Origin of the sequence: Proteus sp. G3927 (assembly GCF_963894685.1) — a bacterium.
In the GTDB taxonomy this organism is placed as follows: Bacteria; Pseudomonadota; Gammaproteobacteria; order Enterobacterales; family Enterobacteriaceae; genus Proteus; species Proteus mirabilis.
Genome location: NZ_CAWQGX010000034.1, coordinates 115,344 through 173,014 on the forward strand (window position 1 = coordinate 115,344; position 57,671 = coordinate 173,014).

56 protein-coding genes (2 of these 56 cut by a window edge) are annotated in these 57,671 nt (G+C 38.5%); 20 read left to right on the top strand and 36 right to left on the bottom strand.

What is annotated here, in order from left to right:
- From AACV00_RS16555 to AACV00_RS16605, 11 genes are all read right to left on the bottom strand, one after another.
- Window positions 1–291: the 5' portion of a hypothetical protein gene (locus tag AACV00_RS16555; RefSeq protein ID WP_036895759.1), read on the bottom strand. Its footprint begins 378 nt before the window's first position; 291 of the gene's 669 nt are visible here — the first part of the coding sequence; its start codon is at window positions 289–291; its stop codon lies beyond the left edge, outside the window.
- Window positions 272–979, bottom strand: a complete 708-nt coding sequence (locus AACV00_RS16560) for an ATP-binding cassette domain-containing protein (RefSeq protein ID WP_036895762.1) — start codon at window positions 977–979, stop codon at window positions 272–274. The genes AACV00_RS16555 and AACV00_RS16560 overlap by 20 nt, the downstream gene beginning before the upstream one ends.
- Before the next feature lie 11 nt (window positions 980–990).
- Window positions 991–2,025, bottom strand: coding sequence for an ATP-binding protein (locus AACV00_RS16565; protein ID WP_107337000.1), 1,035 nt, complete (start codon window positions 2,023–2,025; stop codon window positions 991–993).
- On the bottom strand, window positions 2,022–3,239 hold the full coding sequence (locus tag AACV00_RS16570; protein ID WP_004246776.1) for a beta-ketoacyl synthase N-terminal-like domain-containing protein: 1,218 nt from the start codon (window positions 3,237–3,239) through the stop codon (window positions 2,022–2,024). The genes AACV00_RS16565 and AACV00_RS16570 overlap by 4 nt, the downstream gene beginning before the upstream one ends.
- Window positions 3,236–5,797, bottom strand: coding sequence for a beta-ketoacyl-[acyl-carrier-protein] synthase family protein (locus AACV00_RS16575; protein WP_036895769.1), 2,562 nt, complete (start codon window positions 5,795–5,797; stop codon window positions 3,236–3,238). The genes AACV00_RS16570 and AACV00_RS16575 overlap by 4 nt, the downstream gene beginning before the upstream one ends.
- Window positions 5,798–5,860: 63 nt before the next feature.
- Window positions 5,861–7,009, bottom strand: a complete 1,149-nt coding sequence (locus AACV00_RS16580) for an aminomethyltransferase family protein (RefSeq protein ID WP_107337001.1) — start codon at window positions 7,007–7,009, stop codon at window positions 5,861–5,863.
- Between the two features lie 30 nt (window positions 7,010–7,039).
- Entirely contained in the window at window positions 7,040–7,360 is a 321-nt protein-coding gene (locus AACV00_RS16585; protein WP_004246773.1) for an acyl carrier protein, read from the bottom strand.
- A gap of 12 nt (window positions 7,361–7,372) precedes the next feature.
- Window positions 7,373–7,951: a 3-hydroxyacyl-ACP dehydratase FabZ family protein gene (locus tag AACV00_RS16590; RefSeq protein ID WP_004246772.1), complete on the bottom strand. Its 579-nt coding sequence runs from the start codon at window positions 7,949–7,951 to the stop codon at window positions 7,373–7,375.
- A gap of 12 nt (window positions 7,952–7,963) precedes the next feature.
- Window positions 7,964–8,719 carry an SDR family oxidoreductase gene (locus AACV00_RS16595; RefSeq protein ID WP_004249064.1) on the bottom strand — a complete coding sequence of 252 codons (756 nt, stop codon included), beginning with the start codon at window positions 8,717–8,719 and terminating at the stop codon, window positions 7,964–7,966.
- A 21-nt stretch (window positions 8,720–8,740) separates the two neighbouring features.
- Complete coding sequence (gene acpS, locus AACV00_RS16600) at window positions 8,741–9,109, bottom strand: holo-ACP synthase (RefSeq protein ID WP_004246770.1); 369 nt, start codon at window positions 9,107–9,109, stop codon at window positions 8,741–8,743.
- A 74-nt stretch (window positions 9,110–9,183) separates the two neighbouring features.
- Window positions 9,184–11,700: a two-partner secretion domain-containing protein gene (locus tag AACV00_RS16605; protein ID WP_161680223.1), complete on the bottom strand. Its 2,517-nt coding sequence runs from the start codon at window positions 11,698–11,700 to the stop codon at window positions 9,184–9,186.
- A 450-nt stretch (window positions 11,701–12,150) separates the two neighbouring features.
- Between AACV00_RS16605 and AACV00_RS16610 the strand changes: the two genes are divergently transcribed.
- Window positions 12,151–13,509, top strand: a complete 1,359-nt coding sequence (locus AACV00_RS16610; protein ID WP_004249062.1) for an NCS2 family permease — start codon at window positions 12,151–12,153, stop codon at window positions 13,507–13,509.
- A gap of 76 nt (window positions 13,510–13,585) precedes the next feature.
- Here AACV00_RS16610 and AACV00_RS16615 read toward each other — a convergent pair whose 3' ends face one another.
- Window positions 13,586–14,134, bottom strand: a complete 549-nt coding sequence (locus tag AACV00_RS16615) for a GNAT family N-acetyltransferase (protein WP_004246767.1) — start codon at window positions 14,132–14,134, stop codon at window positions 13,586–13,588.
- Window position 14,135: 1 nt separating this feature from the next.
- Window positions 14,136–15,611 (bottom strand): glycosyltransferase family 39 protein, encoded by a 1,476-nt coding sequence (locus tag AACV00_RS16620; RefSeq protein ID WP_004246766.1) that lies wholly within the window; start codon window positions 15,609–15,611, stop codon window positions 14,136–14,138.
- A gap of 189 nt (window positions 15,612–15,800) precedes the next feature.
- Here AACV00_RS16620 and yihI point away from each other — a divergent pair, with 189 nt between their 5' ends.
- The 6 genes from yihI (at window position 15,801) to AACV00_RS16650 (ending at window position 21,890) form a co-directional block, all read left to right on the top strand.
- On the top strand, window positions 15,801–16,301 hold the full coding sequence (yihI, locus tag AACV00_RS16625) for a Der GTPase-activating protein YihI (RefSeq protein ID WP_004246765.1): 501 nt from the start codon (window positions 15,801–15,803) through the stop codon (window positions 16,299–16,301).
- A gap of 213 nt (window positions 16,302–16,514) precedes the next feature.
- Window positions 16,515–17,963, top strand: a complete 1,449-nt coding sequence (locus tag AACV00_RS16630) for a DUF4026 domain-containing protein (RefSeq protein WP_004249059.1) — start codon at window positions 16,515–16,517, stop codon at window positions 17,961–17,963.
- 392 nt (window positions 17,964–18,355) lie between these two features.
- Window positions 18,356–18,592 carry a ferrous iron transporter A gene (gene feoA / locus AACV00_RS16635; protein WP_004246763.1) on the top strand — a complete coding sequence of 79 codons (237 nt, stop codon included), beginning with the start codon at window positions 18,356–18,358 and terminating at the stop codon, window positions 18,590–18,592.
- A 49-nt stretch (window positions 18,593–18,641) separates the two neighbouring features.
- Window positions 18,642–20,972, top strand: a complete 2,331-nt coding sequence (gene feoB / locus AACV00_RS16640; protein ID WP_104459590.1) for a Fe(2+) transporter permease subunit FeoB — start codon at window positions 18,642–18,644, stop codon at window positions 20,970–20,972.
- A 20-nt stretch (window positions 20,973–20,992) separates the two neighbouring features.
- Window positions 20,993–21,226: a FeoC-like transcriptional regulator gene (locus tag AACV00_RS16645; RefSeq protein ID WP_004246761.1), complete on the top strand. Its 234-nt coding sequence runs from the start codon at window positions 20,993–20,995 to the stop codon at window positions 21,224–21,226.
- Between the two features lie 217 nt (window positions 21,227–21,443).
- Entirely contained in the window at window positions 21,444–21,890 is a 447-nt protein-coding gene (locus tag AACV00_RS16650; protein ID WP_004246759.1) for an OsmC family protein, read from the top strand.
- Between the two features lie 25 nt (window positions 21,891–21,915).
- On the opposite strand, the gene bioH is transcribed toward AACV00_RS16650, so the two are convergent.
- Window positions 21,916–22,701: a pimeloyl-ACP methyl ester esterase BioH gene (bioH, locus tag AACV00_RS16655; protein ID WP_004246758.1), complete on the bottom strand. Its 786-nt coding sequence runs from the start codon at window positions 22,699–22,701 to the stop codon at window positions 21,916–21,918.
- Between the two features lie 39 nt (window positions 22,702–22,740).
- Here bioH and AACV00_RS16660 point away from each other — a divergent pair, with 39 nt between their 5' ends.
- The 6 genes from AACV00_RS16660 (at window position 22,741) to glpD (ending at window position 28,025) form a co-directional block, all read left to right on the top strand.
- Window positions 22,741–23,433: a DNA utilization protein GntX gene (locus AACV00_RS16660; protein ID WP_017827133.1), complete on the top strand. Its 693-nt coding sequence runs from the start codon at window positions 22,741–22,743 to the stop codon at window positions 23,431–23,433.
- Window positions 23,434–23,493: 60 nt separating this feature from the next.
- Window positions 23,494–24,072, top strand: coding sequence for a Fe-S biogenesis protein NfuA (gene nfuA, locus AACV00_RS16665; RefSeq protein ID WP_004246756.1), 579 nt, complete (start codon window positions 23,494–23,496; stop codon window positions 24,070–24,072).
- 180 nt (window positions 24,073–24,252) lie between these two features.
- Window positions 24,253–24,579: a thiosulfate sulfurtransferase GlpE gene (gene glpE / locus AACV00_RS16670; protein WP_004249057.1), complete on the top strand. Its 327-nt coding sequence runs from the start codon at window positions 24,253–24,255 to the stop codon at window positions 24,577–24,579.
- A gap of 18 nt (window positions 24,580–24,597) precedes the next feature.
- Entirely contained in the window at window positions 24,598–25,437 is an 840-nt protein-coding gene (gene glpG, locus AACV00_RS16675; protein ID WP_004246754.1) for a rhomboid family intramembrane serine protease GlpG, read from the top strand.
- Between the two features lie 38 nt (window positions 25,438–25,475).
- The gene (locus AACV00_RS16680; RefSeq protein WP_004246753.1) at window positions 25,476–26,234 is read left to right on the top strand and encodes a DeoR/GlpR family transcriptional regulator; all 759 of its coding nucleotides are present in this window, start codon (window positions 25,476–25,478) and stop codon (window positions 26,232–26,234) included.
- A 297-nt stretch (window positions 26,235–26,531) separates the two neighbouring features.
- Entirely contained in the window at window positions 26,532–28,025 is a 1,494-nt protein-coding gene (gene glpD / locus AACV00_RS16685; protein WP_004246748.1) for a glycerol-3-phosphate dehydrogenase, read from the top strand.
- 133 nt (window positions 28,026–28,158) lie between these two features.
- On the opposite strand, the gene AACV00_RS16690 is transcribed toward glpD, so the two are convergent.
- Complete coding sequence (locus AACV00_RS16690; RefSeq protein WP_004249056.1) at window positions 28,159–28,515, bottom strand: DUF488 domain-containing protein; 357 nt, start codon at window positions 28,513–28,515, stop codon at window positions 28,159–28,161.
- Window positions 28,516–28,802: 287 nt separating this feature from the next.
- On the opposite strand from AACV00_RS16690, the gene metF reads away from it, so the two are divergent.
- The gene (metF, locus tag AACV00_RS16695; protein ID WP_004246744.1) at window positions 28,803–29,702 is read left to right on the top strand and encodes a methylenetetrahydrofolate reductase; all 900 of its coding nucleotides are present in this window, start codon (window positions 28,803–28,805) and stop codon (window positions 29,700–29,702) included.
- A 48-nt stretch (window positions 29,703–29,750) separates the two neighbouring features.
- Here the strand turns inward: metF and AACV00_RS16700 are convergent, their stop codons facing one another.
- The 9 genes from AACV00_RS16700 to AACV00_RS16740 all read right to left on the bottom strand — a co-directional run bounded on the left by AACV00_RS16700 (window position 29,751) and on the right by AACV00_RS16740 (window position 40,444).
- Window positions 29,751–30,341, bottom strand: a complete 591-nt coding sequence (locus AACV00_RS16700; protein WP_004246743.1) for a DUF4291 domain-containing protein — start codon at window positions 30,339–30,341, stop codon at window positions 29,751–29,753.
- A gap of 691 nt (window positions 30,342–31,032) precedes the next feature.
- Window positions 31,033–32,037, bottom strand: coding sequence for a LacI family DNA-binding transcriptional regulator (locus tag AACV00_RS16705; protein WP_004249055.1), 1,005 nt, complete (start codon window positions 32,035–32,037; stop codon window positions 31,033–31,035).
- 60 nt (window positions 32,038–32,097) lie between these two features.
- Window positions 32,098–33,612 (bottom strand): tripartite tricarboxylate transporter permease, encoded by a 1,515-nt coding sequence (locus AACV00_RS16710; protein WP_004246740.1) that lies wholly within the window; start codon window positions 33,610–33,612, stop codon window positions 32,098–32,100.
- Between the two features lie 19 nt (window positions 33,613–33,631).
- Window positions 33,632–34,093: a tripartite tricarboxylate transporter TctB family protein gene (locus tag AACV00_RS16715; RefSeq protein ID WP_004246739.1), complete on the bottom strand. Its 462-nt coding sequence runs from the start codon at window positions 34,091–34,093 to the stop codon at window positions 33,632–33,634.
- Window positions 34,094–34,150: 57 nt separating this feature from the next.
- The gene (locus AACV00_RS16720; protein WP_004249054.1) at window positions 34,151–35,125 is read right to left on the bottom strand and encodes a tripartite tricarboxylate transporter substrate binding protein; all 975 of its coding nucleotides are present in this window, start codon (window positions 35,123–35,125) and stop codon (window positions 34,151–34,153) included.
- A gap of 20 nt (window positions 35,126–35,145) precedes the next feature.
- The gene (locus tag AACV00_RS16725) at window positions 35,146–36,198 is read right to left on the bottom strand and encodes a sialidase family protein (RefSeq protein ID WP_004246737.1); all 1,053 of its coding nucleotides are present in this window, start codon (window positions 36,196–36,198) and stop codon (window positions 35,146–35,148) included.
- A 22-nt stretch (window positions 36,199–36,220) separates the two neighbouring features.
- Window positions 36,221–37,150, bottom strand: a complete 930-nt coding sequence (locus AACV00_RS16730) for a dihydrodipicolinate synthase family protein (protein ID WP_107337002.1) — start codon at window positions 37,148–37,150, stop codon at window positions 36,221–36,223.
- A 10-nt stretch (window positions 37,151–37,160) separates the two neighbouring features.
- Window positions 37,161–38,807 carry a signal transduction protein gene (locus AACV00_RS16735; RefSeq protein WP_004249051.1) on the bottom strand — a complete coding sequence of 549 codons (1,647 nt, stop codon included), beginning with the start codon at window positions 38,805–38,807 and terminating at the stop codon, window positions 37,161–37,163.
- 50 nt (window positions 38,808–38,857) lie between these two features.
- A complete protein-coding gene (locus tag AACV00_RS16740; RefSeq protein ID WP_004249050.1) occupies window positions 38,858–40,444 on the bottom strand; it encodes an FGGY-family carbohydrate kinase in 1,587 nt (528 codons plus the stop codon).
- A gap of 436 nt (window positions 40,445–40,880) precedes the next feature.
- Between AACV00_RS16740 and AACV00_RS16745 the strand changes: the two genes are divergently transcribed.
- Window positions 40,881–41,309, top strand: coding sequence for a hypothetical protein (locus AACV00_RS16745; RefSeq protein ID WP_004249048.1), 429 nt, complete (start codon window positions 40,881–40,883; stop codon window positions 41,307–41,309).
- Between the two features lie 51 nt (window positions 41,310–41,360).
- Here AACV00_RS16745 and AACV00_RS16750 read toward each other — a convergent pair whose 3' ends face one another.
- The 6 genes from AACV00_RS16750 to AACV00_RS16775 all read right to left on the bottom strand — a co-directional run bounded on the left by AACV00_RS16750 (window position 41,361) and on the right by AACV00_RS16775 (window position 47,176).
- Window positions 41,361–42,113: an ABC transporter ATP-binding protein gene (locus tag AACV00_RS16750; protein ID WP_004246732.1), complete on the bottom strand. Its 753-nt coding sequence runs from the start codon at window positions 42,111–42,113 to the stop codon at window positions 41,361–41,363.
- Window positions 42,114–42,149: 36 nt separating this feature from the next.
- Window positions 42,150–42,959 (bottom strand): ABC transporter ATP-binding protein, encoded by an 810-nt coding sequence (locus tag AACV00_RS16755; protein ID WP_049209947.1) that lies wholly within the window; start codon window positions 42,957–42,959, stop codon window positions 42,150–42,152.
- Window positions 42,937–43,806: a nickel/cobalt ABC transporter permease gene (gene opp1C / locus AACV00_RS16760; protein WP_049208278.1), complete on the bottom strand. Its 870-nt coding sequence runs from the start codon at window positions 43,804–43,806 to the stop codon at window positions 42,937–42,939. The genes AACV00_RS16755 and opp1C overlap by 23 nt, the downstream gene beginning before the upstream one ends.
- 2 nt (window positions 43,807–43,808) lie before the next feature.
- Window positions 43,809–44,735 carry a nickel/cobalt ABC transporter permease gene (gene opp1B / locus AACV00_RS16765; protein ID WP_004246729.1) on the bottom strand — a complete coding sequence of 309 codons (927 nt, stop codon included), beginning with the start codon at window positions 44,733–44,735 and terminating at the stop codon, window positions 43,809–43,811.
- Between the two features lie 62 nt (window positions 44,736–44,797).
- On the bottom strand, window positions 44,798–46,375 hold the full coding sequence (gene nikA / locus AACV00_RS16770) for a nickel ABC transporter substrate-binding protein (protein WP_004246728.1): 1,578 nt from the start codon (window positions 46,373–46,375) through the stop codon (window positions 44,798–44,800).
- Between the two features lie 21 nt (window positions 46,376–46,396).
- The gene (locus AACV00_RS16775) at window positions 46,397–47,176 is read right to left on the bottom strand and encodes a class I SAM-dependent methyltransferase (RefSeq protein WP_004250029.1); all 780 of its coding nucleotides are present in this window, start codon (window positions 47,174–47,176) and stop codon (window positions 46,397–46,399) included.
- A gap of 434 nt (window positions 47,177–47,610) precedes the next feature.
- On the opposite strand from AACV00_RS16775, the gene AACV00_RS16780 reads away from it, so the two are divergent.
- Complete coding sequence (locus AACV00_RS16780; RefSeq protein WP_049209946.1) at window positions 47,611–48,306, top strand: hypothetical protein; 696 nt, start codon at window positions 47,611–47,613, stop codon at window positions 48,304–48,306.
- Window positions 48,307–48,507: 201 nt separating this feature from the next.
- On the top strand, window positions 48,508–49,074 hold the full coding sequence (locus tag AACV00_RS16785) for an Ail/Lom family outer membrane beta-barrel protein (protein ID WP_004246725.1): 567 nt from the start codon (window positions 48,508–48,510) through the stop codon (window positions 49,072–49,074).
- Between the two features lie 108 nt (window positions 49,075–49,182).
- Here the strand turns inward: AACV00_RS16785 and chbG are convergent, their stop codons facing one another.
- The 6 genes from chbG to AACV00_RS16815 form a co-directional block, all read right to left on the bottom strand.
- Window positions 49,183–49,944 carry a chitin disaccharide deacetylase gene (gene chbG, locus AACV00_RS16790; protein WP_004246724.1) on the bottom strand — a complete coding sequence of 254 codons (762 nt, stop codon included), beginning with the start codon at window positions 49,942–49,944 and terminating at the stop codon, window positions 49,183–49,185.
- 37 nt (window positions 49,945–49,981) lie between these two features.
- A complete protein-coding gene (locus AACV00_RS16795; RefSeq protein ID WP_004246723.1) occupies window positions 49,982–51,334 on the bottom strand; it encodes a 6-phospho-beta-glucosidase in 1,353 nt (450 codons plus the stop codon).
- 160 nt (window positions 51,335–51,494) lie between these two features.
- Window positions 51,495–52,343 (bottom strand): transcriptional regulator ChbR, encoded by an 849-nt coding sequence (chbR, locus tag AACV00_RS16800; protein WP_004246722.1) that lies wholly within the window; start codon window positions 52,341–52,343, stop codon window positions 51,495–51,497.
- Between the two features lie 8 nt (window positions 52,344–52,351).
- Entirely contained in the window at window positions 52,352–52,699 is a 348-nt protein-coding gene (chbA, locus tag AACV00_RS16805; protein ID WP_012368565.1) for a PTS N,N'-diacetylchitobiose transporter subunit IIA, read from the bottom strand.
- Between the two features lie 61 nt (window positions 52,700–52,760).
- Window positions 52,761–54,119: a PTS N,N'-diacetylchitobiose transporter subunit IIC gene (gene chbC / locus AACV00_RS16810; protein ID WP_004250024.1), complete on the bottom strand. Its 1,359-nt coding sequence runs from the start codon at window positions 54,117–54,119 to the stop codon at window positions 52,761–52,763.
- Window positions 54,120–54,208: 89 nt separating this feature from the next.
- Window positions 54,209–54,535 (bottom strand): PTS sugar transporter subunit IIB, encoded by a 327-nt coding sequence (locus AACV00_RS16815; protein ID WP_004246718.1) that lies wholly within the window; start codon window positions 54,533–54,535, stop codon window positions 54,209–54,211.
- A 453-nt stretch (window positions 54,536–54,988) separates the two neighbouring features.
- Here AACV00_RS16815 and AACV00_RS16820 point away from each other — a divergent pair, with 453 nt between their 5' ends.
- The 3 genes in view from AACV00_RS16820 to AACV00_RS16830 are tightly spaced (each overlapping or abutting the next) and all read left to right on the top strand, a layout consistent with a single transcriptional unit that may run on beyond the window.
- Window positions 54,989–55,960 (top strand): siderophore ABC transporter substrate-binding protein, encoded by a 972-nt coding sequence (locus AACV00_RS16820; RefSeq protein ID WP_004250023.1) that lies wholly within the window; start codon window positions 54,989–54,991, stop codon window positions 55,958–55,960.
- Entirely contained in the window at window positions 55,957–56,919 is a 963-nt protein-coding gene (locus AACV00_RS16825; protein ID WP_004246712.1) for an ABC transporter permease, read from the top strand. The genes AACV00_RS16820 and AACV00_RS16825 overlap by 4 nt, the downstream gene beginning before the upstream one ends.
- Window positions 56,906–57,671 carry the 5' portion of an iron chelate uptake ABC transporter family permease subunit gene (locus tag AACV00_RS16830; RefSeq protein ID WP_004249038.1) on the top strand. It continues 242 nt past the right edge of the window, so only the first 766 of its 1,008 coding nucleotides appear in the window; it begins with the start codon at window positions 56,906–56,908; its stop codon lies beyond the right edge, outside the window. Before AACV00_RS16825 ends, AACV00_RS16830 begins: the two co-directional genes overlap by 14 nt.

Consider the following 57,671-nt stretch of genomic DNA (forward strand, 5'->3'; position numbering starts at 1 on the left):
TGTCTGTGCAGCCTGAGAATAAGCTTTATTTTTATGATAATAAGCGGATAAAAATACACTGACATAACCATAAATGACTTTATCAAATGGATGATCAACTTGTTTTATACTGTATTCTAACTCTGAAATTAATGAGGTCAATTTATCACTGGCAGTAAATGTATTCAGTGATATAAATAATAAAAAACGTTTATCGCTATTTTTAATGTCTATTTTACTCTCTACTTGCGAGAGCAATAGAGAGATTATTATTAAAATAATACCGATACAATTAAGTTTTCTCCCCATCATATAACTCTCCATGTTTAATCGTTATAATTTTATCTACAGCCGTATTTGGATGATTACAATTAGTGATTAATAATATTGGTATAGATAAATCTTTATGTACTTGTGATAATAATTGGATAAAATAATCAAAGTTATTCTGACTGAAACAATCATTATTATAATTAGCAATGATACACTTAGGTTTTTTCACTAAAGCTCTACTAAAGGCAACCTTTAGCAATTGATCTGTTGATAGCGATTTTGGGGTTTTATTATAGAGTTTTTCTATGCCCATAGATTTAAGTGTATTTATAATATTATTCTTTAGCTTTTTTTTATCTTTATAATTGATTACTGAATAATAAATATTATCAAATACATTACAATGATTAAAAAAGTAATTTTCTTTGAAAACAAAACCGATCATTCCATTCCTTAATAAAGCTCGCTGCTTTTCATCTAGAATATTTATATAGTTACCTAAAAAATAAGTATAACCAGTATATTGAATATCAACTCCTGAAATAATATCAATCAATGCATTCTTTTCATTCTCTTGTTGATATTTTATTAATGTAAAATGCTCATTATTAATGTCGAATGTGAGATTTTTAAAAATTATTTCAGCGTTGCTTTTATCATGATTAAATTTATTAATATTTGTTAGTGAAAATAATGCTAATTGGCGTGCTTTTGTTATTCCATACATAAAATACCTTATTATTGTTTCCAACAATCAACCAGCCAAACACCATTTTCTCCATCAAACGCACTCAAAAGGTAATGAGAGGCACTATCTGCTGCTTTTTGTAAATGATCGAACATAAGAGCCGGTGTGATAAACCCACTATCACCATAAAGACGATTTAAAAAATAGCAATTAAGATTAACAGGTAATGCTGTGAATGCGGTTTCAAGTATAGAAATATATTTATAAGTCAGTAACGCAGTTATATAAATTGAACCCGTCTGTTTATTAATACAACGGTGCCAATTTTTAACTAATTGCTTTATTGCTTTTTTTCTATTTTTACTCATAGAAAAATAATGATTGATAGAAATCGAAATATCTGAACACTGTTTTTTATTGATAATAATGCAGGCGACTCTTTCAATACTATTTATATTTTCCAACGTATTAGGCTTGAAAAAAAAGGTTATAGGTTGTCTTTCTATTTCACTAAAAGATAAAATTGGTACAGCCCGAAAACCACCACAAATAAATATATTATCAAGTAAATCACTATTAATGAGCTTTTGTGCTAATAATAGTGCCGACATCATACCATTACGTTCGCCTCTTATTTTGCAAGAGAAATTTTTTATACTGTATTTTTTTACGATATTTCTAGGAATAATATTAAGAGTGAACACATCCCTTAAACTATCTATCTGTTCGAAAGCAGTTAGCTCTCCCCATGCATCAATATAAATCAGTCCATTTCGCTCCTTTTTTAAGAGGAATTGTGATTTTGTATCTAATTGACCAACAGCATGATCGACCACATGCTCTATTGCAGATAGGTAAGGACGACAATTTGTTTTTCTTATTCCTTCACGTAGATACATATCATGATTGACCCCATAGCGTTGAAAACTCCAACTTTTTCCTGCGCTTTTTTTACCCGCTAAACGTAACATATGAGATTCCCATACGTTATACCATGAAGGAATAAAAGGGATCAGTGGCTCTTGTGGCTCAAAAAAAGCATAAGCGGCTAAATTAATAGCACCAGTGGGTAATAATCGCCTCATCCTTGCTCTCCATTTGCGATTAATAACATGGCAATAATAGAGCCATCCATACCTAAGCCGATTTTTAAAATAGGTTTAGCGCTATAGTTCACACACTCTTGATTAGTGAGGAAATTAACCTCCATTCCATCATCTATTGGGTAATGTGTAGTCGAGGGGATCAATCGATTATTTTTTAATGAATCAGCTATAATCATTAAATCAATAATACCAGAGCAATTAGAAATATAACCTATCTGCCCTTTATAGCTAATAATAGGGATGGGTTGTTTAAAGATGTTAGTAATAGCTACCGTCTCAGCTTTATCACTAATAATCGAACCATTACCATGAATAAAAATAGCACCAATATCACTTGGTAAATAATGACTAAGATCGAGAAGCTGAGAAATCACTTTTGATATCGTATAAAAGTTAAATAATGTGCCTCCCATTGTCCGTTCAGCATTACTTTGCATAAAAACGGAATGATAGATATAAGCAGGTGCAAGATATTGTCTCGAGTTTATCTGTTGTTGGCTTTCTAAAATCATCACGGCATAACCGTCTGATAAGGTGACCCCATCGCTGTATTTACTCAAAGGTTGAGCGTGCGCTTCAACTAACATGCCTTGGCTATCCATAAAGGCTATATCTTGTAAAAGTAAGCTATTCCACGACAATACTATTACAATATCCGCCATATCTTGGCTTATTTCATTATGTCCTATATGCACAGCCATTAACGCAGAATTACTGGCACAATAGATAGGAATAGGTGGGAAATCTAACTGATATTCAGCCCACAATTTATTCGCTAATTCATCCTGTGCAAAAGAGGCTGCATGGAGTGATTTTATCTGCGGAGAATATTGAACATCTTCGGCATCGTTTTTATCATAAAACCCTTGGTAATCCATAAAATCAGCTCTAGGCCCGTGACCTGCAAGATACATTATGGTACGTGAAGCGCGAAGCTTTTCTAGGGTGATATTAGCCCGTTTTAAACTGTTATGAATTAATCGCGTTAATATTTCAAAATGATCATTGGGAATATTTTGATAGGGGATCACTGCCGGATTATGATTAAATTTAAAATATTCTACAAAATAATCATCAGAGAAGTATTTCTCTGTTTTAATTGTTCTTTTTAATAAGAGTTGTTCAGAAAGTTGTTCAAAATTTACTATTGAAGGTAAATTAAGTTCCCATCCACTTATCGCAACATTTTTCATAACGGTTTCCTGATGATAATTGCATAGTGGTTACATCCTTCTGATGAACCAAGAACTAAAGCAGTTTCTATCTGCTTATTAATCGGTTGGGTAACAAAATGAATATCATCAGCTATAAAACTTTTTGTATAAGGAATAGGTATTATCGTGTTGCTTTGCATCATATGAATCACTAAAGAGATCGCCAATATCCCAGCGCATGATTCAACTAAACCAAAAAAGGCATTGTAATTAACTACTGGTACATGATTTGCCGCTTGATAAAATAGTTGCCGAATCGCACGGATTTCAACTTCATCATTCTCTTTATTACCATCACTGGTACCACAGATAATATCAATATCTTGGCAACTGAGTTGCGCCTCAGATAATGCTTGTTGGATAGCCTTACATAAGGCGGCCACTCTATCAGTAATATTTTCGTCTACTAAAAAAGTATTATCATTCGCTTTACCGTAGCCAATAATTTCAGCATAAATTTTAGCGCCTCGTTGCTTGGCATACTCTTTATCTTCAAGAAATAACATCCCTGCCCCTTCTCCGGGGATATAGCCGGCACTTGCATTAGAATAAACCTGATAATCTGTCGCATTCTTGGTCAGATTAACTTTCTTACTCATCGCTTGAAAATAGAGTGAAATAGAACTGAAGTGCTCATCTGCCCCTCCGACAATTACCTGAGGTTGTAGATCTTGCCTGATAATTTCATAACCATAAGTTAACGCTCCTAATGCAGCATTAACCCCTGTTGCCAATGTCGTGGTATAACCTTTTATTCCCTCTGTGATGGCACAAAATGTCGGTACTGCATTCATTAAAGTACCAGGAAATTCTGATGTTCTTACTTTTTGCGGATCAGGAATTAAACTTTGTAAATAACGATTAACGGTACTTTGTGGCCCTTTTGACATTCCAACAATAAAACCTAAGTTATCACCATCACGTTTAATTTTGCGTCCAGCATTAGCAAGTGCTTCATTTAAAGCGAATAAGGCATAAGTCCCGCTAGGAATAGCTTTTCTTGGATCATAATAACGTAATGTTTTTTTCGGATTAACGTCAGTGATAGCATGATAACAGGCGTTATTTTTTAAGCGATGATCAATGTCGAGATCAAAATAAGGATGTCCTAACGATTGCTCAAAATCATTATCTTTTATGACAACAGACATCAAGTTGTCGATATCTTTCTGCACATCACTCGCAAATACGATAGGTTTTAATGTACCTGTTTTATCTCCTGCCGAAATCGCTGTTATTATCTCCATTACATTATTGCCAATAGATGTAATCGCCCCCACTCCGGTAATAACCACTTTTTTAGCTTTATATTCCGTCGGTGTTTTATCTGTAATATAAGGGCTTGCGATAATAGAGCAGTTATTTCCTCCAAAAGCATAATTATTCTTCATAAAAAATTTTACTTTTTTATCTTGAAAGAAATTCGGTACATAATTTAAATCACAGCTATGCCTTGGCTGAGTGAAATTTAATGTAGGGGGAAGTTTGTCTTCTGCTAAACAAATAAAACACGCGATGATTTCAACAATACCCGCAGCACCAATATTATGACCAACATAAGATTTTGTTGAACTTAATGGGATATGATAAATATTAGGAAACACTTTTTTCATCGACATAGTTTCAATGCGATCATTTGCTTCAGTACCTGTACCATGCACATTTATATAATCAATATCATTAGGAGTAATACCCGCATTATCCAGTGCTTTATACATAACTTGCACTGCACCATTTCCTCGAGGATCAGGGCTAGTTTCATGGTAAGCATCACAAGATGTCGCGTAAGAGACAATTTCACCATATATTGTCGCACCACGTTCAACCGCATGTTGATAATCTTCTAATACTAACGCTCCTGCACCTTCACCAATAGACATACCAGGAGTACCTGAAAATGGGGAAGTTGGTGTTGTTTTCATCACATTAAGGGCATAAAAACCCGCAAAGGTAGGAAGATAAATGGGTTCTGTTCCGACCGCTAGCACAACAGGATTTTTGCCATTTTGGATATAATCATACCCCATACCTATCGCGTTAGGGCTTGCGGTACAGGCCGTCGCCACTAATTCAAGACCACCACGTAAGCCAAGTAGACTTGATACACTCGAACAGCATGATGAAAATCCACCGGATAAAATGGCTTTTTTTATCGAAAAATCATCAATATGTTGTTCAAATAATGGCAGAAAGGCTTCCGTTCCTGCTGAAGAGACGCCCACGATCATCGCGGTATTATCTAAAATAGACTGATTATCTATTAAGTTTGCTTGTTGTAATGCCTCATTGCAGACTCGATATGCCCATAATGCCGCATTGTCTAGTGATCGAGCGATATGCTGCGGTATATCTGAATAATCTAATGCCATCTCAATCTCAGATGCATTGGCATTTTTAAACCATTTTAAATAACGTTGGCTGGGCTTAATATTACATTGTCTATTAAAAAGAACCTGTTTAAATTGAGGCACATCTTTAGCTAAAGATGATAAAATCCCCATTCCGGTTATTACAACCCGACGGCGTCTACTATTCATGTTAATTCCTATATAATATTTATTATGTTTAATAAATATCTTTGCTATAAATTTAATCTTTCATTATTGATGTCTTTCAAGATAACTATCTTCGGTTGGATTAATTATTAAACTTAAATTATTAACAAAGGGAATACTCGTTGTGATAAAATCAATATCACCATAAGCCGTTTTTATTTTATAGTCATCAATATCAACATAAGCAAATTCTCGTTTTAATAATATTCTAGCAATATGTTCTTTTAATATAAAAGAGTATCCCACTTGAATAACTACGCCTATTTGTTCATTTTGGTAATAGATTGTATCGCCTTGTAAAATTGCAGCATTCTGAGGCATATTAATTATTCTTGCGCCCACTATTTTCTGATCTACCCCATTATCAGCACGTTGTTTTATTGCATCTTGACCAATAAATACATCTTTATCGTAACTAATCGCCCATTGCATTTGTAACTCAATAGGACAGCGACTAAAAGGATTAATCACTTGAGGCTCCCAACAAGGGTTTTCTAGTCGTATATTTTTTAAATCATCAACCCCGCCAATCTTTAAATCAAATTTCTCAGATAAAGTGCATAAATGTCGCCAAATAGACATTAACTTCTCTTCATCTCCCATAATGTGATAACAATATTCACCGTGTTTACCAACACGCATAGTAATGACATCTTCATCAACATACATAAACTCATGAAAAGGTAATCCAATAATATCCATACCGACGATTTCAGATAAAATTTCCCAAGCATAGGGGCCTTCTAGACAGATCATACGCCAATCTGGAGTAAGAGAAGCGATAGCATCAATTTGGTAGCATTCACCCCGTTCATCTTGCTTATCTAATACTTTTTTTATCTGCTGGCATATGGCATCACTATTCATCCACTCTGAAATTAAAAAATAGTGTTCATTATCACATAGTACATAGGCATCACTTATTATTTTCCCTTCTTTATCTAGCAACAATGTATAAAGTAGTTGTTCATCACGAATAGATGAAATGTCTGCAGAAATAAGATAATTGAGTAACCGCCAAGCATCTTCACCAGAAATTTTCACCATGCCATAATGAGAAAAGTCTGTCATTAATATGCTATTTCTTACCGAGAAATAAGCCTCATGTTCATTAGTATAACGTTTGGGAAGTGTCACTCCATTATATTCACCGAATAATACATTCGCTTTATTTTCCATTTCAAAGTATTTCATAACATCTCCAATAAATAAAAATGATATAACTTAATTATTATTACTCTCATTTTTTTCTTGTTTTTCTCGCTGTTTATTTAAAATAAAGGTTGTTAGGCTATTTATTGTTCTCATATAAGAAGGATCATCACCTTCTGTTACTTGAATATTAAATTCATCATTAAGAAAGACAATTATCTCTGTGGCATCAACAGAATCTAATTTTAAACCACTACCAAATAACGGAGTATCATCATCAATTTGATTAATACTCTTATTTAAATTGAGTCGTTCAATAAGCCCTTCTTTGACTCGCTTTAACATTTTTTTTCTTTGTTCAATTTTTTCATTTAACTTATCGTCATTTTCCATACTATTAATATCCTAATTTTTATTTTGTTCAGAGTGATTATATTCTCTGAAATTAACTATGGTGCCATTAGCAATGATTTTCTTTCCCACTCTTGCCTCAACAGAATAGTGTTTAAAATTGCTTTTATCAGAAAATAATAGAATGCTTGTTATCTCTATGGTATCTCCTGGGTAAGCAGCATTTTTATACCTTAAATTTTGTGAGGCCAATACACCGGAAACCTTTCTTCGATGCTGAATTAAAATTCGTTCTGATCTCGGCTCATTAAGGGCTTTGGCTATTTCTTTAAATGTATTTAATTCAATATTATGTTCTATTTTATAAATTGAACAAAAGTCATCAATAAAAGATAAATACTCACTCGTTTGACCAAAGATTTCTGCCACCATAACCCCTGGCATAACAGGATCGGTTGGAAAATGTCCTAATAAATAGGGATCATTAAAGGTGACATGTTTAATCGTTTTGATAATAGGTTTTTCACTAGGGACAAAATCGACAATCCTATCAACCATAATGGTCGGTTGTCGCCATGCGCCTAATTTTAAAAATAGTGTAGGAGGCAATAACGATTGATTATAGAGACTCATAAGGGTTACCTCTCATCGCATCACCATCCCACCATCAACGATTAATGTTTGCCCAACAATATAGCTGGATGCCTCGGAGCTTAAAAATACAATGGTATTGGCAACTTCAGCACTTGCTCCCAATCGTTGTAATGGAATAACCGATTTAATATGACGGACGACTTGGCGTGACACTTTTTTGACCATGTCAGACTCAATCATACCCGGTGCCACCGCATTGACTCGAATTCCTTTACCTGCCAACTCTGCAGCCAACGTATGAGTAAAACCTATAATTCCAGCCTTAGCGGCGCTATAGTTACTTTGCCCAATACTTGGAACAATCCCTGCAATAGAAGCAACATTAATAATGGTCGCTTTTTCTGCCGATCTTAATAAAAGCAATAACTGTTTAGTAAATTGACAAGTTCCTAATAAATTGGTTTTAATAACATATTCAAATTCACTTATATTTATAGCAGAAAATAATTCATCTTTAATCACACCTGCATTGTTGATTAATATATGAATAGCATTAGCATATGCCTTTAGTTTATCTAAAAAATCATGAATTGATTTATCATTATTGATATCACATTGTAATATATGTAAGCAGTGACAATATTCACTCTCTTTTTTTAGCTTATCTAAGTTATTTCTATTTTGGTGATATAATGCATAAACATGACACTGCTGTTCAAGGTATTTCTGGCAAATTGCAATACCTATATCACCATTAGCTCCTGTAACAATCACATTCTTATTCTTTAGATCAGAATATATAAACATAATAAAACACCTATAAAAGCATCAATTAAAAATTGCAACAGCGACAGCATAATGATCACAATGAGAAATACTTAATAATGATTGGGTTATTTTTTTCTGCTTTAATAAATTAGAAAAATGGCCTGTAAAAAAATAACAAGGTGCGCCATATTCATCATGCCTTATTTCAATATCATGAAATAAAATCCCCAAACGAAATCCTGTACCTATTGCTTTTACAGCGGCTTCTTTAGCAGCCCAAAACCCTGCAACACGATGATAATTTTCATGAATTCTACCGATACTGTTTCTTTCATATTCAGTTAATAATCGCTGAGTTAACGGTTCACCACTTCTACATATTGCAATAGCCACCTTTTTTATTTCTATAATATCAGTTCCTATTCCCATATTATTTCATACTCAAGATGGTGTATCCTTTGATCTATGAGCGACAAAATATCGCTCATAGATAGGCTAAAATGTTATTTATTTAACGGCCCGACAACTTTACCTTTATTAGTAAAAGTTCCTTTATTATCGATAGTAATACTTTCTCTACCAACAATAATACCTGATTTTTCATTAGTAATATTCTCACCAGAAATAGTCGTGTCTTTTATTGAATTAAGAATACCGCGATTAATAATATTTCCTGTCACACCTAATTCGAAACTATTTTTACCTGACATAATACTATTGCTGGCATTGGTATATTTACCATTTATATTTACACGTAAATGTTCTACACCAGAAATGACGCCATTGTTTTCAAAATCACGATTAACCGTCACTTCAGTATCACCACTCGACGCAATAACACCTTTTAAGGTATTACTTTCAACCGAACCTGTACTGTTATTTTTCAGTGTATCGGTTTGTAGTGTTAATTTATCCTGGCCAAACAATGTGCCTTGTGAATTGGTAAAGGTGCTTGTCACTACAGAGGCATTTTTATGTGATGCAATAGTACCACTGGTATTATCAACAGAGGTGAATTTAAGCTCCATATCCCCATTTTCTGTTACAATACGTCCTTTATTACTCACTAATTTATTACCGCTTAATTTCATTTCGCCTTTACTAATTAATCCCCCTTTCTGATCAGGTTGCCCCAGATAAAAGCCCATTTCTGTTTTGAAATCTAAACTGCTGTTATTCGTCAGTTCTGGTGTATCAATCTCTAATTTCTGTTCAGTGATCACAAATCCTGATGTGTTATTAAATTTATCTGTTTTAAAATAAATAGCGTCTCCTTTAATAACACCTTTATTATTATTTATATAAGGCGCACTGATGGTGACGCTATCGCCTTCTAAGTAAAAAACACCAAAGTTATTATCTAATGTCTGGGAGAAAGTCACATTAGCACCGGTTTTAGATGCTAAGCCACCATAGAGGTTTTTGATCTTATCACTACTAAATGTCAAGTACCCCCCTGATTTTATATGTCCCCATTTATTGGTAATGTCGCCTTTGTTAGTGAAGTTCATATCGCCATCGGTGGCAATAATCCCTTGGTCATTATTCAATCCAGCAATATTAACTGTCATACCATCCAGACCACTAAGAATACCTAATGAATCATCGCTAGCAGTATCTGCCGTCATGCCGGTATTTTTCAGTGCCTTACCATTAGTATCAATTTCAACACGAGTAACTGAGCGTAGGCGACTATGGGTATTATTCATTGCGCCACTATTAATACTAATATCCCCTGACGCATCAATATAAGCATCAATATTATTGAAATCTTTTAGGTTAGTATTAATATCAATGACACTTTTAGAATTAATTTGACCCTCTTTATTATTAAATAAGCCACTATTAATTTTAATACCATTAGTAGTAGAAATACCGACGCCTTCACCGACCGTTGCAGTATTCGTTATTGGTTTACCGTTTGTCTGAATATCTAATTTATCTTTACTTGCAATATAGGAGGCATTGTTTTTAAATTCACCACTATTGATGATTACATTTCCATCAGCAGAAATATTACCACCAGAGATATTATCAACTTTCGCTTCTTTGGTTTCTATTGAGATAGTTTTAGTACTTTGTATTTCACCAGTACTATTTGTAACACCTTTATCGAAAGCAAAATAGATATCCCCCTCAGATAAGAAGTTACCTTTATTATTATCAAGTGCACCGCTATGAATAAGCTCGATCCCTCCCCCAGCAGTTTCAACATTACCATTATTTTTCAGTGGTGAGTTAGCTTCAGTACCTATAAATTTTAGCGATGAGCTTCTCACTCCTGCATTCTTGACTATCTGCAAACTATATTTACTAGCAACGCCTGTTGGCTTTTGTGCAACCACCGTATTATCTTGTGCTTTAACTTCATTAGCGCCAGTTATCACATTCACATTAATACCAGATGCATCAAGAGGCGATTCAATAGAAACATTGCGGGCAATTAAATCAATCTGTTGCGCACTTTTATCAAAAGTGGCATTACCTTTAACAGTAATATTCCCTTTTTCCACTTTATAACTATCAACGGTATCATTTTGTGTATTCACTTTCCCAGTAGTCAACACAACACGGTCAGCACTAAGAAAGTTACAGCTACTACAAATAATTCCAGCAGGATTAGATAAAATCACCCGTGCTTTTGTTCCGGCCACCTCAACAGGACCATTTAACGTAATGGCTTTTTTAGCGTTAACCTCAAGAGTAATCTCTTTTGCCGCACCGCTAGATAAATTACTATTACCGTCAATATGCCCCGATAATTGAGTATCAGCACCATCAGGACTATTATTTAATATTAATCCTGCTTCAGAAACATCAAAACTGGTTAATGAATTACTGGAATAGCCATTAATCGCTGCGGCAATATTAAGAATATCAACACTACTATTTTTTTGCTGTTGTTGCACAACAATATGAGCAGACGGATCCGCCTGTACTACAGTCGCCATATTTAACGTTGATAATACAGAGAAAACTAATAAATTAATTTTAAAAGAAACAATTTTTTTCCTATTCATTATAATTACCTTATATTAAGCACAAAAGTTAATTAAATAATAAGATCTCTCTTTATTTAAAAGATCTATTAAGCACTAACAGGTGACAAATAAAATATAAAACAAAAAATCGATTGAAATTTACTGGTGAGTTAACTTTAGAGAAATATATTTATTTGGCAATAGGAAAGCATATTCATAATTAATTAGATCCCGAACTAAATAAAATGAAAACAATATAAATAATTACTCTGATAAAAATAATACCAATAGAGATATCATTTTATTTCTAATAACAAGACTTATTACTATAGGTATTAATGCTTAATTAAAACCTATACCTCCTTTATCTCTACAACACTTTTTCGTGATATGTTCGTCTTAAAACGCAATCGATTACTTTTTAGGTGCAGTTTCTAATTTATTTGTGTAGGATAAAGCGAAAAACATTTTTTTTGGGATCTTTTGTCTATGAGCATGTCATCACCAAATTCTGCTCCGCAGAGTTTGCTCCAACGCCTGTTTAAACTTCAGGAACACGGCACCACGGTTCGCACAGAACTGATCGCCGGTGTCACCACTTTTTTAACTATGGTTTACATTATCTTTGTTAACCCACAAATTCTTGCTGCAGCCCATATGGATATTAAAGCAGTGTTTGTTACTACCTGCTTAATTGCCGCGTTCGGTAGTATTTTAATGGGACTGGTGGCTAATCTACCTATCGCCGTCGCACCCGCGATGGGTCTAAATGCCTTTTTTGCCTTTGTCGTAGTAGGAGCGATGGGGTATTCATGGCAAGTGGCCATGGGCGCTATTTTTTGGGGCGCAGTAGGTCTCTTTTTGCTTACTCTCTTTCGTATACGCTATTGGATAATAGCGCATATTCCGCTTAGTTTACGTGTTGGGATCACCAGCGGTATCGGTCTGTTTATTGCCATGATGGGCCTAAAAAACTCTGGGATCATTATTCCTAACAACGACACCATTGTGACTATCGGTAATTTTGCCTCCCACAATGTGTTATTAGGTGCTCTAGGCTTTTTTATTATCGCCATCCTTGCAGCTCGTAATATTCATGCGGCAATCTTAATATCGATTATTATCACTACGGTGATTGGCCTGTTATTAGGGGATGTTCAATATCAAGGTATCTTTGATATCCCCCCTTCTATTGCTCCCGTTGTAGGGCAGGTTGATATTGTTGGCGCATTAGATATTGGCTTGTCTGGGGTTATCTTTGCTTTTATGTTGGTTAACTTATTTGACTCATCCGGTACATTAATTGGTGTCACCGATAAGGCAGGTTTAACAGACGATAAAGGTAAATTCCCACGAATGAAACAAGCGCTCTATGTAGATAGTTTAAGCTCTGTCGCAGGCTCCGCCATGGGGACATCATCTGTTACCGCATTTATTGAAAGTACCTCTGGTGTTTCTGTTGGTGGTCGTACCGGATTAACTGCAGTTGTGGTCGGTATTCTTTTCTTACTCGCCATTTTCTTATCACCACTGGCTGGCATGGTGCCAAGCTACGCTACCGCAGGGGCATTAATTTACGTCGGGGTGCTGATGACCTCCAGCTTAACGCGCGTAAAATGGGATGATTTAACTGAATCCGTACCAGCGTTTATTACCGCCGTGATGATGCCATTTAGCTTTTCTATCACCGAAGGTATCGCCCTTGGCTTTATCGCCTATTGTGTGATGAAAGTGGGTACTCTACGCTGGAAAGAAATTAATCTCTGTGTGGTGATCGTTTCACTGTTATTTATTCTAAAAATATTATTAATTGATACTCACGTCATTGATTTAAATAATTTATTTTAATATTTAATAAATTAATTTATTGATAATAAAAAAAGCACCAATAATATTCATTACTGGTGCTTTTTATTATCTTAAATTACTTAATATAAGTTGGTAGCAACAAACCAAAAATAGCGGAATCAGACACTTCATCACCGACAATCCAGCGTTGCTTTAAATAGCCTTCTTGCTCAAAACCAAGCTTGGTTAATAATGCCCTAGAGGCTTGGTTATCGGGATGTATATCCGCTTCTAAACGGCGTATTGATAGATGTGTTCTTAAATAATCAATAAAAGCAATCATTGCCTCATACATCAACCCTTTTCCTTGAAAGGCGTTATCAAGACAATAACCAATTTCACCACGGCAAGAATGGAGATGATGATTGAAGAATACACACATGCCAATAAGTTTATCTGTTGCTTTATCAATAATGGCTAAACGCAGATATTCCTTACGCTCCATATGCGTAATATCCTGAATAATATCTTCCTTCGCTTGTTGTATATTTTGCCAAGGAAGATGGCTCCAATAACGAGTAACCTCAGGAGAGCTCATAATCTGGAACCACTCTTGAGCATCCTTCATGGCAAAAGAGCGTAATAATAATCGCTCTGTTTCAATACGAATATCAGCATAACGCATTTTACAACTTCTCTGATTGCTGTTTAGGCGAGACAAAAGCGATACATACCGGCTCTGCCAGTGCATCGGGCTCAGAGCGAAACATGACTTCTTGAGTATCTGCTATTTTTAAACTCGGCCAATATTGTAATCCCGCATCGAAATGGGCTTTATCACAGTAATACCCCACAGGGCCAATCAATAAGACACCTTTGTCCTCTAATTGCGCCAACGTAATATGACGGTTATAAATATTAGGGGGCTGAACATCTTTCTCGACAATCCAGGGTTGGGCTGATAGCGGTCTATCTTTGCCATAAAAAGTGACCCACTCATGCATATACTCACCCCCTACATAAGATAAAGGCTGATGATAATGCTGATGCCAAGCATTCTCGACATCTTGTACAAAGGTTTTAACACCAATAAACTTTTGACCCGCATTACGCACATTAGCAGCTTGTACTACCGTATAACCAGATACCACTAACATACCAAAAACCGCTAAACCATATAACACACCACGTAATGAACGCTTAGGTATGACACTAATTGAGCCGACAAAAAGAGCGGTAGCCACTGACATAAAAGGTTGTAACCACTCAGTGATGCGTCCCCCTTCATGGAAACTAAACCAAATAAAAATAATCGCTAATGGGAATAGCAAAATAAAATTCAATAATTGACTATCTTGAGAAGTACGCCAACTAACTCGCCCACCATAAAGACGTACAATTCCCCACATTAGTAGCACTGGATAGAAAACCGTTAAAGCGGCACGTAACGTACGTAAATTAAAACGTGCTTCTATTTGTGAGTCGACCCATTTAAAGGCGGCAAAGTCGTTTTGCCACAACCAAATAAAATTAGGTATGACAAACGCCAACCAGATAGCTATCGCAAAGTAAAAATAAGGGGAGCGATAGCTTTGACGAACTTTAGGTACTAATACGCTTAATAAGAATACCGCACCAATCAGGGCTAATGAGGAGTATTTCCCCATAGTAGCCACTCCCATCACTACAGCGAATCCACACCAATATTTGGGGTTGTCATTGATAGCGCATAAAAAGAAATAGAGCGCCCAAGGCCAGCAACCCACTAAAATATAATTATCGTTATAAGGAATGATATCGAAATTAATAATTCCTGATAAATTTAAACCTAACATGGCAAACCAAGCTAGGTGATAATTTTTGGTTAACTTATAGGCTAAATTCCAAACACCTAATAAGCCGATGGCTATCATCACAAAGTGGATAAAATACCAATAAAAGCTAAAATCAATACCACCATAAATGGCTGGCCACATAATAAAACCAACAAACCAAGGGTTTTTAGGTGAGCCCCAACCGCCATTAGTACCCCAGTTAACCGCTTCTACGGCATCATAAGGTACGGTGGGATCAAATAAATAGCTGACGATAATCCATAAAACCGCATAACCAATTATCCACCAATAAACTGGTTTGCGTAATCGAGCAAATGATAATGTCATAATAAACAGAATGTTAAGTTAATTAGTTTAAATTTATAGTTAATTGCTATCACAATACAGTAAAGTATAGTAAACCGAGCGCTACATTGTACGTGAGTAAATATTAAATTGTCTTAAATTCGTGCTTTTATCGCAAAATAGTTTCTGATAGATTGCGCAACCAATAAGATCACAAATCGAGTTACCATTATGAATATGATTAAAAGAAAACCCGCAGCTAAAACGCGTAAAAAAACACGTGAAGAGCTAAATGCAGAAGGACGTGAACGTAAGCGCCAGAAAAAGCATCGTGGCAATCCTGCTGGTAACCGTCAGCAGGAAGCGATGAAAAAAGAGCAAGCGCAAACCAATGAACAGAAAGATCCACGTATTGGTAGTAAAAAACCCATCCCTCTCATCGTGGATAATCAGGCGCCTAAAGTAGATAAGAAAAAATCCGCGCCAGCAAAAATGGAGCCTATGCGCTTATCGTTAGAAGAAGAGTTAGCACTCTTAGAGAATGATACTCGTTTAGATGAATTACTCTCTCGTCTGGAAGAAGGGGGTAAACTCAATCCTGAAGAGCAAGCTTATACTGAAAAAACCCTTGATCGCATCGATGCGTTAATGGCGGAATTAGGCATTGAGTTTGAAGAAGATGACGATGAAGAAAAAACAGAAGATATTATGCAGTTATTAAAAGGTAAGTAATTTATCGTTACCCTATCTTAATCTGACAGATACCAAATATATATTGGTATCTGTTCATTTCCTTTCTCTCTATTTTAAATAGTCATAATTAGAAATTATGATTTTTTATTTAAATTTATTTTTTAAATAAAAGCTCAGACAACTCTATCTATTTCTTATTAAATAACCCTGATATTCTATTTTTCTTCTTTTAATATACGAGTAATAATAAGTATGGATAATAAACAACACTATTTAGATATCGCCGCAGGGCAAGGAAAAAAAGAGCCCTCTCGTATAGTGGCATTCCCTGCACAGCCACTAAACTATGCATTGATAGAACAACGCCTAGAGGAACAGACCGAATACACAGATGGTGAGATAAGCTATCTTAGTGATGATCTTGATGAAGGTTTTTTCTATCATTGCCAACATGGCGATGATGAGCTCCATTTTTTTATCTGTCTGCTACCACGATCAGAAGATTATCAAATACGTCCTATGTATGCGACAGATGAGATGACTCCTGAGCTATTAGCCCATGCCAATGCCACCACTCAAGACATCTTATTAGAAACGATGTTCTCTGACACCCTACATCCTTTAGCGAGTTATCGCCATCAGCTCAATCTACTGAACATAATTGCGCCAGAAATGATCCTCGCACTGGATGAATCTGCCGCAGGTAAAGGATTAACTCCCGAATGGATACGCTTTCAATTGGAGACACCCGATCTCTATCCTGAAGTAGAAAGTTTGTATGTTATTCATGCAGTTTACGATACAGAAAATGATCCACCAACCATGTTCTGGTTTCATACCCATGGCTTGCAACGTTGTGGCTTAACTGAAGTTGATTTAGTGATCCCAAGCATGTTGGAATCTTACTACGGTATTCCTGATCTTTTCCGTTGTTTTGTCAATAACAGTATTAACAACCGCCAAATTGAATTTGGCGAGCCGATGCTTTGTGGACAAACTTCGTCAGGATTAGAATATTTAGTCGCGCTGCCCTTTGAAGAAGGTATACGTCACGTTAATCAGTCCACACCTTTAGATAGTCTTAGACCATTAGAAGAGATGCGTTATAACACTCAAGGGGCACCACATGGCGTATTTCTGGGCGATATGGCTGATAGAGACGAATATCATCAGCACCCATCATCGATGTTATTTAGAACTAATGAAGAAAACCCTATTTTAGAAACTTTCTTTAAAGGTTATGAAGAACAACAAGCCATGATGCTACTACGCAGTAACGAAGAAACCTACGAAATGGCAGAAAAGGCCAAAAGGCGTTGGCAATATTTTCTCTCCATGTTTGATAACTACCATCAGCCCCCCGTAGAGAAAAAAACCGGTTTCTTGGCAAAATTATTAGGTAGTAAAGAGAGCAATGAAGAAACTGAGAGCCCATGGCAATTTATGATTAAGTTTGGTATTCCTTATGGTGATAAGGAAGAAAAAGAGCTTGAGCACATGTGGTTTATCCCTCAGTCTCGAGAAGGTGACCGAATTTATGCTAAGTTACTTAACGTACCATTCTATGTACAAGAAATGGAAGAAGGTGGCATTTATCCCATTGATATTGCGTTCATCACTGATTGGGTTATCTCTTATGAAGGTTATAGTTATACCCCTAATACGATTTATCAACTTTTTAGCCACCAGCAGACTCACTAATCCCACTAATTAACTAGCACTATTCTCTGCAACGGGATCTGTCAGTATGACCTTGATGATAGATCCCGTTAATAGCATTCACTGATTGTTACACTAATGATGCGCAATTATCTCTAACTGTTACAGTTTGTTTTTTGATGAATAACAGTACAGCCTTCACGGCATTTATCTGATAGCTTTTCGACCATTATTATAAATTAAATTGATGTACATCAAGAGAACACATAGCCATTGTGGGCTAAATTATACTCAATAAAGATGGTTATAATTCTCATTTGCATTAAATATTTACCTAATCACCCTATTTTTCTTGTGCGTTTTCTTTTTAAATGCGTTAATAATTATCAGTATCATTATTTTTTGTATCAATATAATTAGTGGAAGGACGTTTTATGTCTCTCATTCCAAATCATAGCTACAAGATCCTCAGCTATTCCCCGCAAATTAGCCCTGCCTATCGGCAGAAGCTATTATCATTAGGGATGCTGCCAGGCGCTATTTTCAATGTGATCCGTATCGCACCTTTAGGTGATCCTATCCAAATTGAAACTCATCGGGTCTCTTTAATTTTGCGTAAAAAAGATCTCGCTTTGATAAATCTTAGCGAAATCGCTCATAACGAAAAATAACAGCTTATTTATCAACTACTCAGGCAATACAACTACTGGCATCACTATTATGACTCCTCTTACTATTGGTCTTATCGGTAATCCTAATGCGGGTAAAACAACGCTTTTTAATCAGTTAACAGGCTCTCGTCAACGTGTCGGTAACTGGGCGGGTGTTACTGTTGAACGTAAGGTAGGTCGCTTTACAACCAAAAATCATAAAATTGAATTAGTTGACTTACCGGGCACTTATTCTTTAACAACAATTTCAGAACAGACCTCTCTTGATGAGCAAATTGCTTGTCACTTCATCTTAAGTAATGAAGCAGATATGTTGATTAACGTTGTAGATGCTTCCAATCTTGAACGTAATCTTTATCTCACATTACAACTGCTTGAACTCGGTATTCCCTGTATCGTGGCACTAAATATGCTTGATATTGCTGAACACCAAAATATGCAAATTGATATTCAAGCGCTTTCTGAACAACTCGGTTGTCCAGTGATCCCTATGGTATCAACCAAGGCATCAGGGATTGATAAACTGAAAGACACTATTGATAGCTTTCCAGCCACCAAAAGAAAACCCGAAGAGTTACTAACTTCTTATCCAACATGGTTATTAAACGAAGTTGAATCTTTAGCTGAAAAAATTAATCACGATGAATTCAATTTACAGCAACGCCGTTGGATGGCATTACAATGTTTAGAAGGGGATATCTATACTCATCAACGTGCTGAAATTACCTCACAAGAGATAAAAGCCATTCGTCAGCGCATTCAAACTGAGCATAGTAATGAGCCAGAATTAGTGATTGCCGATGCACGTTATCAAAACATTGAGCGTATTTGCCATGCAGTCATTAATATGGAGTCCATCAAGCCCAATCAGCTCACACAAAATATCGATAAAGTGATATTAAATCGCTGGTTAGGTGTTCCTATCTTCTTGTTTGTCATGTATTTAATGTTTGTGCTTGCCATCAATATTGGTGGAGCATTGCAGCCTGCTTTTGAAGGTGGCTCTGAAGCTATCTTTATACATGGGATCCAATGGCTAGGTGCAACATTCAATTTCCCTGAATGGTTAACTATTTTCCTTGCTCAAGGTGTTGGTGGTGGTATTAATACTGTACTCCCTCTGGTACCACAAATCGGCATGATGTATCTCTTTTTATCTATCCTTGAAGACTCTGGCTATATGGCACGTGCTGCTTTCGTGATGGATAGATTAATGCAAGCGCTAGGATTGCCCGGTAAATCCTTTGTACCGCTGATTGTTGGATTTGGTTGTAACGTCCCATCCATTATGGGGGCACGTACTCTAGACGCCCCAAGAGAGCGATTAATTACTATCTTAATGGCTCCCTTTATGTCTTGTGGCGCACGTTTAGCCATATTTGCTGTTTTTGCTGCCGCATTCTTTGGTAAAAATGGCGCCAGCGTGGTTTTTTCACTTTATTTATTAGGGATCCTTGTTGCTATTTTGACGGGTTTACTACTCAAACATACCATTATGCGAGGTGAAGCTTCTCCTTTTGTCATGGAGTTGCCGGTTTATCACGTTCCCCATATCAAAACCTTATTAATACAAACTTGGCAACGTTTAAAAGGCTTTGTTATCCGCGCGGGTAAAGTGATTATCATCGCCAGTATGTTTATTGGTGCATTAAATAGCTTCACTTTTTCCGGTAAAGCGGCTGATAGTATTAATGATTCTGCCCTCGCTTCCGTCAGTAAAGTGATCACTCCGTTATTGCAACCTATTGGTGTGCATAACGATAACTGGCAAGCTACCGTTGGTTTAGTCACTGGGGCAATGGCAAAAGAAGTGGTTGTGGGAACATTAAATACACTGTACACCGCAGAAAGTATTGTTAATGAACCTTTCGTTCCTGAAGAGTTTGATCTATGGGGCGAAATTGGTGACGCCTTTGCTGAAACTTGGGATAGCTTAAAAGAAACCTTTACATTCGCCGCGCTTTCCAACCCTATTGAGGCAAGTAAAGGTGATGGTGAAATGGATACGGGGACTATGGGTACCATGGGCAGCAAATTTGGTAGTGCAATAGCGGCCTATAGCTACTTAATTTTCGTTCTACTATATGTGCCTTGTGTCTCCGTAATGGGGGCTATTGCTCGTGAAACCAGTCGTGGTTGGATGACATTCTCTATTCTTTGGGGATTAAATATTGCTTACTCACTTGCCGCGTTATTCTACCAAACAGCGACATTTAGCGAACATCCACAAAGTAGTACCATCACCATTGCTGCTGTATTGATATTTAACTTAATTGTCTTTGTACTATTACGTAAATCTCGTCATCGTCTCAGTTTTAATTTAAGTAACAAACGCTCATTAGCGAAACAGTGCTGTAGTAAACAAGGTAGCTGTCACTAAGTCACAAAAGGAAAAATAAGATGGCAAGTTTGATGCAAGTTCGTGATTGTGTCGCGCTTAACGGTCGGGCTGATGCTCGTCTTGTCAGCCATCAGCTTAATATGCCTGAACCTATGGTAAAAGCGATGTTAGAGCGGCTTACGTTAATGGGTAAATTACAAGAGGTCGATGTAGAAGAGTGCTTGGTGGGTAGCTGTAAAAGCTGCCCTGAAGCCACCGCATGTCAGACTAAAGTTTATCAATTACGCTCCTAACTCACTGTCTCTTTTAAACACATACCTTCCATATCCCCCTGCTATCTCACAGGGGGTTTTTCTGATAATCAAAATGAATTTTTTTCAACTTTTACTGGTTATTCTTCATTTTACTTTTCCCACCACCTGCGCATAATCCAATCCTTAAATAGCCATAAAGACATCTAAATGTCCAAAATGAAATTATATACATTTACCTTAATTAGGATAATAAATTATGCCGATTACTGAATTCTCATCCATTATCTCTACGGGTACACAAGGTGGGTTGCAGATGCAATGTGCTTCTCGCCAATTTCAATTATTACTTGATGAGCCTATTTCATTGGGTGGAAACGATACCGCGATGACCCCCGTTGAAGCGCTACTTGGCACACTCGGTGCTTGTAAATGCATTGTTGCTAAGAGCTTCGCCCGCCTACACCATATTAATCTCCATAATATTCGTATTGAGGTAAAAGGCGAGCTAGATATCGATGGCTTTATGGGAAAGAATAAACAGGCTAAAATCGGCTTTAGTAAGATAACGACGCATTTCTATATCCAAGCAGATAATAGTAAAACAGAAATAGAAGCTTTTATCGCCTTTATTGAACGAACCTGCCCTATATTAGATACCATAACCAACCCACCAGAATGCGAAACGCTATATCATCTTGAATAGTCTATTAGCGTTATAACCTCTTCATTCATGCCAGAATTGATAAGGCCTCACACTGCTTTAACAAGGTTTCACTAAATTCATCCGGATGAGAAATAAAGGGAGCATGTGCGGCATGGCGAAAAATAACCGAAGGAGAGTCAGGATAATGAGCATCTAATAAAGCTGCGACTTTTCTTGGCACTAAACCATCTAAATAACCATAAAGCCGAATAAAAGGACAACATAAGGTAGTAAGCTGTTCTCGCAAATCTTCTGTACGTAAAATTTCCAGCCCGCCGTTTAATGTTTCAACGGAAGGCAAAGGTTGTGCCAACACGACCGCTTTCAAGGCCTTAGTATCTTCACGAGCACTTTGAGTACCGAGTGTTTGCAAGGCTAAAAAGCGCTCAACCGTTCGATGAAAGTTATCACTCAATTGTTGCTCGAAACCTTTTAACACGTCTGGCTTAATTCCTGGCCATGTTTCATGAGCAGCAAAACAGGGGGAAGAGGCAACGGTAATTAACGCCCGTACATTATTAGGATTATCAAGTGCAATACGGCTTGCCACTAATCCCCCTAATGACCATCCTAGCCAAATGGCTTTTTTTTCAGGCGCCTGTGAAAAAACAATATCAGCCATCTCTTTAAGCGTTAGCACAGGAAAACCTTGGCTTCTGCCGTATCCCGGTAAATCAACCAGATGCAGGGTAAAATGCGAGCTTAATCGCGTGATGATTGATTGCCAAACCTGAGCATTCAAGCCCCATCCGTGCAACAGCACAAGATGCGTTTTTCCTTCACCTAAAGTCTGCCAATACAATTTATTCATTGTTATGCTCTCTTCTCTTATTTTACAGGGATGTTCACTATGCTGATAACAATAGCAGGATATTGCTGGTTATGTCGTCAACCATTGCGGTATGGTAACCACAGCATTTGTTCAAGTTGTATTCGTCATCTGCCACAACAAAATAATCGTTGTCCGGGATGTTTGTATCCCTCTACCCACTCAATGATATTGTGTGGACGGTGTTTGCGATCACCACCTCGCTGGAAACAGATGTTGACAGTCACTGACTATCGCCCACCGCTTAATAAATTATTACACCTTTATAAATATCATCCTCGCCCTCAGATAGCATTATGTCTTGCGAAACTTTTTTTATTACGGTGGCTTGCTCATCGTCGCGAGAATTTAGTTCGCAAGCCAGAGCAAATTATTAGCGTACCGCTACATCGACATCGTCGTTGGCGTAGAGGCTTCGACCAAGTTGAGGCTATCGCTAAACCTTTGGCAAGATGGTTAAATTGTCCTTATCACCCTAATACCTTGATAAGAACTCGTGCTACACTGGCACAAACACATCTTAATGCCAAACAAAGGCAACAAAATTTAGATAATGCCTTTATCGTAAATCGCACAGTGTCAGTGGCAGGCAAGGATCTGGCACTGATTGATGATGTTATCACCACAAGCGCGACGCTCAATGCTATTGTACCTTTGCTATTTCGTGCTGGAGCACGCTCTGTTGAGGTATGGGCTATTTGCCGAACCTTGTAGTTAACCGTCAATTGGGCGTATGATAACCAACCAGAACAGTCAACTATTGAGCAAGACGATATGATTACTATTACTGATGCCGCACAGGCACACTTCGCCAAACTATTGGCTAATCAAGAACCCAATACTCAAATCCGTGTTTTTGTCATTAACCCAGGAACACCTAACGCTGAGTGTGGCGTTTCTTACTGTCCACCCGATGCAGTAGAGCCGAACGACACAGAAATTAAATTTGAAAAACTTTCTGCTTATGTTGATGACATCAGTGCACCTTTCTTAGAAGATGCAGAAATTGACTTTGTCACAGACCAATTAGGCTCACAATTAACATTAAAAGCACCTAATGCAAAAATGCGTAAAGTGGCTGACGATGCGCCTTTAATTGAACGTGTTGAATATGTACTGCAATCACAAATCAATCCACAGTTAGCGAGTCACGGTGGCCGCGTAAGCTTGATGGAAATCACTGAAGATGGCTATGCTATCTTACAATTCGGTGGTGGTTGTAATGGCTGCTCCATGATTGATGTCACTTTAAAAGATGGTATCGAAAAAGAGCTACTTAACCTGTTCCCAGAAGAGTTAAAAGGCGTGAAAGATTTAACCGAACACCAACGTGGTGATCACTCCTACTACTGATCCTCTATTACAAATCCCCTTTGATATTCACCTGCACAGATATCCTAGGGGATTTGTGTATATGCCATTATCATTTACAAAAGGTAACGCCATCTTTACTGATTTGACGTTATTATAGTGATATCGTTCTCTCGCTCAGAACATAACAATGTAATTAACAATATAATAAATAAGACAATTATGGATAGTTTTCAATTTCTTAGTGTTGAACAAGCCTATCAATTTTGGGTATCTCAATCGGCTATTTTAGTTGATGTAAGAGATCCGCAAAGTTATCGTCTTGGTCATGCCACTGGCGCTTTTCATTTAACAAATGATACGCTTAACCAATTTCTACAAGATGCTGATTTTGATGTTCCTGTGATGGTGATGTGTTATCACGGTCATAGTAGCCAAGGCGCAGCACAATATCTGGTCAATATGGGCTTTGAAACCGTATATAGTATTAATGGCGGTTTTGAAGCATGGCTAAGAGAGTTTCCTCAAGCGATAACTTCTCTGCAATAATTACAGATGAGTTTCTCAATGATCCACATTATCACACTATCTAACCCGCAACTTGCTGATATGTTCGTCAATTATATGGCGACAAAAGGTGTTCGGATCCACGCAAAAACAGAAAATCAACAAGTCAGCCTTTGGTTGGAAAACGAACAACAACTCAATCAGGTTGAAAGTGAGCTAAAAACCTTTCTTCGTGAACCTTTTCACCCTCGTTACCAAGCGGCAAGTTGGCAAACAGGTACGCCTCAACGTACGGGTCTACAATATCGCCCGGCTTTTTCAATCAAAAGCATGGTGCAACAATCAGGCCCTTTAACGGTTTTGACCATAATCTTATGTGTGCTCGTCTTTATCTGGCAGCAAATAGTGGGCGATTACAATGTCATGTTACACCTTGCATGGCCATACGATGCTAGTCTCGATTTTGAACTATGGCGTTATATCACCCCAGCATTTGTTCACTTTTCGCTCATGCATATCGCCTTTAATTTAGCGATGTGGTGGTATTTAGCCAGCCAAACAGAAAAACAACTGGGTACAGGCAAATTATTTGTCATTATGCTCATTTCTGCGCTATTTAGTAATTGGGCACAATCACTGTTTGCAGAATCCAACTTTGGTGGACTTTCTGGTGTTGTTTACGCGCTAATTAGCTATGTTGGCTTAACAGGTTTGCGGGCTCCAGAAAAAGGGATCGGTGTTCCTACCGGCTTAATTGTTTTTTCCATATTGTGGATAATCGCGGGTTATATGGGCGTTTTAGGTGATTCTATCGGAAATGCTGCACATTTTGCCGGCTTCCTTATCGGCTTATTGATGGCTTTGTGGGATAATCGACATCAATTATCTCGTCAATCATAATAAAATTAACATGATATTTTTAACTTTAGGGGACACCTGTGAAGCAAACACAACGGCATGATGCCATCATCGAACTGGTACGCTTACAAGGCTATGTCAGCACCGAAGAATTGGTGGAACATTTTGAGGTCAGCCCACAGACTATCCGACGTGATTTAAATGAATTAGCGGAAAAGAACAAAATCCAACGTCATCATGGAGGCGCTGCATTACCCTCTAGCTCTGTGAATGCCGCTTACCACGACCGTAAGATCATGTGGTCTGATGAAAAATCACGTATTGCCCAACGTGTTGCTAGCTTAATTCCTGATGGTGCAACACTATTTATTGATATTGGTACTACCCCTGAAGCCGTAGCCCATGCACTGATTAACCATAAAAATCTGCGTATCGTCACTAATAATCTGAATGTCGCCACTTTATTGATGGATAAAGAAGACTTTCGCTTGATCTTAGCGGGTGGCGAAGTGCGTACCCGTGATGGTGGTATTGTCGGTGAAGCCACCCTGGATTTTATCTCTCAATTCCGCCTTGATTACGGCATCTTAGGGATAAGTGGTATTGATATGGACGGATCTTTGTTGGAATTTGACTACCATGAAGTCCGCACTAAACGTGCCATAATCGAAAATTCTCGTTGTGTTATGCTAGTGACCGACCACTCTAAATTTGGCCGTAACGCGATGGTCAATCTTGGTAATATGAATCTGATTGATTACCTTTTCACCGACCAAGAGCCACCATCTGGCATTCAAAAAATTATTGAACAACATAACGTTCAGCTTGAGCTTTGCTAGGATAACCCTCTATTAAAAAGTACCTTTCGGGGTACTTTTTCCTAAAATTTTCCGCTTTTTTTACCTATTTATTCTTTTGTCAAACCCCATTCCCTTTCCTATTCTTATCAATAACATCATTTGTTCTTTTCAGTTAATAAGCACACTAAATGTAGGGATATGATAATAAATTGTTATTTATATCACGCAGTAATGTTTTTTATCGGTTATATAGTTGGCATTTCCAACAAAATTCATTACAATTATGAGCGAAAACGAACATTAAAGAATTGTTTCGCGCATTCTTAGGAGGATGTTATGGAAACTAAAGACTTGATTGTCATCGGCGGCGGAATAAACGGCGCTGGAATTGCGGCGGATGCAGCAGGCCGAGGCCTTTCAGTATTAATGCTGGAAGCTCAAGACTTAGCCAGTGCAACATCTTCTGCTAGCTCAAAATTAATTCATGGTGGCTTACGCTATTTAGAGCATTACGAATTCCGTTTAGTCAGTGAAGCATTGGCTGAACGTGAAGTTTTATTGCGTTTGGCACCTCATATCGCATTTCCGATGCGTTTCCGTTTACCGCATCAACCTCATCTACGCCCAGCATGGATGATCCGCATTGGTTTATTCCTCTATGATCACCTAGGCAAACGTGTCAGTTTACCGGGCAGTAAAAGTATTAAATTCGGGGCAAACTCTGTCTTAAAACCTGAATTAACTCGTGGTTTTGAATATTCCGACTGTTGGGTAGATGATGCTCGTTTAGTAGTATTAAATGCGCAAGAGATCGTTCGTCGTGGCGGTGAAGTTCGTACTCGTACCAAAGTGACGCGCGCTTGGCGTGAAAACGATTTATGGATGGTGGAAGCACAAGATTTACGCACCGGTGAAACTTCTCGCTATCAAGCAAAAGCATTAGTGAATGCAGCCGGTCCTTGGGTTAAAACATTATTCGATGAAGGGTTAAAATTAAAATCACCTTATGGTATTCGCTTAATCAAAGGTAGCCATATTGTGATCCCACGTGCTCACGATGAACCCCAAGCCTATATCTTACAAAATGAAGATAACCGCATTGTATTCGTGATCCCTTGGATGGATGAGTTCTCTATTATTGGTACCACTGATGTTGAATACAAAGGTGATCCAAAAGATGTGGCTATTGATAACAATGAAGTTGAGTACTTATTAAAAGTCTATAACGACCACTTTAAGAAACAACTGACCAAAGACGATATCGTCTGGAATTATTCAGGGGTGCGTCCATTATGTGATGACGAATCCGATTCTCCACAAGCTATCACTCGTGACTATACCTTAGATGTACATGATGATAATGGTAAAACACCACTACTCTCTGTGTTTGGTGGTAAATTAACGACTTATCGTAAACTCGGTGAACACGCGGTTGATAAGCTAAATGCTTATTTCCCTAATATGGGTCAAGCGTGGACAAAAGAGGGTCAATTACCGGGGGGGAACTTAGAAGGTTACGATCGTGATGGCTATTCACGCCTTATTCGCCAACGTCATCCTTGGTTACCAGAAGCATTAGCACTACGTTTTGCTCGCACTTATGGTAGCAATACTGAAGTGTTGCTAGAAGGAATTACTGATTTAGCCGGAATGGGCGAAAATTTCGGTCATAATCTTTACGAAGCTGAATTACGTTATTTAGTTAAACATGAGTGGGTGATTGAGCTTGATGATGCTATTTGGCGTCGTACCAAACTTGGTATGTGGCTTAATGATGAACAAAAACAACGTATTACGCAATGGTTAGAGGCAAATACGCACACAGCATAATGCAGTAAAATATTCTCTGACTCTGTTCAATGTTCTTATTAGCAATTTTTGTGGCGCGATAATAGCGCCACTTTTTTTATTGCCGCATATGATGCTATTGACATTACATCTGACAAACCCATCAATAATTGCTTCAGCTAGTTTTGCACTGTTTTTGCAAAAATTCCATTAAAACCACAGCATTATTCTGTTTTTCATCTTTAGCGGAATACAGTAATACTAATGGTTTTTCTTTGGCTACCTTCAATAGTGGTTGCCAACTTTCCGGTATTGCTTCTAATTCTTTTATATAGCGAGCCGTAAATTGTGTGAAATCGCCATTTTCATGAAACCATTTTCTTAATTCAGTAGAAGGCGCGAGCGCTTTATTCCATTCATCATAATGAAAATCGCTCTTTTTCACCCCTCTAGGCCATAATCTATCCACTAATACACGATAACCTTCATGCTTACCGTCTTTATCATCATAGACACGTTTACAAGTGATCATTTCTACTCCCATTCAATCAATGAGTTAATTTTATTATAGAAGAAAATCTTCAAACGTATCCCTTCTGCGACTTTACGTTATTTAAGGTTGTCATCGTGCAACATGAAATTTTCTCCTCTTCCGATTGAATTATCCTCATTGAAACTAAGGTGAATAACTGTTGACTAAATAACCGAATTAAGAGAATCTACATCTAGACGTCTAAATGGTTAGATGGGTAAATAAGTAGCGATACTTAACGGAATAACAATAACAACATGTGACACAACGATTGATGAGGTATAGGTATGAGCTTTTATCACGCAAGCCAGCATGAAGCGCTTAATCAAAATCTTGCTGAATTAGATGGCCAGATCCAAGTTTCTTTTGAGTTTTTTCCTCCTCGCACACAAGAGATGGAAAATACACTCTGGCAATCACTGGCTCGTCTAAATACCTTAAAACCTAGCTTTGTTTCGGTCACTTATGGTGCAAATTCAGGTGAACGAGATAGAACACATGCCATTATTAAAGATATAAAAGAGCGTACAGGCCTTGAGGCGGCACCACATTTAACCTGCATTGATGCCTGTCGTGAAGAATTACAGCATATTGCCCAAGACTATTGGCAAAGTGGTATTCGTCATATTGTGGCGCTACGGGGAGATTTACCTGATAACAGCCAGAAGCCAGATATGTATGCCGTTGATCTGGTTCATTTACTGAAAGATGTAGGAGATTTTGATATTTCGGTTGCTGCTTATCCAGAAGTGCATCCCGAAGCTAAAAGCGCACAGGCTGATCTTATTAATTTAAAAAAGAAAGTGGATGCGGGCGCTAATCGAGCCATTACACAATTTTTCTTTGATGTAGAAAGTTACTTACGCTTTCGTGATCGCTGTGTTTCAACGGGTATTGATGTAGAAATTGTTCCAGGTATTTTACCTGTCACCAATTTTAAACAGTTAAAACGTTTTGCCGGATTAACCAATGTGAAGATCCCCGGTTGGATGCATAAAATGTTTGATGGCTTAGACAACGATCCAGAAACTCGCGCACTGGTTGGGGCTTCTATCGCTATTGATATGGTGAAAATTTTAAGCCGTGAGGGCGTGAAAGATTTCCATTTTTATACTCTTAACCGCTCTGAATTGACCTACGCCATTTGCCATACATTAGGTGTTCGCCCACAACTTGCGAAGGTTTAGTCTTATCACCCCGCCCATAGTCTATTGGCGGGGTTTTTCTAGGCGAGATTATTTTGCAAAATGATAAGGTTGCTCGATAGGAAGTAAGCTATATGCAGTATCTAGATCGCCATTAGTAATACAAGTATCTATTTTACGCACTTTATCAGTAATATCGGTAATATTAACAATCCACTCATTGCAATATTTTTCTACTGCTTGATTACGTAACCCTATTTGAATAGTGCGATAACTTAAGCGATTAAGATAAATATCTCGTTCAGGATCCCACTGAATACGAATATCACTGGTTTCTGTTGCTTCTTGCCATTCTTTGGCACTCACATAGTGGTCTGGATCGAAATGACTGACCACACCTTGTGTTAGCATCTGTTGAAAGCCTTCATGGGTAATATCAACAGCCAAAATAGACGCTTGATTGGGATCTTTGCGCCCCCACCCTGAGCGATACATCATCCAAAGAAAGGAGGGTTTTACCCAAGTCATACGGGTCATACTAAAAGGGGGAGAAACAAAAGTACCATTTGCGACTGCGCTCTGAGCGATAGTAGTAGAATAGGCTTGGTAAACACGGACAAAATCATCCGTATAGTATGCCCTTACTTGACACTCAGGACATCGGTCAACATCATCGTTCATCTTTCTTTAATATCCTTTTATATTAATAAAATGGAGCTATCTGCTTAAATTATGAGCCTCTAACCAGAGATAATCAAGAGTCCCTATTTTCATTAGGGATTTAATAGAATATGACACCGTGACAAGCCATACAAAAGAATGATCATAAAGCGCATAAATTAAAATGGCCATTATCGCTGCAATAATAAAAAATTTAATCTTGCAAAATATATCTTACACTACGTCCACCAGCGCCCAAGGCGCTCAATACATTGTACTGATTATCAAAACGACTCGATCACGAAATTTACATTAAGTTCTCTTTTATTTTCTGATCACTAGCGCTGACTAAATAATTATTTTCTCTTTTCTTCTTTCTTTATAGGAAGAAAGGAAAATATTAAGCAAATAATCACAAATGATACTAATAGTATTCGACCATAGAAATAGGGAAAAAACCGAACAATCAAAACACTATAAAGGACAAAAAAAATAGCAATAATGCTTAATATTAAAGATTGTTTAAGGTCTTTTAAAAAAAAAGAAAATATTTTTTTCATATATAGCCTACATTAAAGTCGCATATCTGATGATATAACATTCATCATATCAGAAGAGAATGGGTAGCCATTAACCACATACATCCCCCCAATGAGGCGAATAGAAAGCTTATTCTACTCACAAAGTGAGGCGAATAATCACGATATTTGACTCATGCTCCTGCAATTAGGCGTTTGATAAGTTGTGTTTTAATTAATGGAGGTGCTTTCACTACGTTACCTGCTATCTTAGCAGTCATGATTTCAAAGGCTTTTTCTACCAATAAGGTTTCATCTTGCTTCATTGACCAGACATTATTAGGTAAAAAACTTAACATAACGTGATCATCAAAAGTACCTATATTGATATGTGCGGGAATAACACCTTCTGTTTGGCGAATAGCACTTAATACGCCTTCTAAAATGGGCAGTGATGAGGCAATAAAATGACTGGGGATCTGCCGATGTTGTTCAAGATATTGCTTCATCATCTGTTCACCATCTTTGGTGGTGTTATGTTCTGCATAGGAAACGGTTACATGGCTTTCATCACCATAATGGGCTTTGATCGCCTGAACATAACCGCGCAAACGAGCTGCAATAGTAGGAAGAAGAGCATCACCGGCAAAAAAGTGGATTGGCGCATCTTGCTGTATCATCGCTTTCGTTAATTGTGCACCACTATCACAGTTATCAGACGCCACGCAAATTGCATTACTAACAGAAAAATCTCTATCTAAGAACACTAAAGGCTTTTGACGATGTTTAACGTGATGTTGCTGATTTTTTCGACTCGCTGAAACAATAAAAATCCCATCAACATTACGCTCATCCATAGACTTTACGAGCTTATTTTCATTTTTAATATCACCATAGGTACAACTTATCATCAGCTGGCAACCAATCTGGTGACAATGCATCTCTAACTTTTCCGCTAAAGCAGCAAAGAAGGGGTTGGACAGCCGAGGAATAACCAGACCATAGGTATCTGTTTTATTGAGTTTTAAGCTTCTTGCCGCATGGTTAACGGTATAACCAAAAACTTCGACATAATCAGCAATTTTTTTCTGGGTTTTTGCACTGATCCGATATTGATCACCTTTACCATTGAGTACTAATCGCACTGTGGTGATAGATAAATTCAGATCATTTGCAATTTGTTCAACTGTTTTTGCCATTAATGTTCCGTCATTGATATTGCCCTCATTTTGCTAACAATGAGGGCGGATTAACCTTTATTAAGCAGATTGACTACGCCATTTTTTCCACATTGATTTTAACCCAGGTCCGACAATAGGTAACAGCAGTGTTAATAGTGCAATAGCGAGGAATGTCGCAGTAATAGGTCGTGTATAGAGAATCGATAAATCCCCTTGAGACATCATTAAAGCACGGCGTAAGTTAGATTCTGCCATCGGCCCAAGGATAATACCTATCACCACCGGAGACATCGAAAAATCGAGCTTAATCATAATATAAGCCAGTAATCCTGCCCCCATCATCACAAAAACATCAATGATGCTATGGTTAACTGAATAAGCCCCCACACTACACAACACAAAGATAATGGGTACTAATACTCTTCTTGGTACATCCATCACACGTACAAACAGTTTCATACACAAGAAGCCTAAGATACCGAGAAAAATATTCGCCATCATTAAGCCGATAAAAATACTGTTCACTTCAACGGGATTATCCGTAAATAACTGTGGCCCTAGCGCTAATCCTTGCACCATAAAAGCTCCCATAATAATCGCCGTTGCGCCATCACCGGGAATACCTAAAGTCATTAGAGGTACCATGGTGCCACCCGTCACCGAGTTAGCCCCCGCTTCCGGTGCTGAAACCCCTTCGGGTGATCCTTTTCCAAATTCTTCAGGGTGTTTTGACCAACGTTTTGCTTCGTTATACGAGATAAAAGATGAAATATCTCCCCCAGTCCCAGGAATAGCACCAATAGCCGTTCCTATCGCTGATGAACGAAAATAGGTAGGTAAAACACGTTTAAAATCGAGCCACGTAGGTAATACACGATGAATACGGGCATTAATTTTCTCGCTTTTCTTCTGCTTGCGCTCACGATACTCTTCTTCAAAGCTAATCAAGCCTTGAGAAAATGCAAAGAGTCCCACGAGGATTGGAATAAACGAGACGCCCCCCATAAGATACACGGTATCAAACGTAAAACGTGGCCCTGCTGTCATAGGATCAAGCCCGATAGTGGCAATTGCAAGACCAATCGCGCCCCCCATTAATCCTTTCACAATCGATTGCGATGATACACTGGTAATAATACTTATGCCAAATACCGCAAGAGCAAAATATTCAGCAGCAGAGAATCCCGTCGCCACTTTTGCCAATTGAGGAGCAATAACAATTAAAGCGATAGTACTAAATACACCACCAAACATCGACCCCATGGTTGATAAGCCTAATGCTCGCCCTGCTTCACCTTTTTTAGCCATCGGATAGCCATCTAAGACGGTGGCTGCAGATGCAGGTGTACCCGGTGTACTAATTAATATTGCGGTAATGGAGCCACCATAAACAGCCCCACAATACATTCCCAATAATAATAAGATCCCCGTCATTCCTTGAAAGGAGTAAGTCAGTGGGAGTAACAGTGCAATGCCCATATTCACTGTTAAACCCGGTAATGCGCCGATAATAATCCCCGCGAAAACCCCTAACAGGATCATTGTTATCGTTTCTAAACTAAAAACGACCATTAAAGCATCTAAAATTTCCATACCAAGGCTCCTTTACCGCTTACTCAAAAAAGACAGAGGTTGGCAGAGGTGAATTAAAAATAATGTCAAAGAAAACATAAACCGCGGCTACAATCACAATCGGGATCACCACCATGGCAATAGGTTTCCTCTCATTCATCAACCACATAATGATTGGGATAAGAAGCAATGATGGAACAATAAAGCCAAATAGATATAAACCTGTTGCATATAGCAGCATAAAAATGCCTAAGCCATAAGCACGCTTAACTGCGGTCGAACTTAAATCTACGGACTGGTGTACATGTTTAATTTTATCAACCACGACACCTATCCATTGAAAAATCCCCAGTAAAATAAATAAGATGGCTAAACCGTAAGGCCAAAAACGCTCCCCAGGTACACCATATTCATCAAACATACTCATATCACGGGAGAGATAGATAATAAGTAGCCCAAAAGCTACTGAAATCGCACCGATGATTGTATTGATTTTAGTCATGTCGGGATCTCCCCGACCCTATCCGACTTGCGGATAGGGTGGTTTATTATAGAAAGGTTATTTTTTTAGGGTGGCTGAGATTAATTCAGCATACATCTCATGATCTTCTTTCATCATTTGATACGCATCGTCACCGACGATAAATACTGGCATAATACCTTGTTTTTTCAATGCTTCTTGATATTCTGGTTTTTGAACCACTTCTGAAAATGCCCCCACTAACTCATTTTTAACGTTATCAGGCACACCTGCTGTTGTAGCTAATACAGCCCATGCGCGCATTTTCACGTTGGTATCGAGATTTAAGGCTTCTTTAAAGGTTGGAACATCCGGAATAAGAGGGAAACGACGTTCATCCATCACACCGAGAACACGCAAAATACCCGCATCAACTTGTGATTTAACCGCACCGGGTGTGGTTAATACGCCATCGATATGATCGCCCACTAATGCCGCAATAGAGGGGCCTGTACCTTCATTATAAGGTATATGATTAAACTTAGTTCCCGTAGTACGTTCGATATTCACCCCCGCGAGGTGATAAATAGCTCCCATACCTGAGTTACCAATTTTTAATTTACCAGGGTTCGCTTTTGCTCCGGCAATAAATTCTTCCAATGTTTTATAAGGTGAATTAGCATTCACCACGAGCACAACCGGATCAGCAATCGTTGTCGCAATCGGGGTAAAGTCTTTATAGGTCACGGGTGACTTACCTTGATGTGGGAACATCGCTAATTCAACCGTCGTCATGACTAATTTAGTGCCATCAGGACGCGCATTTGCCACTTCAATTAACCCAGTTAAACCATTACCTGCGGGTTTATTAACCGGTACAAAGATACGCCCTGCTGGCATCACATCTTTAGCAAATTCAATGATAGTCCGTGCAGAAGTATCAGTACCTCCCCCCGGGTTTTTTGGGATAACCACATCAATATTTTTAGTAGGATACGTTAACTGTTGGGCTACAGCATTCCCCATGCCCAATGTCATCGTAAGCGCCAACGCTGCGAGTAGACTCTTTTTCATAAAACCCTTTCTCCACATTTTTATTGAGTAGCTATTAACTGCTGATAAACAATGTTTTTTCTGTTCCAAGTAAAAGTCACATGTAGGGTATTGTTTTCAGCAATAATAGCCGGATATGAAAATTCGCCTTCCCCATCGAGTAAATCGAATGGTTCAGACCAAGTACTGCCATTATCGGATGAAAGACTGACAGAGATAGGATAACGACGACTCCAGTTGCCTGAATTCGGGTTATATACCAATGCCAACAGACCATCTGCGAAGGAGACGACATCAATGCCGCTATTATTATTTGGTAAGGTTGTTGCATAAGCCGGACACCAACTGCGCCCATAATCCGTTGAATCGCTACGATAAATTTTACCGCGCGTACTGCGCATCATGGCATGCACATGTCCAGGCTGAGATCCCCATAGTGTTGGTTGTATCACGCCATCCCATTGAAAAACACGTTGTAGATCAGTCTCCCACAAGGCATCGTCCTTTAGCCCTTGCCAGATTTCATGCTCCGCTTGCCCTCCTTGATGATGGGCAATCGGAATATCCACTCGCTGCCAGTGTTGACCATTGTCGCTAGAAATATCGACAAACGCATCCCAGTATCGATCATCCTCCACCGATCCCGGTGCTAACCACTCGCCGTTTGACATCACTAATACTTTGTTTTTCACAGGACCTCTAGGTGTTACATCACCCGAAACCAATTCACTTGGTAAACTCCAGCTATTTCCGCCATCCTTCGAGATAACGTATTGGGTCGTCCAACTATGTACATCAGGACCCGTTTTATAAAACAGCCAGATATTACCTGTTGATGGGTCAACATGTAAAACTGGATTCCAGTGCGCAACACCTGGATTTTTAACCACAGGTTGAGCGGGTTGCCAATCATTTCCCTCTTTTATCGCCAACCAAATAGCGGTATTACCGCTACCTTCTTTATCGCCAGCAAAAAAAGCGGTTAATAAACGCTCAGAGTTAGGCACACGCACAATCGTTGAAGCATGGCAGTGATTAAAAAGTGAATGTGCATTATCCAGCACAAACTGGGTTTCCTTCATCACGAAAGGCATATTCCTACTCCTGTGTCCTAAATTAATTTAACGAAAGCCACTTCTTCATATTTTCACCCAATGCCGTCATGCTATTAACAGCAGAAGGGAAAAATGAGTTTTCAAACTGACTACTATTACGAGAGCGACAAACCAGTGTCGCGAAATTGCCGATCAGGCGCTGATGATATTTAGCGCAGACAGGATAATCCAGCGTTTCAGTCATCGCAGCTGTTGATAAATAATCAGCTAATAGCGCAGCTTGCTCTGGTTTATCCTGCCAATTTTCATACAGCCAGACATAAAGTTCGGGGTGGAAGTTAGCCATAACACCACTATATGCTTGGCATCCTGCTTGGAATGACGCTAATAAGGTTTGACTATTAGCATTGGCTAGATGCAAACGACTTCCTTTTGATAATGCTAAGCGACGTTCTATGAGAGGAAGAGAACAGCAAGTATCTTTAATAAAAGTAAAGCGATTACTTTGTGCGCACCATTCTACTATCTCTTCAGATAACAAGCGTTTGTAAGGATAAGGGCATTCATAAATACCCAAATCAATCTCTTTAGGTACAGCATGGGTTAAGGATTGTAGTGTTTCCAGCGCCTTATCATCAGACTCACCCACTTGCGCTAAGCGATTACTGATCATAATAACGCCATCAACGCCGGTACTCGCCATTGCCTGCAATTGTTCTTTTTGCTGGCTTAAGGCCGTTGCCGTATGACCAGAAGCAACAACAGGTACTCTTCCATCCGCTTTTTCAACGATAAAGCGGGTGAGTGCTTGTGTTTCTTCATCACTCAAATAAAACATTTCGCTTGATTGACAGGCGGCAAATAACCCATGTACACCTGCATCGATATACCAATCGACAAGGCGCTCTAATGACGCCCAATCAATCTCTCCTTTAATATCAAAAGGAGTGAGCATCACAGGCCAAACACCAACGTATTTTTGCTGACTCATTATAAATTCCTTACAGTAAGTTAATGGCATCACCTGCCACTTTCACTTGAATACCTTGAGTCAGTGCTTGAGCAACAAAGGCTTGTAGCACAAACGCCAATTTATCGTCATCAACATAAGCCACTGTAATATGGTTACTTTGATGTCCCGCCATAAGATCATCACGAGTTACACCATCTAAAGTACAGTTGAGTAATGGCCATTCGTAGTTAGTGGCTCGACGGCGACGTTCAAACTCTGCCTCCGGTAATTCCACCGCCATACCTGTACCAATATGCATAATCACATCTGTACCTTGATAGTGTGCACGTGCCCATAACAAACGCCCTGCTTTACCTTGACCCGCTATAGTTGATCCCCCTTTAGGGAAAAACATAGGTGGCTGACGGTAACCTGTTGCGCCTTTGATCCCACCTTTAAGGTGTTCAAAAGGCACAGAGCCGGAAATTTCCATATCCCAGTAGAAGGTTCCCTGATACTCACTCCCCCAACGAATATCGTGTAATGTTGTTTCTGCAGGCAAGCCTAACGAGGTTAATAAACGCCATAACATCGTTTGTGGAATAGCTGTACCCATATCGACTTCGTTGATACAAGGGATCGGTGTGTTAGGGCTGATAATGTCGCCATTTTCATCCGGTAACGGGAAGCGTGCCGTTGACCCAATTGCACCTTCGGCAAAATCAGAGGCAGGACAACAATCTTTTAATCCTTGCTGATATTGCACGCCTACAGCGGTTAAGCCAAAGCGTTTAACGAAACGCGCCATTGCAATCATCATGGCACACTGCTCTTTCACCTGTTCACGAGTCAGTTCAGTTTTATCATCTGTACCAAACTTAAACGTCATGCCATTATTTTCGTACCATTGCACACACTCTTCTCTTAATGCATCAGGTACTTTTGCCATTTCGACCAATAATGCAGATTGAGAGAGTGATTCAATGGGCATACCAATATCGATCATTGCCTGTTGTGGGAAGACCCCATTAATCATTCCCATACAGAATGTATCGAACAAACCTATTATTTCTTTATTTTTAATTATATATTCGCCGACTTTTCGACCCACTTCGCCAGCTTCTGTCGCCATTACCCTGTGTGTTGGCGCAACTTCTTTAAGATAGCTAAGCTGATGATTTACATAACCATATTTCAACCATGTAGCTAAGCCATCAATAAAAAATGTATCGTCAAAATTTTCTGACCATAAGCGTGAATAATTTTTACCTAAACTGGTTAACGTCCCCGCTAAACACAACATGCCAACTAGCCCCGGCCATGTACCATCAAAATTAGCCAGCAACAGAATTGGCCCGCGATGATGCGCTAACGAAGAGGCAATATGGTGTGAGTATTGCCATGCGGTTAATAGCACAATAACGGGTGCATCAGGATCGATAGCCGCAAACATGTCACAACCTTCACGCTGACTACTGATAAAACCATGGCCTCGTGCTTCATCAATTTTATGTGCACGTTTCATGGTGTAACCTTGTGCTTTTAATGCAGCGGCTAGCTTATCTTCAAATTTTTTCTGTACAGGCCAGCATGTTACGTTTGCAGGCTCACGTAAGTCTGCATTAGTAACCATCAGGATCTCATTAGCTTCTGCACTGATAACGTCCGGTAATTTTGGTAGATTTAAGTTCAACATAAGATATCCCTGGTAAGGTAAACTCGATTCATAATCGGAAAAATTTATGGTCAGCAATCTGCCATCATGTCGTTATAGCGCTGCTGATCTTGATACATCTGTAAATAAACTTGGTATTTCGCTTGATGGAAAGCAAAGGTGTCACTATCGGGTGTAATAACGCCGCCTTCTCGTACCATGGTATTTGCTGCTTGAGAAAAGTTATCAAAGGCTTTACATGCCACGGCACCTAATAAAGCAGCCCCTAGATTCACCGCATCTTCTTCTTGTGCTAAATGGATCTCACGACCTGTTGCATTGGCATATTCACGTAACCACAGTGGATTTTTGGTCGCCCCCCCACACATAACAAGGCGATTAATTTGGTGCCCTGCATCTTCAAGGGTGTCAATAATATGGCGAGTGCCATAGGCAATAGACTGCAGTGTCGCAAGATAATAACGAGCCAAGGCAACCCGACCACTTTCAAGGGTTAATCCACTGACCATTCCTTTGGCGGCAGGATTAGCACGTGGAGAGCGATTGCCATGATGGTCAGCTAAAACATGAAATTGTGCTGTTGGATAAGGTTCATTTTCTTCCAATTCAGCGACGGCTTGGTTTAATAAGGTATAGTAACTAACACCTTTTTCTTTCGCTTCTTGTTCTAACTCAGCCCATGACTCATGGCGGCGGATAGACCATTCAACGAGCGCACCGGCAGCACTTTGTCCCCCTTCGTTTAGCCATAACTCTGGTAACATTGCGCCAAAGTAAGGCCCCCACACCCCAGGCACCATAATCGGGTATTGGCTGACAATCATATGGCAGTTAGATGTACCACTGATGATGGCCAAACTTCCCTCAGGTTGTGATGCGGTTAACGCCAACCCACCCGCATGAGCATCAATAATGCCACTAGCAACTATGACGCCAGTATGTAATCCAAAAGCCTCAGCCACAGAGGTCGTTAAACATCCGGCCGATTCACCTAAAGCCAAAATGGTTTGTGGTACTTTTTCTAATAATTCATCCAAACCTACATCAGCTAACAAGCTTTCACTAAAATGCCCTTGGTGTGCCAAATAGTTCCATTTACACGTTAATGTACAGATACTGGCAACATCAGCAGTGGTTGCTTTCCACACTAAAAAATCAGCTAAGTCAAAGAATCGCCAGACATGTTTATAACGCTCCGGATAGTGATTTTTTAACCATAGAATTTTAGGCAATTCCATTTCAATGCTCACTTCGCCCCCGACATACCGCAAAACGGGATCGTTAGTCAGATTAATGGTCACTGTTTCTTGTACTGCCCGGTGATCCATCCACATAATAATATCCTGCTCAGGTTTATTACTGGGTGAAACCGAAAGTGCTTGCCCTTCTTTACCAACGGCCACTAAAGAGCAGGTGGCATCAAAACCAATAGACTTCACATGGAGAGGATCGATGGCTGATAATTTCACCGACTCTTTTACAGTGGTGCATACTTGTTGCCAAATATCAGCGGAAGATTGCTCGACAAAATCCGTTTTCGGGCGAAATTGTGCAATTGGACGCACTGAAAAGCCCAGACGCTTTCCAAAGCTATCAAATACTGCTGCACGGACACTGGCTGAGCCAACATCAACGCCAATAAAATATTGTTGTTCCATGCGAACCCTCATTATTTGCTAACGCTATGCTAATTTTTGCTACTTCGAGTTAGCAAGTTAATTCGAGCATGGAGAAAAAACAATCACAATAGGATTGGTTTGTGATGCAGATCTACATCAATAATTTAATACATTGATTTAGAAAGAAATTTATTTATTTCACTTTGTTCACCATTTTAATAGCGAACTGAAACGATTATGTTCGTTATAAAACAAACGAACATTTAACTATCAATGAGAATAAAAACCGTGGTTAACATATTAATATCACTATCAATATAGGATGTTATTAAAATATACCTAACTAATAGTAAAATTTATTTTTAAAAAGAGTAATATGTTAAAAATAACCATTTTTCTATTTTTATCATATTCAATCATTTTATTTTTAATAGACTAATCTTTAGTTATATATTCATTTTTGGAGTATTAAATTATGTTGAAAAATATTGCTATCAGTCTTTCTTTACTTCTTATCACTTCTTCGGCTTTTTCAGCCACACTGGCAGAAAGAGAATTACAACAGAAATTTGAAGAAAATATTCAATCCCGTGTTGTAGACTTAAATAAAAGTTGTGATGCTAATATAAAAGTCGCGTTTGATTGGTCGGCATTTACTGTTGAGGATCTAAAAACAACAGGTATTGATGGTTATTGCAGTGAAGGGTTAAAAGGTGTCATTAATACCTGTGAAAGCTCGAAAATAGCACAAGAAACCGTAAAAGAGAAAATACAGAATATTACCTGCTCTAAAGCGTCACCTCGTAGTATTGAACTTAAAGATGGGACACTGAATTTTGGTATTGATTTTAATGCTGCAAATGATGCCAACGCTATTCAAACGCATTTAATGAATAATCTCTAAATAGAGTAAATACAGCAAGCAATGATGCGATAATACATTATTGCTTGTTGATTAAATAACAGATTGAATTAGTTTTTTAGCATAAGGATGAGTAACAGTACTTAATTTATTTATCTCGCATAATTCAATTTGTTGACCTTGTAAAATGAACATGACTTTATCGCAAAAATAAGTCACTGTTTGAATATCATGACTAATAAAAAGATAGGATAATTGGAGTTCCTCTTTTAATAATTTTAATAAATCCAATATTTCAACTTGTGTAGGTATATCGAGAGAGCTTATTGCCTCATCTAAAATAATTAGTTGTGGGTAAGATGCTAACGCACGACATAAGCAAACTCGTTGAGCTTGCCCTCCAGACAATTCAAAAATATAACGCTGATAACAACTTTTAGGTAATTGCACCTTCTCTAAAAAAGAAAAAATAATTGTTTCTAACTCGTTATGACGGAGAGTCGGATTAATCAGTTTAATAGGTTCAGCAATCATTTCACCCACTGTAAAAGTCGGATTGACTGAAGCGATATGATCCTGAAACACAATACTTATTACCCCTTGTCGATAACATCGTTTCGTCACTGGCTTATCATTTAAATAAATAGCCCCTTGATCAGGTAATTCTAAGCCACTGATTAACCGTGCAAGGGTACTTTTTCCACTGCCACTTTCTCCAACTAACCCGAAAGCTTCACCCTTTTGTATATTAAAAGAGAGCGCATCAAGAATAGTCACTTTTTCTTTAAAAAAGCGCGCCCCTTTTTGATAATAATATTTACTGACGTTGTCTACTCGTAATAGCATTCGATCCTCTTGTTGTTTATCGCCGTTTCATGCTGATCACCGAGCATAAAGCACCTGTGCAAAACGTTGGGAAAGCTTAGCTCTAGCCTCAATTAAATAACGGGTATAGGCTTGCTTAGGTGTATCTAATACGCTGTTTTTGTCACCAAACTCGATTAATTTTCCCTCTTTCATCACTAAAATATCATCAGCAATCTGACTGACTAATCCTAGATCATGAGAGATAAAAATTAAGGTGGTGTTTTTAGATATCGTGATACGTTGCAATAGCTGTAATATTTCTCTGCGCAAGGGAGCGTCTAATGCGGTAGTAGGTTCATCAGCAATTAATAACTTTGGTGATAACGCCAAAGCCATGGCAATCATCACACGTTGTAATTGCCCCCCACTTAATTGGTGAGGAAATGCCTGCATAATCATTAAAGATTGATGCTCAAACACCTCGTCCAATGCTTGTTTAGTGGCATTGAATGCTTGCAATTTAGTATAAGAAAAATGGTAAATTAAAGTTTGGCTAACTTGCTTGCCTATTTTTATCAACGGATCAAAAGCACTCATGCCGTTTTGCACAATCATACCTAGCGATGTCCCTAATAGGGCACGCCGTTGTTGCTCTGAATATAAATGAAGGGGCTTTTCATCAAAAAAAATTTCTCCCGATAGTGCAAGTGTACTTGGAAGTAAGCCAATAATGGCTTTACTGATTAAGCTTTTACCACTACCACTCTCACCGACAATAGCTAACGTTCGCCCCTGTTTAAGGCTAAAGGAGAGATTATCTACCCGCTTTTTTTCGCTGTGAGGATCATAGATTGAGACTTGATTAAGCGTCAGTAAATTGTTCATATTTATCCCCGACTGATTGACGATTATCGGGGTCGAACACATCACGTAAAAAATCGCCCCAAAAGTTAAATGCAGTAACAACAACCGTAATCGCTATCCCCGCAGGTAGCATTTGTTCGGGATGTAATACCATGACATTTTTTGCTTCACTCAGCATATTGCCCCATTCTGGGGTGGGTGGCTGTACCCCTAACCCCAGAAATGAAAGAGCAGAGATCATTAAAATAACACTACCAATATCACTTGAGGCTAAAACGATAGTTTCAGCTAATGTCACGGGTAATAAATGGCGTCGTAAAATATGTGTTGGTGGTGCGCCAATCACTTGGGCATAAGCAATATAGTGACGATGTGAATATTGTCGAACAATGCCTCGTATCATTCTGGCGTACCAAGCCCATTTAACCAAGATCACCGCAATCAAGATGTTACCTATTCCAGGCCCCATTATGCCCACTAAGGCTAAGATCATAATTTCCGCAGGAAATGACAATACCACATCACATAAACGCATAATCACTGTATCCGTTTTACCGTGAAAATAGCCCGCCAACATCCCCATTAGCCAACCGATCAGCAGTGTTATACTCATCGCATAAATGGCATAAAAAACGGTGGTTCGAATACCAAAGAGTAAACGTGAAAATACACAACGCCCTAAATTGTCTGTACCCAATGGATAGTGAAAGCTGATTGGCTGAAATTTTAAGCGTATCGATGTTAAAGTGGGATCATGAGGTGCAAACCAAGGTGCACCTATTCCGGCGATAGTAATAATAACCATCACCAATAAACAGAGTTGTGCACTTTTATCTTGCGCAAGTCGTTGCCAGAATAACCGCCACATTGTTACCGCCTTAGACGAGGATCGACTTTCATCTGAATGATATCTATCAGAAAATTAAAAAAGAGAAATAACAATGACATCATTAAAATATAAGCTTGTATCATCGGATAATCGCGTCCAAATATAGCACTAATACACAGTCGCCCCACCCCAGGCCATGCAAAAATATTCTCGATCACGACCGTGCCCGCGATAAGTTTCGGAATACTCATTCCTAGCGCCGTCAGCGCAGAAGCAAGTGAATTACGTAATATATGGCGACGCAAAATCAGCTTATCAGGTAATCCTCTTGTTCGGGCATAAAATACATAAGGCTGATGCCATTGATTAAGCATTGCGCCCCGTAACAAACGTAAATAAGTACCGATATAACCTAAAGAGAGTGCAAATGCCGGTAAAATGACCGATTGTGGTGTCAACATACCACTGACAGGTAACCAATCTAAATGAACCGCCACCGCCCAAATTAACAACAACCCTAACCAATAATTAGGAATTGCGGTTAACACAAAAACAATCAGTCGAATACTTTTGTCTATCAAGCTATGTGGTTTTGCCACACACCATAAGGCTAAAGGCAACGCGATAATAAGCGTAAATAATAATGCGGTAGCCGCTAACCAAAGCGTGGGGGGGAGAGCAGTTAACATCTCTTGTATCACCGGTTTTCGGGTTAAAAAAGAGGTGCCAAAATCCAGTTGAAATCCCGCTAAAAGCCATAAAAAGTAGCGTGTGAAAAAAGGCTTATCTAAACCAAGCTCACGGCGCATACCTTCAATCGCTTCGGGCGTCGGTACAATTTCGTTAACACGCAAAGCCACTTCTGCCGGATCAGACGGTGCTAAATTCAGCAAAACAAAGGCAATAAACGAAATAATCAACACTAGTGGCAATATCGCCAATAGGCGCCAACATAGATAACGTAACATCTGCTTTAACCAATATGGCACCGGATCAGTGCCATATTGAAGTAACCTCTTAAATTAATCGGTTATTCGGCTTTAAAACGCATCTTTTCAAAAGGTATTTCATATTGAGATGGATTAAAACCAACGTTTTCCAATTCACTACGGTAAATCGCTTTAGTACGCGAATAGGTTAATGGTATATAGACGGCTTGCTCCGCTAATGAGGTAAATAAGCGTTGATATAATGTCTGACGGCGATGTTCATCTGGTGTAATCAACAACTCGCCAATCATCGCATCTAATTGTGCTTTATTGGCTAGCCCTTTCTGTCCCTGGTAATCAGCATGAGCGGGAATTCTAAAGGATGAGACAAAAGAGGCGGGATCGTAAGGTGTTCCCCACGAAAGAGAATACTGTAAATCGAAATCACCACTTTTCTGTCTATCTAAAAAGGCCTGTTTCTCTTCCCCTAATACCGTCAGTGCCACGCCAATTTTCTTAAAATCATCTTGCAATAGTTCGGCTATCTCTTTTTCAACCGCATTATTCACATTATAAGAGAGCAATAACTGCAACGGTTTTCCCTGTTTTTCACGCACTGTTTTACCCGCAGGTAATAGCCAGCCTTCCTCTTCTAATAACGAGGCAGCTTTTTCCGGTTGATAAATATAAGTTGGTGAATCAAAATCGCAATAAGGTACACTTCTTGCCATTAATGTATCAGCGACTTTTTCACTTCCCGCTAAAATACCTTGAGCAATCCCTTCTTTATCAACGGCATACTCTAATGCTTGGCGTACTTTTTGGCTTGAAGTAATAGGGCGACTACTGTTGAGCACAATAGCACGAGAAGCAATAGGTGCACTCATTTGTGTTTTAAATTTATCAGATGCCATTAATGCGTCAAAAGAGTCCATATCTAACATGTCGCCATCTGCACCAAAAATTAGCTGAATATCTCCTTTTTGTAAGGATAATAGCATTGTTTGTCTATCGGGGATCACTCGCCACATCACCCCAGTTAATGCTGGTTTTTGCCCCCAATAATGAGGGTTAACCTTAAATTCAGCATATTGATCTTTCTTATGTTCCGTGAGTACCCAAGGCCCCGTACCAATATAATGACTCACCCCTGTTTTAGTTTTACCGTTAATAAATGATTTAGGTGAAATAAAACGAAATGGGCGAGTTAAGCCAAGTTCAGTTAAGGTTGGATAATAGGGATTTTTTAAATTTAGCTTAACAGTATACTGATCGATAACCTCAACACTGTCGATTTGACGGACCAATTCTAGCCATGCATGACGCTGATAATTATCTAATACAGCCTCAATATTAAGTTTTACCGCTTGCGCATTAAAAGGTTCGCCATCACTAAATGTAACGTCTTGGCGCAAGAAAAAGGTATAACTTTTACCATCAGGAGAAATTTCCCAGCGTTGTGCTAAATAAGGTGCAACCCCCTTATCGGTATTTAAAACCAAAGGTTCAAATACCATGTTTTGTGCGGCCATTTCACCGGAATAAAGATGGGGGTTAATATCACGGATATCTTTTGTACTGGCATAATCCAATATATTATTACTTTGATTGGCAAAAGCAGGAAATACGCACGCCAATGTTAATAATAGTGTAGGAATAACTGTAAATAGAGGTTTCACATTATTTTCCTTTTATCATTCTCATCGATTATTTTTCTGAGCATGGATCATAAACATAGGGGTTGAGCCGTAATTAATTTTTTCTTCTTCATCCCAAACGTGATCACCAATACGAATATCCACGCTATAACGAATAAAACCGATATCTAGTAGTGTATTAATATCCCACTGTGGACGCTTAACTTGGCTTAATGGTAATTGGCGAGCAATTCTTTCCATCTCTTTTGTATCGGTATTAACATAGTGATCAGCAACTTGCTTTTGCGCCGCTCGCTCTCTATCAGCAAGAAAACCTTGCCAATATTCATCATCAAACAGATGCAAATACCAATTGGCATCAAAATTAATTAAGCTTCCCCCTGGTTTTAATACGCGAAACCACTCTTGATAAGCCTCACAGGGTGATTTTAAATTCCATGTCACATTACGGCTGACGACCAAATCAAATTGTTCATCGCCAAAGGGAAGATCTTGCACATCACCACAAACAAAGTTAATAGAAACATTATGCTGGCTGGCGTTATTTTTAGCCTCAAGCAACATCCCAGACGTGGCGTCAATTGCAGTGACTTGGTGGCCCGACAACGCTAATAAAATAGCAAAGAATCCCGGCCCCGTACCGATATCAAGAACCTTTAATGTCTCCCCTTCTTTGACATGGCTTAACAATAACTGACGCCATTTTTGTTGTTTTTCACTTAATAACTCTTGCTGGTTGGCAGCACTATAGCTTTCAGCGCGGATATTCCAGTAACGGGTCACATCATGAAGTAATTGGTTATTATCGATTTTATTTGTCATCAAAAACCTGCTGTTGTATCAACATAAGAGAGGTAAAAATTCCCTAAACGAGAAAAAGAAGGGGATTGTGTGTCTTCGTCAGCCACCTTACCTTTTAGTTTCGAGATCCTCCATGTGCTATATCAATGATTTTTAGCTCTCCAAAGGCAAGCTGGCTTTCGTTGACTCACATCGATTTTTACCGAAACGCATTATCGTAAGGTGTAAAATGGATACCAAGCAAACAGAATTTAGGCTAATACTGACGATTGAGAAGATCTAGAAACAATTTGCGCAGATAGCGTAATAACCGCTATTACGTCACCCAAATAGCGTTCTTATTAAGGATAAAAAATAGCGGCCTTGATTTCTTCTTGCACACAAAAGCGCTATAGTGATTAGATAGTCATGTTGATTGATAATTTTCTTTTCGCTATCAATAAAGGCACGCTCATATGGATCTCATTTCACGATTAACAACCAATACCACTCGTGCTGATTTTGCCTTAGCTCATCAACAGCAATTAATACAATTACTGATACAACACTTTCCTGCCAAATATCACACCTTATTTGCAACCCCGCAAAAAACCGCAGAAGATACTATTGAATGGTATGGTGAATTATCCGGTCAGCCAGTGGCATTAAATGCATTGTCAGAGCAACAACGCCAAGAGATAAGAGATGCTCTCGATGATGATTTAAAAAATCTTAAAGAGCAAACGGCATTACTTGCTTCACAGCAACGCATTACCGATGAAGAGCGCCATCTGCTTGATACCGCCTCAACCCTACCCGATGCAGAGAGCATCTATATCATTAATGGAAAACCCATTATTACTTGGTGGCCTCGTACCACACCTTTAGCGCCGACTGTTGCACAAGTCACTGCTGGCTCTAGTGCAGCGGCTGCCGGAGCGGCGCTTGCAAAAATATCACCAAAAACTCGCCACCGTTGGTTACGTTGGTTACTGTTATTATTATTGGTTTTAATTGCCTTAGTCTCATGGTTAAGAGGATGTTTTGATATCAATACAACGCCTTCTATCAATGATACTTCTGCGACCGCTGTCGCAACTCACTCTACCTCAACGATGACAGCTACAACTAATACGACTAATAAACAAGATAACCTAACAACAAATAAATAATTTAGGTATTAAATAAAATTAAAAATAGCGTTTTATATTGATATAAACGCTATTTATTTATAAAAACAAACACGCCAATAAATTATTATTTTTGTATAAAAAAAACCTATTTTATCTCACTTATCTTTTTTTATTCCAATTTAAACAATTGTCATTACTATAATTCACCATTCTAAATAGTAAGTAAATGGAATATTAAAAATGAAAAAACAACTATTATCAGCATTATTTATCAGTGGAATATTTTCTATTTCTACCGTTCAAGCACATGAAAATACCTCATTAGATAAAACAACAATTTCTGCAGGTTATGCACAAATAAAAATTGCCGGCCAATCAGGTATTATGCGCGGTGGTAATCTTTCTATACGTCAAGAATTCAATCAACAGCTAGGTATTATGGCAATTGCTACCTATGCGCAAAATGAATATGATTTAAATAAGCCTTTAAAACAATTAATAAAAGATGTTGATGCCCGCTATTATTCAGTGATGGCGGGGCCAACCCTACGCCTCAATGACTATATTAGTGTATATGGTGTGGCAGGTATGGCTCAAATCGAATTTAAAGGTTTAGATACTAGACAAGTACCTGAAAGTATAATCAAGAAAAATGCTTTTAGCTGGGGAGCCGGTGTTACCATTAATCCTATCGATATGCTTTCTGTTTCCGTTGGCTATGAAAACAGCCGTTATAAAATGAATAAATTAAGTGATAATAAATTAATTATTGATGGCTTTATTGCAAATATTGGTTATAGCTTCTAATTATTGATTTAATTAAATTATAAAAAAAGCCTCTGTCATTATCAATAACAGAGGCAAATTATTTCACAGACACACTCTGGGATATTTTTAAAATACGAGATAATATTATTAAATTAAATCTTGATAAGTACCTAATTGATATCCACGCTCAGCAATCGCTTGTTTTAACGATGATTGCGTCAACACCTCTAATTCCGTTAAACGTTGGAAACAGTAACCACTCGCACGTAAAGGATTATCAATAAAAGCAGGATGTGTCATCACTTCAAGTGATTGTTCACCACGTGCTTTAGCGTCATCCAGTGTCTTTAAAAACAAGGCTTGGCTGATTTCATCACCATAGAATTGACTATCAAAACCATCACTACTAATAACCCCTTGAGTATTAAGACTTTCTTTTTGTGCCAACAGTCTATCAACACGTATCGGTAATGCTTTTTGTTGTGCAAACTCTGCCACGATGGGGAAAATTTGTTTAAACATATGCACGTGATGATGGCTGTCTATATGGTCGGGGGGACAACCAAACAACTCAACAAAGCGCTGATATTGTGCATTAAGCTCCACTCGTATCTCATCTAAAGGTAACTGCTCTTGCTCTGCCATTTGCCATAGCCATTTACCTAACACCCCATTACGCGTTAAAGAAGGGATAGGAGACAGCGGCTGTCCCATAGTCAATGTAAAATGAAGCCCGACACCAAGATGAGGTAGCTCCTTGCATAATTGCGCAGCATGCTCAATACCTTCAGCATTCACCAACGCTGTCGTTGATGTCACTATGCCATGACGATGACATTCAACAATGCCATAATTTTGCCCTCTACTCAGCCCAAAATCATCGGCATTGACAATTAACAAATGTGCCATTCTGTCTCCTTTTTATGATTTATTGAGTCTAAATCACTTAGTTTGATGCTGCTAATTGTGCAATCGCATGAGCAAAATTAGGTAAGTGCGCTTTGTGTGCTAATAACATCTCACGAGTCAGTACTTCAGCATCTTTATCGGAAAGTACCAGCGGCGTTAAATTCATCGCAAGTAATGCATCATTAAACTCACCACTAATAGCCGCTTGACTGGCTGCGATCTCAAACCCTTTGATAGTATGAATAAGCCCCAGCACTTTTTCATCAAAATGGGTTAAACGTGGATGTGGTTTGGCTCCGTCTTTACCTAAAATAGCCGTCACTTCAATTGCCCAGTCTGCAGGGATATTATCAATATGACCGTGATGAGGAATATTGACGTAATGCTCCGCCTGTTTATCGTTATAAATCGCATTAATCACTTCACAAGCGGCATCAGAATAATAAGCCCCTCCACGTAATTCCAACTCTTTAGGTTTAATATTTAAATGTGGATCTTTATACAATTCAAACAGTTGTTTTTCGACTTGCTGAACAACCTTAGCCCTAGCGCCACCTTTATAGTATTCCCCCATTTCAATGGCTAACATCTCTTTTTGTTTAAAGTAGTAGAGTAAATAAGAGCATGGCAACAGATTAAGAGAACGAATTAGCCCCTCACTAAAAGGTAAATCAAAAATATTTTTCACCGATCCTGCGGTTAACGTCCCCGAAGCGACTCCTTCTAATAATTCAGGGAAACGGGATTGACCGTTAACAATCACATCTTTAATAAACACCATATGATTTAAGCCAAACAGATCAATAGAAAGCGTATCTTGCTCCGTTAGCTTAAGCACATCAGTAATAAACATTTTCATACCGATAGGAATATTACAAACACCAATAAATTTCTTAAAATTGGTATGGCGATAAACCGCTTCCGTCACCATACCTGCAGGGTTAGTAAAGTTTATGATCCACGCATTAGGGCAAATTTCTTCAACATCTTTAATAATGTCAAAAATAACCGGAATAGTACGTAATCCTTTAAATAGCCCACCGGCACCATTGGTCTCTTGGCCTAAATAACCATGGCTTAACGGAATGGCTTCATCCAATTCTCTTGCTTTTAATTGACCAACTCGCAACTGTGTAGTGACGAAATCAGCCTCTTTTAATGCCTCACGACGATCAAGTGTTTTATAAATGGTTAAAGGGATACCCGCTTTTTTTATCATACGCTGGCAAAGCGCAAAAATAATATCCAGTTTTTCTTTGCCTTCTTCAACATCAACCAACCATAATTCCGTGATCGGCAATTCATGATAACGTTTAATAAATCCTTCTAATAATTCAGGTGTATAACTACTTCCTCCACCAATGGTGACCACTTTTAACTTATGACTCATAAAATACTCCCATACAGCACAATCATGCTGTTATTTGTCTATTAATGGCAAAATTAAGGCGTAAAGATCCCTGAAGGAAATAACGTTATTTTCTTCTTTCTCTCTCTATTTAATAAAAATCAATTGATATTATTGATTACTTTTTACGCTTAATTATAAATTAGTTAGTCTCTTTAATACTGTATAAATTCTTTCTATAACTATTTGGTGTCAGCGATGTTATCTTCTTAAAAGTCTTAATAAATAAGCTCGGGCTACTATAACCTGCATCAAAAGCAATATCGGTAACGGAGTAATTCGTGATTTCTAATTGTTTTTTAGCAAAATTAATTCGAATATCATGAATAATTTGCATCGGCGTTTTATCATAATAACGGCGAGTTGCTCGAGTTAAATACTCTTGCGATTTTCCTGATAATTGCACCATATTTGCCAATGCATTCTCCCCAAATCGGCTTTTATCATGCATTCCATCAATGGCGTCTTTTAGCCATAAGGGAATATCATCTTCAATACCATCATCTCTATAATGTCGTAATCTATTCACCACATTAAAGGTGACAATTTCAATAAATTCATTAAATTCTGTATGTCTGAAATTTAATGAGCTAATCACGGATTCAATATAAGAAAGAAACTCATTTTTTAATGCATAAACTTGAGAAGCAACAAAATAAGCGGGCAATAAAGGAAGATAATGTTTATCAAAAAAAGCTTTGCTTATTCCCACATTTAAAATACGAGTTACACCAAAGTCATAAAAACTTTGATGATGCGAGCCAATAGGAATAAAGACAAAATCACCACGCTCTAATAACACCTTTTTACCGTTAATTTCTTGATAATAGCGCCCTGTTAAAACAATAGTAAATTCATAATAATCATGCTGATGCAACCCACTGACGCTTTCTGTTTTGTTATAAATAAACACATGAAAATTCTTACCATTAAATAATTGGTTTTCATATACCATGCGTATTTCAGCTTGCGCTTTTAATGAGTGCATCATCATTCGCCTTACTTTATTTTTTCATGTAACTCGATAAGCTCTGTGACAAGCTCTCTGGCTAACATAGATGTCATTAAATGATCTTGAGCATGCACCAGTACCAAGCTCACTTTCGTTTTACCCAATCCTTGATCATCACCAATTAAGCGGGTCTGTATTTTATGAGCTTCATTTAATGCTGCTCGAGATTGTTCCATCATTTTCTTGGCTTGTGCAAAATCACCTTGCTTCGCTTTTTTTAACGCTGCATAAGCGATACTCCGTGCTTGCCCTGAATTAATAATTAACCCCATGATAATTTCTTCAAATTCATCATCTGTCGCTGAGCTATCAACGCAATTCTCAATATCTAACATCATTCCCCCTCTTTGGTGCTTAGCTGTGCAAAATAAGCGCTGCACAGCCATTGTCTATTCGTTAAAATTTCAATGCATTAGCAATATCTTCTTCACTTTCTTCTTTATCAATTTCGGTTTGTGCTTTATTCGAAATAATCACAAAAGGCAGATAAATCAGTGTTGCAACAGCTAAGTTAAAGAGTGCTAATAACAGTGCGGCAATACTGCCATTGGTATTAAAAAATGCCCCTAACCCTGTTGGCATCGTCCAAGGTGCAATATTTGTGACCGGCGGAATAATCCCAAGGTAATAAGCGGTTACGGTAATAGCAGCAAGGATTGGCTGAATAAGAATAAAAGGAATAAACATCACTGGATTCATAATCACAGGTAAACCAAAAATAATAGGTTCATTAATTTGGAATAGACCCGCAGGTAATGCTAACTTCGCCACTTGACGGTGATCTGCTCGACGCGATGCAATAAAGATAGCTAATATCAGACCTAACGTCGCCCCTGTTCCTCCTAAGAAGATAAACGAATCTAGCATCGGTTTTGCCCAAAGATGGAACGTTTTGCCTGCTGCAAGTGCCGCTTCAACTGAACCATACTCGGTATAAATAGAGACGTTTTCTAATGCCCAAGGTGTCATAATACCGCTATCAAGTGCCGCCAGCGCCAATGAACCATGAATACCAAAGAACCACAGCAAAGAGGTAAAAATAACGTAAGCCCACCCGACAACCGATCCTAACGAAGCCAATGGCGTTGAAATAGAATCTAAAATGATTTGATGGAAATGTGTACCGTAATGCGCTAATCCCCAAGAGATAATTCCCATAATTGATAAAATAATAAAACCAGGAATTAAGGCAGAAAAAGAGCGCGAAACGGAGGCAGGTACACTATCGGGCAAACGGATAACCCAATTACGACGCACTATAAAGGTAAACATTTCGGCAACCACAAGGCCAATAATAATCCCTGAGATAATATTGGCACCTCCTAACCAGTTCGCCCCCACAGCATAAGCGCCACCAGCGTCATAAGGTGTTACCGTCATAAAGGCGGCGATAGAAAGTAATCCCGCCGCAATAGGGTCGACTTTTCTCTCTTCCGCCAGCGCCATACCAATAAAGAACGGCGCCATCAATGACATTATTCCCAACGTACCGTTATAGACATTACCACCTATGGCTTTTAAACCATTAAGTGTTTCAATTGTTGAGGCATCTAAACGAATACCAAGGGAGTAAAAAAAGGAGCCCTCACCAAAACTGAGAAAAACATTATTGATAAGTACAAACATTGCCCCGGCAAGTGTTAATGGCATTAAACGGATAAAACCATTTTTTATCGCATTAACATGAGGTTGCTTTCCAATTTTAACCGCAAAAGGAAGGAGTACCTTTTCAAGTGAACCAATGACCTTACTCATAGAAAAATACCCTTAAAATGCCGCTAATTGCTCGGCTAGCTGAAAAATTCACTCTTTGACTGGAATAAATAAAAATAACAATAAAAAAATTAATTAGTTGTTGCTGATGCTTTCTTAATGGCAGCTACTGCTGCTTTTAATACACCTAATCCATCCACTTTCCCATATAACAATGAATCAATGACTTCGACAGGTTTATTGGGTAATAATTTTTGAATATCAGCGAGCATCCAACCAATTTGTGGCCCCAATAAAACGACATCCGCTTCTTGGCCTTTTTGCTCTGCTAATGTTTCTGGAAAAGCTTCAATAATAACGGGTACATCATATTTTTCTGCTTGTGCACGCATTTTTGTCACTAACAGAGATGTTGACATGCCAGCAGAACAAAATAGATAAATATATTTCTTTTGCATAAAACCCTCTCAAATTGGCCACACTCTGCCCTAGAGATAATGCTACTTTCTCATGTGCATTGATTAAGATGTCAGTACAGAATTAAAGTAAAATTTAGCAATTAAGATTGTTTCTGATTGAATAAAGTATACGCAATGATACTCACTAACGATATTTTTTACTGACATATAATTGTCTCTGATTGACCTAGTGTATTGACCCTCTTCACAAATTAAGCAAAAAATCTTTAGCATTGTTTCGCGTTACAAAATTTGTCCATTCTTCTCTTCACATGATCTGATGCAAAGATTCAGCACAATAATATAAGTTAATCCTTTATTATTGTGAGAATGTGAATTAGTATCATTACTCTTTAGTTTTTTGGTATAATCATTGTTTCCTTTGTGAAGCTCATTATTAGGTCACAGCTAGTAAACTGTGCTATTTCATATCGCAACAATATGGGAAAGAGAATGTTTAAAAAATCATTAAGCCCACTGTTCTTATTGCTGTCTTCTCTGGTTATCGCAGGTTGTGATAACGCACAAGATACCTCAACAACGCAATCCACAGAGAAACAAACTCTCACTATCGAACATGCTCAAGGCACCACTGAGATCCCTGCTCACCCACAAAAAGTGGTTGTGATGAACATGGAAACACTTGATATTGTTGATGCTCTTGGCGTACCTGTTGTTGGCCTACCACAAACAAACGTCCACTTACCTAAATTTCTAGAGAAATACACCAACGAAAATGAGTACATCAACGAAGGTGGCCTGTTTGAACCAAACTACGAAAAACTCAGTACTACTGCCCCTGATCTGATTTTAACGGGTAGTCGTGCTCGCGATGCATATGCCAAATTAAGTGAAATCGCACCATCCATTTCTATGGATATCGACAGCACACGCTTTATTGACAGCCTCACTGAGCGTACAACGACTTTAGGTCAAATTTTTGGTAAAGAAGAACAAGCTAAAAAATTATTAGCTGACTTCAATAGCAAAATTGATACGGTAAAAGCAAAAACCCCAGATGCGGGTAAAGCAATGGTCGTATTAGTCAGTGGCGGTAAAATTTCCGCTTATGGCCCAGGCTCTCGCTTTGGTTTTATCTACGATGTATTGGGCTTTGAACCTGCATATACTTTCGATAGCCCAGGCTCTCACGGTAATATTGTTAACTCAGAACTACTGCTAAAACTTAATCCAGATTGGATGTTTGTCATTGACCGTGATGCAGCAATTGGTCGTGAAGATTCACAACCTGCAAAACAAGTGCTTGATAATGCCCTAGTTAGAAAGGTTAATGCATGGAATAAAGACCAAATTATCTATCTTGATGCCAGCTCGATTTATATCTCCGGTGGGATACAAACTTACTCTCGCTTAATGGATACAATTAATCAGGCGTTGGATCAAAAAAATAAAGTAACTGAATGAAAACGTTCCATTTATCATTGGGGATAGGACTTATCGCTATCCTCTCAATGATCAGTCTATTTATCGGCGCAGGAGATATCACTCCTGCTTCGCTTTTTACTGATCCCGATATGCGCGATATCTTCTTTATTAGTCGCGTACCAAGAACCCTGTCATTATTACTTGCTGGGGGCGCAATTAGTGTTGCTGGTTTAATCATGCAACTGCTCACGCAAAACCGCTTTGTTGAGCCTTCTCTTGCAGGTACAACACAATCAGCCAGTCTCGGTTTACTAGTCGTGATGTTGCTTTTCCCCGCGGCAGGCATTTTCACCAAAATGATGGTAGCCACTGTTTTTGCACTTTTAGGCACTGTGTTATTTATGTTGTTGCTACAGAGAATTGCCTTAAAGACCGCATTAATCGTGCCACTTGTCGGTATTATGCTAAGTGCAGTGATAGGTGCTCTAACCATCTTTCTTGCCGTCTATTTTGATTTACTACAATCACTAGATGCGTGGACTAGCGGAGACTTCTCCAGTGTCTTACAAGGTCGTTATGAGCTGCTATGGCTTGTCGGTGCCCTTGCATTAATGGCGTGTTGGGTCGCGGATAGCTTTACCGTGGCAGGTATGGGACGTGAATTTTCCATCAACGTTGGACTTAACTATCGTAAAGTGATGATTATCGGTTTATCTATTATCGCTTTAATTAGTGGTGTGGTGGTGTCTGTTGTTGGTGCTTTACCTTTCCTTGGTTTGATCGTGCCAAATTTAGTTAGCCTAGTGATGGGAGATAATATTCGCAAAACCATCCCGTGGGTATGCTTAAGCGGTGGAGCCATTGTTTTACTCTGTGATGTGATTGGTCGCCTGATCCGTTATCCATTTGAGATCCCCGCAAGTGTCATTTTAGGGGCGGTAGGTGCTGTGATCTTCCTTTTCTTACTACTGAAGCAGCAACGTTATGCAAAAAGTTAATTCATCCATGATTAGCAAATATACTGGCGCTGTTCAACCTAAGAAAGTGCGCCTCTCACCTATGGCGCGTATTTGGCTCTTACTTGGCGTCTCATTATTAGCCATTGTGCTGTTTATGACGATCAACCTAAACGGTAATATCTCTTATATTCTGACACACCGCGCTTATATTATTCTGACGATGATCATCGTCGCCTTTGCGGCAGGCGTTTCTACTATACTGTTTCAGACTATCGCCAATAACCGCATTCTTACTCCTTCATTAATGGGCTTAGAAGCTCTGTTTGTATTGCTACAAACGCTCTTTATCTTTTTTGAAGGGGATATGCCCGCCTCTTGGATGGCCAATCTGACGAAGTTCTTTTTAGAGTCGGCCTTATTAGTGTTATTTTCGGTGGTTCTATATCGTTGGCTATTTAGTTCAGTGCGCTTTAATATCAATTTAGTCCTTATGATTGGTATTATTTTAGGCACCCTATTTCGTAGCAGTGCAACGCTATTACAACGCCTCATGGACCCAAATGAGTTTTCTGTCTTACAAAGCCGTATGTTTGCGACATTTACTCGAGCCACTCCTGATCTTATCTTATGTGCATTAGCCATTATTGTCGTCGTCGGCGTATTACTTTGGCGTATGCGTTATAGTTTTGATGTGATGGCCTTAGGCCAGGCGAATGCGATTAATCTTGGTATTAATTATCGTAAGCAAACGACTTATATTCTATTACTTATTTCTGTTCTGGTTGCGGTAT

Coding starts and splice junctions, on each gene's coding strand:
- AACV00_RS16615 (WP_004246767.1), bottom strand. CDS start 14,134: ATGCGTTATGCTGATATTCGTATTGAAACAGAGCGATTATTATTACGC.
- glpD (WP_004246748.1), top strand. CDS start 26,532: ATGGAAACTAAAGACTTGATTGTCATCGGCGGCGGAATAAACGGCGCT.
- opp1C (WP_049208278.1), bottom strand. CDS start 43,806: ATGTGGCGGTTATTCTGGCAACGACTTGCGCAAGATAAAAGTGCACAA.
- AACV00_RS16630 (WP_004249059.1), top strand. CDS start 16,515: ATGGATAATAAACAACACTATTTAGATATCGCCGCAGGGCAAGGAAAA.
- glpG (WP_004246754.1), top strand. CDS start 24,598: ATGATCCACATTATCACACTATCTAACCCGCAACTTGCTGATATGTTC.
- AACV00_RS16745 (WP_004249048.1), top strand. CDS start 40,881: ATGTTGAAAAATATTGCTATCAGTCTTTCTTTACTTCTTATCACTTCT.
- feoB (WP_104459590.1), top strand. CDS start 18,642: ATGACTCCTCTTACTATTGGTCTTATCGGTAATCCTAATGCGGGTAAA.
- AACV00_RS16620 (WP_004246766.1), bottom strand. CDS start 15,611: ATGACATTATCATTTGCTCGATTACGCAAACCAGTTTATTGGTGGATA.
- AACV00_RS16735 (WP_004249051.1), bottom strand. CDS start 38,807: ATGTTGAACTTAAATCTACCAAAATTACCGGACGTTATCAGTGCAGAA.
- AACV00_RS16715 (WP_004246739.1), bottom strand. CDS start 34,093: ATGACTAAAATCAATACAATCATCGGTGCGATTTCAGTAGCTTTTGGG.
- AACV00_RS16730 (WP_107337002.1), bottom strand. CDS start 37,150: ATGAGTCAGCAAAAATACGTTGGTGTTTGGCCTGTGATGCTCACTCCT.
- AACV00_RS16560 (WP_036895762.1), bottom strand. CDS start 979: ATGTATGGAATAACAAAAGCACGCCAATTAGCATTATTTTCACTAACA.
- AACV00_RS16710 (WP_004246740.1), bottom strand. CDS start 33,612: ATGGAAATTTTAGATGCTTTAATGGTCGTTTTTAGTTTAGAAACGATA.
- AACV00_RS16645 (WP_004246761.1), top strand. CDS start 20,993: ATGGCAAGTTTGATGCAAGTTCGTGATTGTGTCGCGCTTAACGGTCGG.
- AACV00_RS16785 (WP_004246725.1), top strand. CDS start 48,508: ATGAAAAAACAACTATTATCAGCATTATTTATCAGTGGAATATTTTCT.
- chbA (WP_012368565.1), bottom strand. CDS start 52,699: ATGTTAGATATTGAGAATTGCGTTGATAGCTCAGCGACAGATGATGAA.
- AACV00_RS16650 (WP_004246759.1), top strand. CDS start 21,444: ATGCCGATTACTGAATTCTCATCCATTATCTCTACGGGTACACAAGGT.
- glpE (WP_004249057.1), top strand. CDS start 24,253: ATGGATAGTTTTCAATTTCTTAGTGTTGAACAAGCCTATCAATTTTGG.
- AACV00_RS16820 (WP_004250023.1), top strand. CDS start 54,989: ATGTTTAAAAAATCATTAAGCCCACTGTTCTTATTGCTGTCTTCTCTG.
- AACV00_RS16725 (WP_004246737.1), bottom strand. CDS start 36,198: ATGCCTTTCGTGATGAAGGAAACCCAGTTTGTGCTGGATAATGCACAT.
- bioH (WP_004246758.1), bottom strand. CDS start 22,701: ATGAATAAATTGTATTGGCAGACTTTAGGTGAAGGAAAAACGCATCTT.
- metF (WP_004246744.1), top strand. CDS start 28,803: ATGAGCTTTTATCACGCAAGCCAGCATGAAGCGCTTAATCAAAATCTT.
- AACV00_RS16815 (WP_004246718.1), bottom strand. CDS start 54,535: ATGCAAAAGAAATATATTTATCTATTTTGTTCTGCTGGCATGTCAACA.
- AACV00_RS16580 (WP_107337001.1), bottom strand. CDS start 7,009: ATGAAATACTTTGAAATGGAAAATAAAGCGAATGTATTATTCGGTGAA.
- AACV00_RS16705 (WP_004249055.1), bottom strand. CDS start 32,037: ATGGCAAAAACAGTTGAACAAATTGCAAATGATCTGAATTTATCTATC.
- chbR (WP_004246722.1), bottom strand. CDS start 52,343: ATGATGCACTCATTAAAAGCGCAAGCTGAAATACGCATGGTATATGAA.
- AACV00_RS16755 (WP_049209947.1), bottom strand. CDS start 42,959: ATGAACAATTTACTGACGCTTAATCAAGTCTCAATCTATGATCCTCAC.
- AACV00_RS16610 (WP_004249062.1), top strand. CDS start 12,151: ATGAGCATGTCATCACCAAATTCTGCTCCGCAGAGTTTGCTCCAACGC.
- AACV00_RS16700 (WP_004246743.1), bottom strand. CDS start 30,341: ATGAACGATGATGTTGACCGATGTCCTGAGTGTCAAGTAAGGGCATAC.
- AACV00_RS16565 (WP_107337000.1), bottom strand. CDS start 2,025: ATGAGGCGATTATTACCCACTGGTGCTATTAATTTAGCCGCTTATGCT.
- AACV00_RS16750 (WP_004246732.1), bottom strand. CDS start 42,113: ATGCTATTACGAGTAGACAACGTCAGTAAATATTATTATCAAAAAGGG.
- AACV00_RS16605 (WP_161680223.1), bottom strand. CDS start 11,700: ATGAATAGGAAAAAAATTGTTTCTTTTAAAATTAATTTATTAGTTTTC.
- AACV00_RS16795 (WP_004246723.1), bottom strand. CDS start 51,334: ATGAGTCATAAGTTAAAAGTGGTCACCATTGGTGGAGGAAGTAGTTAT.
- feoA (WP_004246763.1), top strand. CDS start 18,356: ATGTCTCTCATTCCAAATCATAGCTACAAGATCCTCAGCTATTCCCCG.
- chbG (WP_004246724.1), bottom strand. CDS start 49,944: ATGGCACATTTGTTAATTGTCAATGCCGATGATTTTGGGCTGAGTAGA.
- acpS (WP_004246770.1), bottom strand. CDS start 9,109: ATGGGAATAGGAACTGATATTATAGAAATAAAAAAGGTGGCTATTGCA.
- AACV00_RS16825 (WP_004246712.1), top strand. CDS start 55,957: ATGAAAACGTTCCATTTATCATTGGGGATAGGACTTATCGCTATCCTC.
- AACV00_RS16720 (WP_004249054.1), bottom strand. CDS start 35,125: ATGAAAAAGAGTCTACTCGCAGCGTTGGCGCTTACGATGACATTGGGC.
- AACV00_RS16570 (WP_004246776.1), bottom strand. CDS start 3,239: ATGAAAAATGTTGCGATAAGTGGATGGGAACTTAATTTACCTTCAATA.
- yihI (WP_004246765.1), top strand. CDS start 15,801: ATGAATATGATTAAAAGAAAACCCGCAGCTAAAACGCGTAAAAAAACA.
- AACV00_RS16590 (WP_004246772.1), bottom strand. CDS start 7,951: ATGAGTCTCTATAATCAATCGTTATTGCCTCCTACACTATTTTTAAAA.
- opp1B (WP_004246729.1), bottom strand. CDS start 44,735: ATGTTACGTTATCTATGTTGGCGCCTATTGGCGATATTGCCACTAGTG.
- nfuA (WP_004246756.1), top strand. CDS start 23,494: ATGATTACTATTACTGATGCCGCACAGGCACACTTCGCCAAACTATTG.
- AACV00_RS16740 (WP_004249050.1), bottom strand. CDS start 40,444: ATGGAACAACAATATTTTATTGGCGTTGATGTTGGCTCAGCCAGTGTC.
- AACV00_RS16775 (WP_004250029.1), bottom strand. CDS start 47,176: ATGACAAATAAAATCGATAATAACCAATTACTTCATGATGTGACCCGT.
- AACV00_RS16690 (WP_004249056.1), bottom strand. CDS start 28,515: ATGATCACTTGTAAACGTGTCTATGATGATAAAGACGGTAAGCATGAA.
- AACV00_RS16660 (WP_017827133.1), top strand. CDS start 22,741: ATGCTGATAACAATAGCAGGATATTGCTGGTTATGTCGTCAACCATTG.
- AACV00_RS16575 (WP_036895769.1), bottom strand. CDS start 5,797: ATGAATAGTAGACGCCGTCGGGTTGTAATAACCGGAATGGGGATTTTA.
- AACV00_RS16585 (WP_004246773.1), bottom strand. CDS start 7,360: ATGGAAAATGACGATAAGTTAAATGAAAAAATTGAACAAAGAAAAAAA.
- AACV00_RS16780 (WP_049209946.1), top strand. CDS start 47,611: ATGGATCTCATTTCACGATTAACAACCAATACCACTCGTGCTGATTTT.
- chbC (WP_004250024.1), bottom strand. CDS start 54,119: ATGAGTAAGGTCATTGGTTCACTTGAAAAGGTACTCCTTCCTTTTGCG.
- AACV00_RS16595 (WP_004249064.1), bottom strand. CDS start 8,719: ATGTTTATATATTCTGATCTAAAGAATAAGAATGTGATTGTTACAGGA.